Origin of the sequence: Arthrospira sp. PCC 8006, from assembly GCF_046480465.1 — a bacterium.
In the GTDB taxonomy this organism is placed as follows: Bacteria; Cyanobacteriota; Cyanobacteriia; order Cyanobacteriales; family Microcoleaceae; genus Limnospira; species Limnospira platensis.
Genome location: NZ_PKGG01000019.1, coordinates 1 through 42846, shown reverse-complemented (window position 1 = coordinate 42846; position 42846 = coordinate 1). Strand labels below are relative to the sequence as shown.

48 protein-coding genes and 1 riboswitch are annotated in these 42846 nt (G+C 44.8%); of the genes, 23 read left to right on the top strand and 25 right to left on the bottom strand.

All coding sequences use genetic code 11. The annotated features are described in order from the left end of the window. Positions 1–141 (bottom strand): MerR family DNA-binding transcriptional regulator (locus B9T16_RS05420; protein WP_410244259.1); only part of this gene is annotated, 141 nt, incomplete at its 3' end. A 182-nt stretch (positions 142–323) separates the two neighbouring features. On the opposite strand from B9T16_RS05420, the gene thrS reads away from it, so the two are divergent. After that, complete coding sequence (thrS, locus tag B9T16_RS05415; protein WP_410244257.1) at positions 324–2192, top strand: threonine--tRNA ligase; 1869 nt, start codon at positions 324–326, stop codon at positions 2190–2192. Positions 2193–2279: 87 nt separating this feature from the next. Here thrS and B9T16_RS05410 read toward each other — a convergent pair whose 3' ends face one another. From B9T16_RS05410 to B9T16_RS05375, 8 genes are all read right to left on the bottom strand, one after another. Next, positions 2280–2783 carry a DsrE family protein gene (locus B9T16_RS05410; RefSeq protein WP_006619747.1) on the bottom strand — a complete coding sequence of 168 codons (504 nt, stop codon included), beginning with the start codon at positions 2781–2783 and terminating at the stop codon, positions 2280–2282. Between the two features lie 164 nt (positions 2784–2947). Beyond that, complete coding sequence (locus tag B9T16_RS05405; RefSeq protein WP_410244256.1) at positions 2948–3946, bottom strand: methyltransferase domain-containing protein; 999 nt, start codon at positions 3944–3946, stop codon at positions 2948–2950. 56 nt (positions 3947–4002) lie between these two features. After that, on the bottom strand, positions 4003–4551 hold the full coding sequence (locus tag B9T16_RS05400; protein WP_006619745.1) for a c-type cytochrome: 549 nt from the start codon (positions 4549–4551) through the stop codon (positions 4003–4005). A gap of 10 nt (positions 4552–4561) precedes the next feature. Continuing rightward, positions 4562–4747, bottom strand: coding sequence for a hypothetical protein (locus B9T16_RS05395; RefSeq protein ID WP_006619744.1), 186 nt, complete (start codon positions 4745–4747; stop codon positions 4562–4564). Between the two features lie 111 nt (positions 4748–4858). Continuing rightward, positions 4859–5965, bottom strand: a complete 1107-nt coding sequence (locus tag B9T16_RS05390) for a fatty acid desaturase (RefSeq protein ID WP_006619743.1) — start codon at positions 5963–5965, stop codon at positions 4859–4861. A gap of 27 nt (positions 5966–5992) precedes the next feature. Further along, positions 5993–6511: a hypothetical protein gene (locus B9T16_RS05385; protein ID WP_006619742.1), complete on the bottom strand. Its 519-nt coding sequence runs from the start codon at positions 6509–6511 to the stop codon at positions 5993–5995. A 62-nt stretch (positions 6512–6573) separates the two neighbouring features. Beyond that, positions 6574–7536 carry a 5-methyltetrahydropteroyltriglutamate--homocysteine S-methyltransferase gene (gene metE, locus B9T16_RS05380; protein ID WP_410244255.1) on the bottom strand — a complete coding sequence of 321 codons (963 nt, stop codon included), beginning with the start codon at positions 7534–7536 and terminating at the stop codon, positions 6574–6576. Further along, entirely contained in the window at positions 7537–8856 is a 1320-nt protein-coding gene (locus B9T16_RS05375; protein ID WP_410244254.1) for a hypothetical protein, read from the bottom strand. A gap of 339 nt (positions 8857–9195) precedes the next feature. After that, a riboswitch (cobalamin riboswitch) is annotated at positions 9196–9341 on the bottom strand. Positions 9342–9514: 173 nt separating this feature from the next. Between B9T16_RS05375 and B9T16_RS05370 the strand changes: the two genes are divergently transcribed. The 4 genes from B9T16_RS05370 (at position 9515) to B9T16_RS05355 (ending at position 12654) form a co-directional block, all read left to right on the top strand. Continuing rightward, a complete protein-coding gene (locus B9T16_RS05370) occupies positions 9515–9991 on the top strand; it encodes a hypothetical protein (protein WP_006619740.1) in 477 nt (158 codons plus the stop codon). Positions 9992–10011: 20 nt separating this feature from the next. Next, complete coding sequence (locus B9T16_RS05365) at positions 10012–10842, top strand: ParA family protein (protein WP_014274347.1); 831 nt, start codon at positions 10012–10014, stop codon at positions 10840–10842. 54 nt (positions 10843–10896) lie between these two features. Then, a complete protein-coding gene (locus B9T16_RS05360) occupies positions 10897–11394 on the top strand; it encodes a hypothetical protein (protein WP_014274346.1) in 498 nt (165 codons plus the stop codon). Positions 11395–11586: 192 nt separating this feature from the next. Then, positions 11587–12654 (top strand): hypothetical protein, encoded by a 1068-nt coding sequence (locus B9T16_RS05355; RefSeq protein WP_014274345.1) that lies wholly within the window; start codon positions 11587–11589, stop codon positions 12652–12654. Between the two features lie 164 nt (positions 12655–12818). On the opposite strand, the gene B9T16_RS05350 is transcribed toward B9T16_RS05355, so the two are convergent. From B9T16_RS05350 to B9T16_RS05325, 6 genes are all read right to left on the bottom strand, one after another. Continuing rightward, entirely contained in the window at positions 12819–13193 is a 375-nt protein-coding gene (locus B9T16_RS05350) for a hypothetical protein (protein WP_006619739.1), read from the bottom strand. An 18-nt stretch (positions 13194–13211) separates the two neighbouring features. After that, positions 13212–13394 carry a hypothetical protein gene (locus tag B9T16_RS05345; protein ID WP_014274343.1) on the bottom strand — a complete coding sequence of 61 codons (183 nt, stop codon included), beginning with the start codon at positions 13392–13394 and terminating at the stop codon, positions 13212–13214. Between the two features lie 81 nt (positions 13395–13475). After that, on the bottom strand, positions 13476–14666 hold the full coding sequence (locus B9T16_RS05340; RefSeq protein WP_006619738.1) for a GGDEF domain-containing protein: 1191 nt from the start codon (positions 14664–14666) through the stop codon (positions 13476–13478). A gap of 203 nt (positions 14667–14869) precedes the next feature. Next, a complete protein-coding gene (locus B9T16_RS05335) occupies positions 14870–15247 on the bottom strand; it encodes a response regulator (protein ID WP_006619737.1) in 378 nt (125 codons plus the stop codon). A 46-nt stretch (positions 15248–15293) separates the two neighbouring features. Next, complete coding sequence (locus B9T16_RS05330; protein WP_410244253.1) at positions 15294–17261, bottom strand: PAS domain S-box protein; 1968 nt, start codon at positions 17259–17261, stop codon at positions 15294–15296. 100 nt (positions 17262–17361) lie between these two features. Then, positions 17362–19248, bottom strand: a complete 1887-nt coding sequence (locus B9T16_RS05325; RefSeq protein ID WP_410244252.1) for a response regulator — start codon at positions 19246–19248, stop codon at positions 17362–17364. 46 nt (positions 19249–19294) lie between these two features. On the opposite strand from B9T16_RS05325, the gene B9T16_RS05320 reads away from it, so the two are divergent. Further along, positions 19295–19423: a hypothetical protein gene (locus B9T16_RS05320; RefSeq protein ID WP_286131400.1), complete on the top strand. Its 129-nt coding sequence runs from the start codon at positions 19295–19297 to the stop codon at positions 19421–19423. A 127-nt stretch (positions 19424–19550) separates the two neighbouring features. Here the strand turns inward: B9T16_RS05320 and B9T16_RS05315 are convergent, their stop codons facing one another. Further along, positions 19551–19790, bottom strand: coding sequence for a NifU family protein (locus B9T16_RS05315; protein ID WP_006619734.1), 240 nt, complete (start codon positions 19788–19790; stop codon positions 19551–19553). A 524-nt stretch (positions 19791–20314) separates the two neighbouring features. Here B9T16_RS05315 and B9T16_RS05310 point away from each other — a divergent pair. The 9 genes from B9T16_RS05310 (at position 20315) to B9T16_RS05270 (ending at position 29533) form a co-directional block, all read left to right on the top strand. Then, positions 20315–21481, top strand: coding sequence for an IscS subfamily cysteine desulfurase (locus B9T16_RS05310; protein WP_006619733.1), 1167 nt, complete (start codon positions 20315–20317; stop codon positions 21479–21481). Between the two features lie 7 nt (positions 21482–21488). Then, complete coding sequence (locus tag B9T16_RS05305; protein ID WP_410244251.1) at positions 21489–22031, top strand: GUN4 domain-containing protein; 543 nt, start codon at positions 21489–21491, stop codon at positions 22029–22031. A 234-nt stretch (positions 22032–22265) separates the two neighbouring features. Beyond that, positions 22266–23330: a uroporphyrinogen decarboxylase gene (gene hemE / locus B9T16_RS05300; protein WP_410244250.1), complete on the top strand. Its 1065-nt coding sequence runs from the start codon at positions 22266–22268 to the stop codon at positions 23328–23330. Between the two features lie 166 nt (positions 23331–23496). Continuing rightward, entirely contained in the window at positions 23497–24471 is a 975-nt protein-coding gene (locus B9T16_RS05295; protein WP_410244249.1) for an NAD-dependent epimerase/dehydratase family protein, read from the top strand. Between the two features lie 255 nt (positions 24472–24726). Next, positions 24727–25482, top strand: coding sequence for an ABC transporter ATP-binding protein (locus tag B9T16_RS05290; protein ID WP_006623077.1), 756 nt, complete (start codon positions 24727–24729; stop codon positions 25480–25482). Between the two features lie 361 nt (positions 25483–25843). Beyond that, entirely contained in the window at positions 25844–26086 is a 243-nt protein-coding gene (locus B9T16_RS05285) for a DUF3134 domain-containing protein (protein WP_006619728.1), read from the top strand. 129 nt (positions 26087–26215) lie between these two features. Then, the gene (mraY, locus tag B9T16_RS05280) at positions 26216–27313 is read left to right on the top strand and encodes a phospho-N-acetylmuramoyl-pentapeptide-transferase (RefSeq protein ID WP_035737650.1); all 1098 of its coding nucleotides are present in this window, start codon (positions 26216–26218) and stop codon (positions 27311–27313) included. A gap of 44 nt (positions 27314–27357) precedes the next feature. Then, positions 27358–28284, top strand: coding sequence for a glycosyltransferase (locus B9T16_RS05275; protein ID WP_006619726.1), 927 nt, complete (start codon positions 27358–27360; stop codon positions 28282–28284). A gap of 37 nt (positions 28285–28321) precedes the next feature. After that, positions 28322–29533 carry a 5-(carboxyamino)imidazole ribonucleotide synthase gene (locus tag B9T16_RS05270; protein ID WP_006619725.1) on the top strand — a complete coding sequence of 404 codons (1212 nt, stop codon included), beginning with the start codon at positions 28322–28324 and terminating at the stop codon, positions 29531–29533. 112 nt (positions 29534–29645) lie between these two features. On the opposite strand, the gene B9T16_RS05265 is transcribed toward B9T16_RS05270, so the two are convergent. The 3 genes from B9T16_RS05265 to B9T16_RS05255 all read right to left on the bottom strand — a co-directional run bounded on the left by B9T16_RS05265 (position 29646) and on the right by B9T16_RS05255 (position 31035). Continuing rightward, positions 29646–29882, bottom strand: coding sequence for a hypothetical protein (locus tag B9T16_RS05265; RefSeq protein ID WP_006619724.1), 237 nt, complete (start codon positions 29880–29882; stop codon positions 29646–29648). A 273-nt stretch (positions 29883–30155) separates the two neighbouring features. Beyond that, positions 30156–30575, bottom strand: a complete 420-nt coding sequence (locus B9T16_RS05260) for a tetratricopeptide repeat protein (protein ID WP_006619723.1) — start codon at positions 30573–30575, stop codon at positions 30156–30158. Positions 30576–30672: 97 nt separating this feature from the next. Next, complete coding sequence (locus B9T16_RS05255) at positions 30673–31035, bottom strand: HesB/IscA family protein (protein ID WP_006619722.1); 363 nt, start codon at positions 31033–31035, stop codon at positions 30673–30675. A gap of 307 nt (positions 31036–31342) precedes the next feature. Between B9T16_RS05255 and B9T16_RS05250 the strand changes: the two genes are divergently transcribed. The 4 genes from B9T16_RS05250 to B9T16_RS05235 all read left to right on the top strand — a co-directional run bounded on the left by B9T16_RS05250 (position 31343) and on the right by B9T16_RS05235 (position 34608). Next, entirely contained in the window at positions 31343–31492 is a 150-nt protein-coding gene (locus B9T16_RS05250) for a hypothetical protein (protein ID WP_161783029.1), read from the top strand. Between the two features lie 84 nt (positions 31493–31576). Then, the gene (locus B9T16_RS05245) at positions 31577–33208 is read left to right on the top strand and encodes a DUF6930 domain-containing protein (protein WP_410244248.1); all 1632 of its coding nucleotides are present in this window, start codon (positions 31577–31579) and stop codon (positions 33206–33208) included. A gap of 25 nt (positions 33209–33233) precedes the next feature. Continuing rightward, entirely contained in the window at positions 33234–33641 is a 408-nt protein-coding gene (locus B9T16_RS05240; protein ID WP_410223030.1) for a DUF1823 family protein, read from the top strand. A gap of 91 nt (positions 33642–33732) precedes the next feature. Beyond that, the gene (locus tag B9T16_RS05235) at positions 33733–34608 is read left to right on the top strand and encodes an NAD(P)-dependent oxidoreductase (protein WP_410244258.1); all 876 of its coding nucleotides are present in this window, start codon (positions 33733–33735) and stop codon (positions 34606–34608) included. 17 nt (positions 34609–34625) lie between these two features. Here the strand turns inward: B9T16_RS05235 and B9T16_RS05230 are convergent, their stop codons facing one another. From B9T16_RS05230 to B9T16_RS05220, 3 genes are all read right to left on the bottom strand, one after another. Further along, positions 34626–35384 carry a 16S rRNA (uracil(1498)-N(3))-methyltransferase gene (locus tag B9T16_RS05230; protein WP_006619718.1) on the bottom strand — a complete coding sequence of 253 codons (759 nt, stop codon included), beginning with the start codon at positions 35382–35384 and terminating at the stop codon, positions 34626–34628. A 74-nt stretch (positions 35385–35458) separates the two neighbouring features. After that, positions 35459–37459, bottom strand: a complete 2001-nt coding sequence (gene sir / locus B9T16_RS05225) for a sulfite reductase, ferredoxin dependent (RefSeq protein ID WP_006619717.1) — start codon at positions 37457–37459, stop codon at positions 35459–35461. Between the two features lie 61 nt (positions 37460–37520). Further along, a complete protein-coding gene (locus B9T16_RS05220; protein ID WP_410244247.1) occupies positions 37521–38753 on the bottom strand; it encodes an RNA-guided endonuclease InsQ/TnpB family protein in 1233 nt (410 codons plus the stop codon). A gap of 263 nt (positions 38754–39016) precedes the next feature. Here B9T16_RS05220 and B9T16_RS05215 point away from each other — a divergent pair, with 263 nt between their 5' ends. Continuing rightward, positions 39017–39286: a chlororespiratory reduction protein 7 gene (locus tag B9T16_RS05215; protein ID WP_006618866.1), complete on the top strand. Its 270-nt coding sequence runs from the start codon at positions 39017–39019 to the stop codon at positions 39284–39286. A gap of 67 nt (positions 39287–39353) precedes the next feature. On the opposite strand, the gene B9T16_RS05210 is transcribed toward B9T16_RS05215, so the two are convergent. Beyond that, a complete protein-coding gene (locus tag B9T16_RS05210) occupies positions 39354–39905 on the bottom strand; it encodes a DUF2854 domain-containing protein (protein WP_006618867.1) in 552 nt (183 codons plus the stop codon). Between the two features lie 177 nt (positions 39906–40082). On the opposite strand from B9T16_RS05210, the gene B9T16_RS05205 reads away from it, so the two are divergent. Then, positions 40083–40265 (top strand): hypothetical protein, encoded by a 183-nt coding sequence (locus B9T16_RS05205; RefSeq protein ID WP_006618868.1) that lies wholly within the window; start codon positions 40083–40085, stop codon positions 40263–40265. Positions 40266–40470: 205 nt separating this feature from the next. Here B9T16_RS05205 and dnaN read toward each other — a convergent pair whose 3' ends face one another. Together dnaN and B9T16_RS05195 are read right to left on the bottom strand one after the other, a co-directional pair. Then, positions 40471–41652, bottom strand: coding sequence for a DNA polymerase III subunit beta (dnaN, locus tag B9T16_RS05200; RefSeq protein WP_410244246.1), 1182 nt, complete (start codon positions 41650–41652; stop codon positions 40471–40473). 510 nt (positions 41653–42162) lie between these two features. Continuing rightward, on the bottom strand, positions 42163–42285 hold the full coding sequence (locus tag B9T16_RS05195) for a hypothetical protein (RefSeq protein ID WP_410244245.1): 123 nt from the start codon (positions 42283–42285) through the stop codon (positions 42163–42165). A 74-nt stretch (positions 42286–42359) separates the two neighbouring features. Here B9T16_RS05195 and B9T16_RS05190 point away from each other — a divergent pair, with 74 nt between their 5' ends. Continuing rightward, on the top strand, positions 42360–42527 hold the full coding sequence (locus B9T16_RS05190) for a hypothetical protein (RefSeq protein ID WP_410244244.1): 168 nt from the start codon (positions 42360–42362) through the stop codon (positions 42525–42527). Beyond that, positions 42493–42846: type I restriction-modification system subunit M N-terminal domain-containing protein (locus tag B9T16_RS05185; RefSeq protein WP_410244243.1), on the top strand; the 354-nt coding region annotated here is incomplete at its 3' end. The genes B9T16_RS05190 and B9T16_RS05185, both read left to right, overlap by 35 nt.

The window sequence follows — 42846 nt, the reverse complement described above, 5'->3', positions numbered from 1 at the left end:
ATATGACTCAACGTTGTATCGTCGTTGCCCAGCGGGGGTTCTGATGGTCTCGATTGAGCCATTTTCGTCCCATCTGCGGAGTGTTCTTTCATGGACTCCAAGGATTTGGGCTGCTTCCTTGGGTTTGACATATCTGGCAATAGGTTTATCCTCAACTCTTCTCGCTTATTATACCATATTGCCCTAAAATATTAACCTAATTTGAGATTAAATCATGCTCTCTAGGATTTGATCAAACCTTGGGAGGCGATCGCCTTAACACATACTTGCCCATTGCTCAGATGATATATTAAAATGATAATCGTTCTCACTCTGGGGTTAGTATGCTCAGTCAAATCAACCGTCCCACGTCTGAGGAAAACCATTACCAAAGCGATCGAGAAAAGCTGCGGCGAATTCGCCACACCTGCGCTCACATCCTAGCAATGGCGGTGCAAAAACTATTTCCCGAAACCAAAGTCGCCATTGGTCCCACCACCGACACCGGGTTTTACTATGACTTTGACCGGAAAGAACCGTTCACCCCGGAAGACTTGGGGGAAATAACGAAGGAGATGAAACGCATCATCAAAGGTAACTTGCCAGTAATTAGGGAAGAAGTCAACCGAGAACAAATGCGGGGAGAAATTCAGCAATTAAACGAACCATTAAAGTTAGAAATTCTCGATAGTATTCCCGAAACGGAAACCATTACTCGCTATTTTATCGGTAGCCCAGATATGGGGCGGGCGGTTCATCCCGAAGTCGAACCCTCTCTGATGGAACCCGTGGTTATTCCCCCCCAGGAATTTTGGTGGGATTTATGTGCAGGACCTCACTTGAACTCTACGGGCGAAATTAATCCAGATGCTTTGGCGTTAGAAAGTGTAGCCGGGGCTTATTGGCGCGGAGATGAAACCCTACCGCAACTGCAACGAATTTATGGCACGGCTTGGGAAACTCCAGAACAACTAGAATATTATTGGCAGCAGAAAGAAGAAGCCAAAAAACGCGACCACCGCAAGTTAGGACAGGAGTTAGATTTATTTAGCATCCAAGAAGATGCCGGAGGCGGTTTAGTATTTTGGCATCCTAAAGGCTCAAGAATGCGGCTATTAATTGAGGACTATTGGCGGCAAGCCCATCTGCAAGGGGGTTACGAGTTATTATACACGCCACACATTGCTAATTTAGCACTGTGGAAAACTTCCGGTCACTATGATTTTTACCGAGACAATATGTTTGACCAGATAGAGATTGAGAACCAATCCTATCAATTAAAGCCGATGAATTGCCCCTTTCATGTATTAACTTATCAAAGTCATTTGCACTCTTATCGAGAGTTGCCAATTCGCTGGTCAGAGTTAGGCACTGTGTATCGGTATGAACGCTCTGGGGTATTACATGGATTGATGCGAGTGCGGGGGTTTACTCAAGATGATGCCCATATTTTTTGTTTGCCCGAACAGGTGGCAGATGAAATTTTAGGGGTGTTAAATTTGACGGAAAAGATTTTATCGGATTTTGGCTTTAGCAAATATGAGGTGAATCTTTCTACTCGTCCGAGTAAATCGGTGGGGAATGATGCGGTGTGGCAATTAGCAACGGATGCTTTGATTGCTGCTCTGAATACTAAAGGCTGGGATTATGTGACTGATGAGGGTGGCGGGGCTTTTTATGGACCTAAAATAGATATTAAAATTCAGGATGCGATCGCTCGATTGTGGCAATGTTCGACGATTCAAGTGGATTTTAATTTGCCGGAACGATTTAATATGGAATATGTGGCGGCGGATGGTTCTCGGCAACGTCCGATTATGATTCACCGGGCAATTTTTGGGTCTTTGGAGCGATTTTTTGGGATTTTAATTGAGAATTATGCGGGAGATTTTCCCCTGTGGTTGGCTCCGGTAATGGTGCGAGTGTTAGTCGTGAGCGATCGCTTTCGAGATTATGCCAAATCCATTGTCCAAAGTTTAAAACAGCAGAATATTCGCGCGGAAGTCGATAATACTGGGGAGCGTTTAGGGAAACAAATTCGCGCCTGTGAACTGGAGAAAATCCCGGTTACAGTGGTGATTGGTCAGCGGGAGTTAGATAATCAATCTTTGAGTGTGCGAACTCGCTCAAGGGGAGATATAGGAACGATGACTCTGCCCCAGTTGACTGAGGAAATATTGAAGGCGAACGCGGCCAAATCCTCAAGTTATTAACTAGACGAATAGTTGGATAATTGGAGAGATTTCCTCAACAGGGAATTGGAAATGAAAACCCAATTCCCTGTTGAGGTCAAAAACTAACTAGAAACCAATAATTTTATCGGCAGCTAAAATCAAACTAGGAATATCCTGATTCTCTTGTGCCAATTGAGCGCCATTCCGCAAATTCGCAGCGGTGATTCCGGCGGCTTCGGCACAAGCAGGACAAACCATGACCTTGCCTCCAGCGGCGACAAAATCATCATACATTTGAGCCAAGGTCATCGGACTACTACCCCAGCGCAAGTCTAAGGGTTGATTTCTAGAGGCAATTCTCACCCCCTCCAAAGTCAAAACCAGTGTCACCTGAGCGCCCCGTTTTTGGAGGTTTGTGCCTAATTTCAAAGCCATGAAAGCCGCATGAAGGTCATCGGTGCCATGAGTCAGGTGCATAATAATATTTTGCCCATCACCCCTGGTTTGGGATTGTCCGACTTGGGTCTGATGTTGAGCCGAGGCGGTGCGGGAAAGGTTGACCGACGGCTCTGCCAACACTCCTAAAAGGCTAAGTGCGGCGATCGCTAAACCCAGATGCGTTTTTCTCATAAAACCTTCCTAACAATGCCATGGGAGCAGTCCTAGAAGCCAGCCAGATGCTGGCACTAGGGGTTGATCAGGATTTTAGCATAATTGGCGGCGGCTCCAATCAAGAGAACGGTGTTGACTTTTCCCCTTAATTAACATTTGAGGATAGAAACTTCAAATCTTGATTATTTTGGTAACGCTTCACTGGTTTGAGTCGATACAGCCATCTCCTCAACCGGTGCAGCAGCGCGAACAGCCCGAAACATCCCAAATCGGCACAAACCCGCCCCAAAAGCTAACCGCATTAACACGAATGTGGGGACTTCTCGCAAAGATTTAATAAATCCGGTCACCCCAAAGCGAATAATCCCCTGTGGACGGATTATCCCCTGCCAAATGGAGTCTAGCCAAGAGGGGAGGGTTTCTGCACTCCAGTCGGCGGTGCTGACTTCCCCAGAAACAAGTCCTGTCTCCTCTATGAGTTCGGCAAAGCCTTCAATACTAGAGAAAGCGGGATGAGACCATTGATCTAAGAGTTGCCGCATCACGGGTTTTTCCCAGAAGTTCAAAGGTTTTTGGCGATCGTCCCGTTGATTCCAGTCCGCCACCACTAAAATGCCCCCCGGTTTTAATACCCGCATCATCTCTCGCGCATATTGGGCTTTATCGGGCATATGGGGTCCGGCTTCAATAGACCAAACCACATCAAAACTGGCATCGGGGAAAGATAACGCTAAGGCATCATCCACCTGAAACTGAGCGCTAAGACCTTCTGGAGTGAGTTCCTGAGCGCGTTTGACTTGCTCTTGGCTGATGGTAATGCCTGTGACGGCAAAGCCATAATCTCGCGCTAGAATGCGACTACTGCCACCGATACCACAACCGACATCTAAAACTGTTGTGCCGGGAGGTAGGCGGTCTAATCCCCCCCAACGAGCCATTTCATGCACAAAGTCTTCTTTAGCTTTCAGGAAGTCTTTGGGTTGTGGCGGTGAGCCATAGTGACCGAGGTGGATATGTTCCCCCCAGTAGAATTCCAGGATGCCGTCATTGGTCCAATCATCATAGGAGCTGGCAACAGAATCGGCGGATTGATATTTCCGAGGGGAAAGGAGGTAAAGTGCTAATCCTAGGAGAAGTGCGAACAAAAGCAGACTAATGATGATTAAAAAAAGGTTGAACATGGTATAATTGTGTTATAATTTAGGATTGGGTGAACTAAAGAAACTGGGTTTCTGGGTTAAGGTTGGCGCACTCGATAAGTGCTATGACAATCTAAGCACGTTTGTCTGACTTGTGTAAATGACTCGATCGCATTAATGGGATTTTGTTGATTGTTAACCACAGTTTTCAGGGTTTCAAGTGAGGTTTGAAAGTTGGCAATCAGTCGAGAAAAATTATCGGGTTCTGACCAAATTAATGGCTTGGCTCCCCAGCCTTCTGCGTGGGTCATAGCGGTTCCGGGTGGGAAAACTTCGGGCATATATTCAGCTAGGGATAATAAGCTATTAATGTGGGTTAGAGTTTGATTGGCAAAAGGGGCATTTTTTTCCAAAATCGCTTCGAGAGAACGATAATGGGCTGACAATGCTTTCATGTATTGGCGACGATAGGCGATCGCTAAATCCCTGTCTACGGCTGACCCAGAAGTATTTGAGCTTAAATTGATGGCAGGATTGTTAGTTGTATCTGTGAAAGAATGGGGATAAACTTTCATCAAAAAACCTCCCAAAATAACCAGTAATACAGCAATTACGAGGGTACAAATAAAGCGAATTAATTGAGTCATGGGGAAGATATTATGGTTGTGAATTCCTTTTTGAGAGCGATCGCCAAACTCCTAAAAAAGCATTTCGGAGTCGATAGATAACTTGAATTGCCCCCGGTTGAGGCTGGGGTTGAGCTTTTCTAAGTTCCTCCTGTTTAACAAAAGGATGGACAGAAGTGGGAATTTTTCCGGAGCGACATAGATAATATTTGAGCATGGTATTTCTGCCAAAATTGAACTCAAGGCGATAGCCATATAATTGAAAATGGTCAAGTTAAAGGGCATCAAGGTATTGATTAAAAGTCATGAGCAAGGTTGAGGAATTTCGCTATTTTAGAGCAGTGTTCATCTGTGCCGTCTGACGAAAGGAGGCGATCGCAACCAAGCGGTTTGATTGTGCATCCCACAGCAGGAATTTGGAGCAGTCTAGTAAATCCCTAATATGCAGTGTCTTCACCTCCGAGAGCAAATGACAATTTTCCTGATGACAAGCGGCGAGATAGTAATTAGGAATTCTCGACGAGAGATGATGAATATTGTGATAGCCAATGTCGGCGCTAAACCATCTGAGGAGGGCTGGCAATTCTAAATAACTACTCCCCTGAACAGCTCCCAAAACATAGTCCCAGCCGGCTGTTTTATGGGCATAAGACCCCTCAAAAATATGTTGTACAAAAAATATCCAGATAAAAATCGTTGCCGAACAACTGAGGGTAATGGAGTAAATACTCCAAAACAGCCCAAAGCCCCATAAATGACTGAGAAAAACCCAGCCCCCGACCACACAAATATTGTTAAACAAGAGATCCCAAAACTCAGTAGCAGATTGCCAGTATTTTGACTGATGAGCGGATATAGTTTGCGCTAAGTGAAACTCCGAACCTTTGGGCAAATCAGTTAATACATGATGGGCGAAGTCGTAAACTCCCAGGATTAAAATAAGTCTAGGCTTGATAACCAGGTAAAAAAAACCGCCCGGAATAGCCATCAATGGATGTCGTAGGACTTCATAAAGTTTTTGATTTAACGGATCAAGCTGATCAAACTCGTCAGTAGACAAGAAATCTGCGACACCCCGATAGCGCTCCCAGTCGCCATTAGTTTGGTGATGGTAAGCATGATCTCTTGACCAGCCATATTGGGGCATGGCATTGATTACACCGAGCCCAAATCCGATAATTCGGTTCATCTTTTTTGACGGAAAAAGAGAATAATGTCCGCAATCGTGCATCAAAGAAAAACAGCGCAGGGAGAAGAGAATCAGCAGGGCAATAATCGGGGGTAGAAGCCATAAAGAAATAGATGCCGCACCCGGCGCTAACATCCATAAAAGAACATAAGGCACAACGGTATTGAGAATTTGATAGGTAGCGCGCAGGTTGCTGCTTTTGATGTATGGAGTCAAGACAAAATCTGATTTTTTGAGTGTATCCATTGTTTTTGTCTATAGGTGGGGATGAGTTTATTCTGGTTCCGAGACCCTGGGCGATCGCCCCCCGCCGGGTTGGACAATTTTCTGATTTAATGGAAAAACGTCGGGCTGAAATTCTTCCCAGTGTTTGCAGATTTGCTCGTAGCACTTCGGGGGGGTAATCGGCAAATTTTTTAGGTATAAGAATGTCACCTGATTTAATGACTCCAACAGAAACACTAACTCGGTTTCTGGGCTGTAAGTATCCACAGCTTCCAAAATGTGAGCATTCATAAAGTGGTGTCGCAGAATCACCGTGTCAGGGGCAGCCAGCCACGCATTTAGAAAAGGGGCGAGACGCGATCTGGGTACATAGTGAACCTTAAAAACCTCCCCCGCAATTCCTACTGTTGACGTACTGGTGCTACAAATCACCGCACCCCGTTCACCATTGAGATACCCTACCCAGGCGTTATAGCCTAGAGCCAATAGATTCGTAGCAATAAAATCTTGCTGCCAATTCATCGGCGGATTTGGCGGCTGATTCTTGGCGCTATCTGTTTCATTCATAAGAAATATCAGGAGGTTGGCACAGATTCCCCCGTTGTGAAAACGGGGGATTTAGGCATCAATTATTTCTCAGTCAGATTAGCTTCTTGGCGCAGGATTTTTGCCGCCTCCACCATATTTTTCAGGGAAGGAATCACCTCTTCCCAACCCCGTGTTTTCAAGCCACAATCAGGGTTAACCCAAATCTGTTGAACGGGCAAATTAGCCACCCCGGTTTTTAACTGTTGCACCATCTCTTGAGTGCTGGGAACCGCTGGGCTGTGGACATCATAAACGCCGTTCCCCACTTGATGTTTGTAGCCCGCATCAGTAATTTCAAACAGGGTTTCGTTATTGCTGCGGCTATTTTCAATGGACAATACATCCGCATCCAACCGCTCAATATGCTCAATAATATCCCCAAATTCCGAGTAACACATATGGGTATGGATTTGGGTTTGGGGTTTGGCAATAGCCGCAGATAAACGGAAAGCATCCACCGCCCAGGATAGATACTCATCCCAACGTTCTGGCTTGAGGGGGAGTCCTTCCCGCAAGGCAGGTTCATCAATTTGCACCATCTTCGCCCCAGCCGCTTCTAAGTCAGCGACTTCATCGCGCAAGGCTAAGGCAATCTGCATGGCTTGTTCACTGCGCGGAATATCGGTGCGGGTAAATGACCAGTTAATCATGGTGACCGGACCGGTTAGCATCCCTTTGACAATTTTATCGGTCAGGGATTTGGCTACCTTAAACTCTCGAACTGTCATGGGTCCGGTGCGGGCGACATCTCCATAAATAATCGGGGGACGCACGCAACGGCTGCCGTAACTTTGCACCCAACCATGTTCGCTAAAGGCAAAGCCAGATAACTGCACACCGAAAAATTCCACCATATCGGTGCGCTCAAATTCGCCATGTACCAATACATCGAGTCCGGCTTCTTCTTGGAATTGGATGCACTTGGCAATTTCGGCATCGATCGCCGCTTCATATTCGGCTTGGGTAATGTCACCCCGTTTCAGTTTCACCCGCAGTTGCCGCACTTAGGAGGTTTGGGGGAAAGACCCGATGGTGGTGGTGGGGAATGGGGGCAAAACGGGCTGGCGTTCTTGACGTTGTTCATAAGGCAAAGTCCGCTCTAAATCCTGGGAGGTCAGATTTTGCAGGCGTTCTTTTACCCCCTGATTAACTGGGCTAAATTCCTGGAAGGTTTGCCATTGGCTGCGGATGACTTCCAGATACTTGTCAGGTTCTTGGGTTCCATAGGAGCGATCGGCCCAATCAGCCAGCAGTGTGATTTCTAATAACTTCTGTTCAGCAAAGCTCAAAACGGACCGCAAGGGTTCGGGGAGTTTGGTTTCTCGCTGGGCATCGTATGGCACAAATTGCAGGGAAGCAGACGGCTGAATCCGCAGGTTAGGGGTGACACGGGAAATGGCTTCCAGGGTTGACAAAACGGAGTCGGGGCGAATTTTCCATACATTGCGGGCATCGACAATTCCCGCCCCCAACTCTTTATCGTCGGGGAAACCATACTGTTGCAGTAACTCTAGGTTACGCCCACGGGTGAAGTCTAAACTAATGCCAGCGACGGGTAATTCCATCACCCAGGGGTAATTGTCTCCCAAGTCATCAAAGTAGGTGACCAGGTGAATGGGTAAGCCTACTTGGCTGAGAGATTGATAAGTTGATTGATAGAGTTGTTTAAAGTTGGCAGCATCTCCCAATACTAAAGCGGGTTCATGGATTTGGACTTCAGCGACACCCATTTTTTGGAGTTCTTGGAGAAGCAGGAGATAGCGATCGCCTAGTTGTTTTCCCGCTTGGTCTTGATTCATCTCCAAACGACTCAGCCGCAGCAAAGTCACCGGACCCAAAACAATGGGAACAGCGCGATTGTCCAATAAGGTTTGAGCGCGATGCACAGTTTCTAGAAAATCGCTAAAGTCGGCTGGCTGCAATGTTTCGGGAATTTCTGGGACGAGGTAGTGATAGTTGGTATCGAACCATTTAGTCATTTCTAGGGCTCGAATGCCATCAAAACCCCGCGCCATGGCAAAATAACGGTCAAGTCCGCTAAAGGATGCAAACCGTTCGGGAATGATGCCTAAGCGGATACTCCAGTCTAAAACGTGATCGTAGAGGCTCATGTCGCCAATACCAATGCGATCGATACCGGCATGAAGTTGAGTTTCCCAGTTTTTGAACTCAACTTCATTCCGAGTCTGGATGAGGGTTTCTGCGTCCGATTTACCCCGCCAAAAGGCTTCTAATGCCTTTTTTAACTCGCGACTTTTACCAATACGAGGATAGCCGAGAGTCGCGGTTTCCAGACGGGTTTGTGTATAAATTTCCGAGGTCATAAATTGCCCTTGTCCTTATGGTGAAAATAGTCACAGAAATCTAGTCCATCCCCGCGACAAACCAGCGGAGTGAACAATTGAGCGCAGCAGAATATCTGCCAAATTGAGTTGAGCAATACTCAGACCAGACTGATTAGAGTCACGCTTTGGACGAGTGACCCTCTGCCAGTCAATGTCTACATAAGGCTAGTTTTCTCAAAATGGCAATTTCAAATCAGGGCGCTACCCATGCAACGCCAGGGGAGTCGTCCTAAAAAATGAAGGCAATATTAATTGTGAAAAAGCTAAACGAACCATCATCCGTACCTCGCAGACGAAAAATAACAGTTTTTGGTGCATCTCCAGAGGAGACAGTTCGGCGGGCATTCTGACTTCGAGAGTTGTGTCTCTCCTCACAGCTGCGGGACAGCGCCGGATTTACGCCGGACTTTCCCCCTTACGTCTGATGGCTGGTCCCCATCAGAACCGACAATATTTAAGCATGATAACACACGAAGCGGAGATTTGACGAAATCATGGAAAAGTTACTGTAAACTGGGGGAACAACGATAGATGTCAGCAACCCGGTTTCTAGGGCTTAGGGTTTCACCAAGCGGCCAAGCCGCCCAAAGTCCATGGGAGAGCCACGGCACGAGAGCTAAAATTCTCAAATACAGTCGTGATCGCTATAGCCAAAGAACCAAAGGCGATCGCCTACTTATCCCCTCTGAAAACAAAGATAGTCAAAATGCAGGGTTCTCAAAAAATTCAGGTCGGGGTGAGCGACTTACGGCAAGCCTTTCATACTCATTTTCAATCGGCTGAACAAATTAAACAGATTTCGGCTTATTTACTCCTATTCTATGCGGTTGAATGTGGGCTAAAGAGCATTTTGCTCAAACGAAACCAGTTGCGAACCACAGCACTGATTCCCGATCCAACCCTCTTATATGAATCTGGTCATAACCTAGATAGATGGGTCAAGGAACTGAAAATTTCCGCCAGCATAATTAGCCAAACTCCCAATTTTCATCTAGCCCAAGGTGGTTCAACTTTAAACATAGAAAAAGCTCATCAAGCTTGGCGATATGGTATTAATATTAAGCCTGAAGATGAAAAAGTTTTAGTTGAGTGGTTAAACAGTATTAGCCAATGAATTAAGGAGAACATAAACCGATGATTCCCTCAGATATTCGTCTTTATACTTGGGTTGATGTAGAAGAAGTTTTGCTGCGGAAAAAAAAGCAAAATAAATGGCCAAACGGGTTGGTTTGGGCGCGAACCTACTGGGACGGGTTAACCATGGGAATTCGTCCGGGAACTCAAGCAGAAGCCCAAAATTGGCTGAGTGAAATCTACGACCCTCGCTTCCGAAATAATTATATTATCTTAGAGAGTGTTGATGAAAATCAACGGATTTTGCCGATTTGGTGGGAAGAAACCGAGGAAGACCCCCCAACTCCTAGACTGACTCCGAGTTTATCCAGACCTGGAGTGCTTTTTCCTCCTAGTGAGAATGTCGAACCTCCGGCTATTATGCCATCAGATTTTCCCCCAGTGGTGGCGTTTCATTCTTTTAAAGGTGGAGTGGGAAGGACTACTCATGCGATCGCCTTAGCCAAGGCTTTAACTGCTAAAAAACAAACGGTTCTGTTAGTTGATGGGGACTTAGAACCTCCGGGAATTAGTTGGTTATTTGAGCGAAGATTGCCCTATCCTCCCGTTTCTTTTGCGGACTTGTTAGCATTGGTTCATGGTGATGAATCTCCCCATTATGAAACCGCCATTCAATTAGTGAGCGATCGCCTACAAAATGCCTTAATTGATGGGATATTTATTCTGCCATCATTTCGCTCTACTTCAGGATTTACCTCTTTAGAAATTCGACCAGAACATCTGATCCAAGGTTCTCAAAATGCTTTTATCTTGACCGATATCTTAGCCCGTCTCGGGAAATATCTGGGAGTCGATGTGGTCTTGGTAGACTTGCGGGCTGGACTCTCATAATTAGCGACAGGTTTAATTTTAGATCCGCGAGTTTATCGGATATTTGTTACTACCTTGAGCGGACAATCGAGCGCCGGAACGGCGAGAGTTTTAGAACTGATTGGAGAGCGATCGCCTTCCACCAGAGAAGAAGACCCATTCCCCGCCTTAATTTTCAGCCAAGTTCCTGAAGATAAAAAATTCACCGATTGGGTGATTGAACCTGAACAACAATTGCTGGAAGCCGCCAAAACATTTATCGAAGACAATGGGGATATTCTCAGAGTAATTACCCCCTTTGCTGATAGTTTGCTGGTTTTACCTCCTACTTGGGAAGAGGTGATGAGTAAGCTAGAGCGATCGGGTATTGTAGATGCAGTTAGTCCACTGCTAGATTGGTTGCCTAGTCCAAGTGGTGCATCAATCCCAGAAAGTCTTCCTAGTTTAAGTTTAAAATCTCAACGACAACAGATTAAAGAATTGGCGGAAAAATTGGTTTATGCTGAGACAGCACAAATCGATAATTTTTTGGCAACGATTCCTTTAAAGCAATTGGCTTCAGACCATCGATGACAACTCCCTATTACAGTCGTAGTGGGCGCTAAAGGTTCAGGAAAAACTTATACATTTATGCAAATTGTTCGCCGTCAAAATTGGGAAAAATTTGTCCAGGAAACTGGGTAAACAGTCACAAATAATGCCTTGATAGCTCCCATATTATCATCAAACAATTTAGAGAATACTGCCAAAATAATAGTCGAAAATGTGCAAAGAGAAACTGCCAAAATATTAATGTTTTCTCATCCTAAATTCTCTAACGATATTCGGGATTATATAAGACAAAATCAGACGGGAAACCTCCATGAAGGTCAGTGGCGGGAATGTTGGCTAGATGTCATAGCTTGGGGGGTGGGATTTAAACCGGAGGAAGCCGGGGCGGGTCGAAAATTAACCGACCATTTATTTGAAAAAAAACAGCAGCTTATTGTCGTCATTGATGGGCTAGAAGACTTATTTCAAAACTTTGATAATGATGAAAATCAACAAAAAGCTCTACGCGCTTTACTGCAAGAAGTACCGGAATGGTTGGCGCAACAGCCCGGTCGTCCTTTGGGAATAATTATTTTTGTCCGGCGAGATATTGTCTTGGCGGCGGTGCGTCAAAATGCCGCTCAGATGATGGCTCGTTATCAGCCTTATGCCTTAAAATGGAATCGGCAAGAAGCACTTAGATTAGTGGTTTGGGTTACCAAAAAAGCCCTTCCAGATTTTAACATTAATCTTGACAAACTGCCAGATATGAGCGAGGAGGAAATCACCGATACTTTAGTCCCACTGTGGGGTAAAAAATTGGGTAGTGAAAAATCTAAAGAAGCTCGTTCTGTGCAATTTGTCCTGGCTGCTCTTTCTGATTTCAACGGTCAAATTCAATCGCGAGATTTGGTCAGATTTTTAAAGATAGCCGCTGATAAATCTATGAATGATACTCGGTGGCAGTATCGAATCCTTATTCCTAAAGCAATTCGGGATGCTTTACGTGACTGTAGCAAGGAGAAAATAAAAGAAATTCAGATCGAAAATACTGCCTTAAAAAAGATTTTTGCGAAATTACAGAAATTGGCAGACGCTAACCGCAAAATTCCTTTTAGCCGCGAAGCTGCTCAGTTATCGACTGAGGAAATTAAAACCTTATTAGATAATGGCGTAGTCATTCAGGAAAAAGATGATTATTATATGCCGGAAATCTTCCGTTATGGGTTAAACTTTAAACTGACAGGTAGGGCGCGCCCTCGCGTTTTATCTCTGGCTCGGCGTGCGGGACAAAGTTCTTAATTGGTCAGTAATCAAACCATATATTAAGCAGCGATGATAAATCTGTGCTTTTGACTGATAATTAGCGACTTAGGGTTGCTATTAACAACACTCAGGCTATAAATATGATCATGGTTTTGGGGGCGGATAATTCAGAATGTTTGCTCTAGTGTCGCACAAGCTGATTAACGACTAATCACAATCAATCCCTGGCCAGGGCCTCCATGAATTTCCACTTGAGCTACATCCCCTGTTTCTGAATAAAAGCGAACCGTACTTCTCGACTGTGAGGGTATCGATCGCCATTGACGGGAATTCGAGTCGTACTCTAGGTTTGTGGTATAACCATCATCCCAACGGATCACAATTCTCCGAGAACTTTGTTCAATGGAGCAACCAGTTGACTGCGCTTGGGGTTGGTTCTGACCATAAAAACTGCAACGGCCCCGATAGTTTCGGCTCGATTGTGCTTGACCTGGCTCCATTAGCATCAAGCTGGAGGCGATAAGGACACTGCTCAGGTAGGCAGCTTTCTCTAGCAAATTTGATCCGAACTTCATGGCGCGTAAACCTTAATATTATCTGATCACAATTGCCCTTTGTTTAGGGTATGACAATCCAATTAACTTGTCAATGGCTTTCGCCCTTAAATTATAGTCTTTTAATCCGGTAGTGCGATCGGGTACTCCCATGACTTGACCAATGAGGTCGAAGGTTTCATAAATGAGCGATCGCCTCGATATCCTCCCCGGTGCAACCAATCACCCGCCTGCCAACTCATAACTATCAGCCAACCTCAACGCCTTGGATTTTAATCCCAACCGGGTAAAATAAAAGTCTGGTTATCCCATACAAACTTGGTTGCGACCTTGAGACTTCGCTTGATAGAGTGCGAGGTCTGCTTGTTTCAATAAATCATCTAAGCATCGCAAATCTTTGGTCAATTCTGAGAGACCAAAAGAAGCCGTTATCTGAAAATCAGATGGGATATCAGGATGGTTAAAGTACAGTTGGGAAATACTCACCCGCAGACGCTCTGCCATGTCTAGGGCTTGTAAAATTTCGCTTCTGGGTAACAAAACCATAAATTCTTCCCCACCATATCGGAATGCTAAATCATTGACTCTCAACAATTGATTTGTGAGTTTCGCGACTTTTTGGAGGACATAATCACCAGCTAAATGTCCGAACTGATCATTGATTTTTTTAAAATGGTCTATGTCTATCAACATTATAGAGAGTGGGAAGCCCATTTGCTGGTGGTAAGCTATCTCTTGTTCTAGCCTAGAATTTAAAAAGCGGCGATTTAATAGCCCGGTCAATTCGTCAATGGTTGATAACTGCTCAAGTTTTTTGTTGGCTACCAGTAGCTCCCTATAGGTTTCCATGAAGTCGAGTACCGGAAAGCAGAGGGTCTGGGCATTGACGCAGGGGATGGTCATAAACAGCAGTAAACCCATCATGTGAAAGTTGCTTATTGTATCATCGGTACTCGGAGAAAGCCAGAAATTTAGGAGGATTAATGTTCTGGCAATCAGAACTATAAACAGCATCAGATCAAGCCAAAGCATGATCCTAATAATTGTATTTCTACGCACCGGTTCTCGGAGGACAATTAATCCTGGTATCAGGTAAAAAATTGCATTTAGGGCTGATGTGTATATTCCAGGTATCCACTTATGGTGCATAATCGAGATGAGAAAAATCAGGCTAAAAACCAGTACACTGAGCGCAATAATTATATATAATTTGTGGATTTTACGATTGATAGATTTGTCTAAAAAAATGAAAATAGAATGGGTTAGCAAAATGGGCATTAAGGCTAGAAATATATTAGATAATGGCAGTGTATATACATTAACTCCATAGCTAAACCTCAAAAACAATAACAGACATCCCAAAGCGAATGAAAAGCATCCATAAGCCATCCATTTGAGAAAATCGTGATTCCTAACCTTAAAAAAAGCCATTAAGAATACACCGTTAGCTGTAAAGTTCAACGCGGTAGTCAAAATCAGGGTTTGTAAGTGCATTGATGGTAATGAAACTATTCAATTTTGGTGATTAATATCGCTGGGTTCATCAATGATATGATAGCGTTATTGAACCACAATTACTATTGTACTATCACTCATATAAAATTTCCAGTAAGTTAATATGGTGGTGAAAATATGGTGGGGGCAAAAAATTTTTGCCCGTACCAGATTAAGTTAGACTAGCTCAGATAGAACTTGGGTTAAGCCCAGCCCAGAATTTGGGCAACCTCTTCAGCCAAAGACAGAGGTTCAAAGGGTTTAGCAATTACACCACTGACACCCAGACTATCAAACTTTTGGCGATCGCGATCTTGAATTTTCGCCGTCAGTAAAATCACAGGAATATCTTTCGTTTGCTGGTTCGCTTGTAGTTTTTGAAAAGTAGCAAAACCATCTAAATCCGGCATCATCACATCAAGCATAATTGCATCCGGCTGTTCGCTTTCCGCAGTTTCTATGCCTTCCATACCACAACAGGCAGTAATTACACTCCATCCACCGATCATCTCCAAACTCAGTTGAGCAATTTCTCGGATGTCATCTTCATCATCAATTAATAGAATTCGCTTAGTTGTCATCTGTTTTCCTTTACTATTTCTGATTCTGATGCCGCTTCGCATCAATTTAGAGGTTAATGGGTAGGCTGACAAAAAATGTACTTCCATCGCCAAAAATACTTTCCGCCCAAATTTTACCGCCATGCTGTTGGACAATGCTGCGACAGATAGCCAGTCCCAATCCAGTCCCCCCATTTTGTCGAGAGTCCGACGCATCCACCTGTTGAAAACGACCAAAGATAGTCTCAATTTTATCTGGTGGAATACCACGACCGCGATCGCGCACGGAAATCAAAACATGATTTTCCTGTGGTTTGGCGGTAAAATCAATCCGCTTGTTAGCCCCAGAAAAGCGAATGGAATTACTCAACAAATTGGTGAGCATTTGAATAATCCGATCACGATCAACCATCACTTTAAATTCCAGAGGAACCACACAGAGATCAACCCCGGCTTTCTCCGCCACGGGTAACATTTCATCAGCAGCTTGTATCATCAAATCCGCCACATTGACCCAATGTTTCTCCATGGGAAGCTGACCCGAGTGCATTCTCTCCAGGTCAAGGATATCGTTAACTAAACGCATGAGGCGATCGCAATTAAACATAGCGATATCTAACATCCGTTCGCTTTTTTGCGGACTAGAGGCTAATAAGCCGCTAGATAATAGCCCCAAAGAACCACGAATAGAAGTCAGGGGAGTACGCAATTCATGGCTAACGACAGAAATAAACTCATCCTTCATCTTTTCCATCGCCTGCCTTTCCGTAATATCCTTAAACGTGATCACAGCCCCAATGATCGCCCCTTCCTGTCGCATGGGCGTACTGACATACTCCACAGGTAAAATTGTCCCGTCCTTGCGCCAGAAGACCCCATCTGTAACATAGCGAACCTTCCCATCTTCTAGGGTAGCAAAAATTGGCGATGGCTGGAGGCTCTCTGGGTGTGGTTCCCCTGGGATCTGGGAACGAAAGTGGCCCTTAGTAATCCGCCGTAAATCGCTCATAATTAGTTCTCTGATATCATATCCAGTCATCCGCGCCCCAGCCGGATTAATAAACGTGATTTTACCATCTTGGTTAAGACCACAAATTCCTTCCCCCGCCGAATCAAGAATTAACTCATTTTGGTGGCGAAGTTGCTCTAGGGTACACTCAATTCTTTTACGATAACTAATATCCCTGGCAATCATCGAAATGCCTGTAATTTGACCTAAAGCATCTTTAATAGGGGAAATCGTTAGAGAAACATCAATATTTGCACCATCTTGGCGGACATGGATAGTTTCATAATGATCAATACCGCCTTGCGCCGTAATGCTAGTTAAGATGCGAGGCATTTCATTAGGTCGTTCTGGTAAAGCCAACATCGAAATCGGAGAGCCAATGGCTTCCGCAGCACTATAACCATAGATTTGTTTGGCTCCTTCATTCCAACTCAAAATTATACCATCTAAGGTATTCCCAATAATCGCATCTTCCGAAGATTCTACCATGGATGCTAAACGAATATAATCCGTTTCTGCCTGTTTTTTTGCGGTAATATCTCGACCCAAAATTACTAACCCTTTCCGGACTCCCGTGGCTGTAAAAAGTGGCACTTTCATCACATCATAAATTCTCAGAATGCCATCATTTTGACGAATTTTTTCTTCTTCTTGATAGACTTTCTGAAGCTGCCAAGCTTTTTCGTCTTTACACTGAGAATCTAAAAGTATTTTTTGATAACAAGATAAAGCATTCACGTGTTTAATTATATCAAAAATTTCGGCATCAGTTTTACCACGATAATCAATCTTATTTAATTGCAACAGGTCTAAAACTGCTTGATTTGCCTCTAGCCATCTCCCTTGGCTATCCTTAAAACAAACCAGATCCGGAATAGCATTAATTAGCGTTTGCAATAGTTCGGAACTGGCTCGTAATGCTTCCTCAACCCGCAGGCGATCGGCAATTTCTTGCTTCAGTTGTCGATTGGCTGCTTTGAGTGACTGGATGAGTTTCGTTTTTTTCGGAGTTTTTTTTCTCGCCATTGGATTTTAAAAACCTCATGGAGCATATAAATGAGATGAAATAAAATGAATTTATTTTATGTAGAATTAGGTCATACAATAGCTAGAATATCTAGCGGTTTTAGTGATAGGCAAAATCGTTTCTGGTGGCTAGGTTCTGAGTTCTTTTGAGTCTATTAACAATGCGAGTAGCAAGTTCCGATCCGGTGAAAGGTTTGGTTAAATAATCATCGGCTCCGGCTTGAAAAACTTGCTCGCGAATTTGGCGATCGGTTTGGGCGGTGACAAAAATAACTGGAATTCCTCGCCAGCGAGGATCATTGCGGACAATTTGGCATAATTCAATGCCATTGAGATGCGGCATTTCTATATCTAAAACTAACAAGTCAGGGCGGCTTGATTCCAGAGTTTTCCAAAATTGCCGAGGATCTCCTAGGGTTATGGTTTGAATACCCCAAGGTTGCAGTAAGGTTTGGATTGCTGCTAACATTTGGGGGTCATCATCGACTATCATTACCCGGGTATTGATGGCATAATGCTGACGAAAAACGTCCCTGATTACAGCGATCGCTCTTTCTATCGTAACGGGTTTTTCTAAAAAGGCACTACCACCCAGGCGCACCACTTCCACTCGCTTACTGATATCTCCTTGGGTGGTGAATACTACCGTAGGTATGGGGGGATTTTGTTGGGTTAGGTCAACTAATAGCTGACGGAAAGGATAGCGATCAAAGTTGAGTAGGACTACTTGGGGATTCGGGAGGAGTTGAAGCATATTTTCTTCCCTACCGCTGGGGGTGCGATCGCATATTTGCCGTATGGTCGCCTCTTCCGTGATAATTTCGGCTTGGATCTGATGACGACTCGCTTCTATAATTAGATTTTGGATAAATGGCTCGTTGGTGTCAATGATTAGTAGCCGGGGAGAATCGATTTGCTGTTGGTCAGATGTACAATTATTGGGGCGATCGGTTTCGACAATTTGATGTAGGCGATCAATCAGAATTGATAGAGATGGTAGGTGTTCACTAATTAGGGGGGTGTCCAGTTGCAGGATCAGCTCGATCTCACGAGCCACCGTTGACCCTTCCCTCCGTCCGAAGGTTCCCAGTGATCCGGCTAGTTTGTGGGCTTCCTGGCGCGCCTGTTTTTGCATTTGCAGATTGATCTGTCCGTCATTGGCGGCGGCGATCGCTTTTTCAATCGTAATTATCCGATCGTCTAGGGTCTCTCTAAATCTTTCCCAAACTTTTTGGATCGATTGATTCAGTTGGAATTGGCGATCGCTATCCGGTTCTGAGTTAGCCGTAGCGGTAGCTGAATGGAGTTTCTCCAAATTCTGATTCAGCCGATATCCTAACCCATAGACAGTTTCGATAAACTCAGCACCAGCACCAGCCGCTTTTAGTTTTTGCCGTAATCCCTTAATATGAGCCCGGACCGTATTAGCAGAAGGCGGATCATCAAAAGTCCACAACTTATCTAGGATTTTATCAATGCTGTAAGTCCGTTGACGGTCCCCCATTAACAGTTCCAGTAACCCATATTCTTTCGGGGTTACTTTAATCGGTTTTCCGTTATAAGTAACATCGCAGGTGCTAGTATCCAGCACCATTTTTTCATAGGTGAATACTGATGATGTCCCCTCGCTACTACGACGCAGCAAAGCACGGATACGAGCCGATAATTCCGCAATATCTAGGGGTTTAACCATGTAGTCATCGGCTCCCGCGTCTAAGCCTTTAACTTTGTCCTGTTGATTATTGCGCGCCGTTAATAGCAGTATCGGAACTTGGAAATTATGCGATCGTAATTGGTGACATAAACTAATACCATCCAGCAATGGTAATTCTATATCCAGTAAAACCAGATCATAACTGCTGCTTTGGATATATTCCCATCCCTGCTGTCCATCATTGACGACATCTACCTGATATTTCTGGCTCGTCAGCATGGCGACCAGAGCATCTGCTAGGTGTAAATCGTCCTCAACCAGAAGAATACGCATTGATGCACTTAAACTTGGAATTGTTGAGGACAGATGTATTTAGGAAATGTCTGTTTATCCCCCAACTCCGAGAGCAAAACTCAACTCTCTTTCTGAAGAAACAGCCAAGGAAATTACCCCTTTTCCTGAGAAACTCCCCGATCCCCATTTACTTTTTATCGTTCCTCAACAATAAATTATAGGGTAAATCCTGCCCAAAAAACTGCCTCTGGACAATTAACCTTCAGCCTCTGGCTAATTAGGGGGTTCCACCACCGCTACTGATGAGAACCCCCATAACCTGAAACTACAAGTGACAGTGATTAGATAACTGATTCAACTTCCGCAATTTCCGGGATTTTTTCCCGCAGGCGGCGTTCAATCCCCATTTTCAGCGTCATCGTTGAACTGGGACAGGAACCGCAGGCTCCTTGTAGCCGTAGCCGGACAATAGGACCGTCAAGTTCTACAATTTCCACGTTTCCACCGTCAGCCATCAAATAGGGACGTAGTTCGTCCAGGACGGTTTCCACATTTTCTGGAGTCAATGCTAAAGTAGTCATGATTTATCGGATCTGTTGTGCGATGTATTGAACAATTATGATCTTACCCCCATTTTAGCTAGTTCGGCTACTTCCTCAATCTCAACCCAAATCTCCCCCCTTGAGTTCGATATCAGCACTATAGCCGGGAAAGTTACGATCCTCAGTATAGCGGTATTCCTAGGCTTGGCGAAATAACTCGCCAGCATCTGTTGTTGATTCTGTCATGAAATCTGGCAACTATCAAAACACATATATTATCTATTATAATCTATTGACCGTAAATTTACCATAATTTTATGAAAATTACCGATTTTAAATTATAATAATCTCGGCGCTATGGATATCAATTCTGTGTATACATACCCTAGATCTTATTTTTGGGCTACCATACCCACAGCCTTTTATTCTGATTATTCATTTAAAGATAGACCCCTGGGGGATTTCATCAATATATTATTCCCCATGATTCCCCCTTTTGCCACCTAACCTATGGCTATCTACTCACTCTAAATAGTCTCAAGTATTAATCAAAGTTATCACCCATGTCTGCACGTCCTATTTATCTTGATTGTCATGCTACTACCCCGGTAGATAAGCGCGTTTTAGAAGTAATGATTCCCTACTTTACCGAACATTTTGGCAACCCCGCCAGTGTGAATCATCTCTATGGTTGGGAAACCGAAGCCGCCGTCAAACAAGCGCGACAAATTATCGCCGATGCCATTAATGCTACTCCCACCGAAATAATTTTTACCAGCGGTGCAACCGAAGCCAATAATTTAGCCATTAAAGGAGTAGCAGAAGCCTATTTTAGCCAGGGTCGTCATCTAATTACTGTCGCCACAGAACACCATGCAGTCCTCGACCCCTACGATTACTTACAAGGCTTAGGATTTGATGTAACTTTACTCAGCGTTCAACCCGATGGCTTAATTGATTTAACCGAACTAGAAGAGGCTTTTAGACCCGATACAATTCTAGTTTCAGTGATGGCTGCTAACAACGAAATTGGGGTATTGCAACCCCTAGCTAAAATCGGTAAAATGTGTCACGATCGCCACATATTATTTCATACAGACGCAGCGCAAGCCTTGGGGAAAATACCACTAGATGTTGAGGAAATGAAGATTGATTTAATGTCCTTAACTGCTCACAAAGTCTATGGACCTAAAGGCATCGGTTGTCTATATGTGCGTCGTCGCCAACCCCGCGTCAAAATCGCCCCCCAAATTCACGGCGGCGGACAAGAAAGGGGGATCCGTTCAGGAACCCTTTACACCCCTCAAATTGTCGGATTTGGGGCGGCGGTAAAATTAGCTTTAAGCGAAATGGCAAGCGAAGCCCAACGGTTGACAAAATTACGCGATCGCCTTTGGAATCAACTGTCAACCCTTGACGATATCCGTCTCAATGGTCATCCCACCCAACGCTTACCTGGAAACCTAAATGTCAGTATTGCCGGGGTAGATGGTCAAGCATTACTATTAGCATTACAGCCAACAATGGCAGTATCATCAGGTTCCGCTTGTACATCCACCCGCATTGAACCTTCCCACGTTTTAAAAGCCTTGGGAGTCCCCGAAAATCTAGCTTATGCTTCCCTGAGATTTGGCTTATCTCGGTTTAATACAGAAGCCGAAATTGACCAAGTAGCACAAGAGGCGATCGCCACCATTAAAGTGTTAAGAAGAGTTCAATATACTAGGTAACTAATTCATGGCAAAACCCGAATATTTAATGATTATTTTTACCCTGATTTGTGGTATCCTATCTTTAGGGATGGGTATGCTCAAAACTCCCAGAACTTCTCAGATAGCCACCCTCCCCCCAGACTACGATCGCCTAGGGAATTTAATCAGCTTTGGTGCTTGGCAAAAAGCCGAACGTCAGACCTATCGAATGATGTTGTTAATTATGGGCAAAAAAAATCAGGAACTCACCCCCAAAGATATCGCCAAGTTTCCCTGTCAAGAATTAAGCCAAATTGACCAAACCTGGTACCAAGCCAGCCAAGGGGAATTTAGTTTAACTAGACAACATCAAATCTGGCAAAAATTTCAGCATTTAGACCCAGATAACCCCCTAACTTTTGCCTCTGTTAATTCATTCATCAAAAAATCCAACATTTGCCGGGATAGTCAGTCCCCCAACTCCTCAGCTATCCTTTGTCATGAACAATTGAACCTAGCCATATTTTCCCGTCTGCAAAAATGCCAAATTTCTCCCCCTTCTCCTCCCGTATTAGAAACCAAAATTTGACCAGTCCCCCTAACTCAGTCCCAGTCAGGAGTAGCACCAGGTGAGTCAACATCAAAAAAACACAGCCACAACCACAAACCCTAGTGGTAGCCCATCCGAGCCAAATTTTACAATTCTTTACTCAACTTGGGCTAACTCCTCACAGCAGATATATCCCCAGACGATCGCATAATGGTAAGCTACTAGATGGCTCAATCAATTATTCCTTGACTTAGTAAGTAACATTAATTACCCATGACCGACTCGACCCAAACCCCCTATCTGTTGCGCGCTGCGCGTGGTGAAGCCTTAGACCGTCCCCCCGTGTGGATGATGCGGCAGGCGGGTCGCTATATGAAAGCCTATCGCGATCTGCGGGAACAATATCCATCCTTCCGCGATCGCTCTGAAAAAACAGATATCGCCGTGGAAATTTCCCTACAACCCTTCCGCGCCTTTGCGCCAGACGGAGTGATCCTATTTTCAGACATCCTCACTCCCTTACCCGGTATAGGCATTGATTTCGACATCGTGGAAAGCAAAGGTCCGATCATTGATCCGCCTATCCGCACTCAGTCTCAAATTGATCAACTACATCCTATCGAACCAGAAGCCTCCCTGCCATTTATTCGGGAAATTCTCCAAACTCTGCGCCACGAAGTCGGCAACAAAGCTGCTGTGTTAGGATTTGTAGGCGCACCTTGGACTCTGGCAGCTTATGCCATCGAAGGCAAAAGCTCTAAGGATTACACCATTATCAAAAGTATGGCATTTAGTGAACCCGCCATGCTACACCAATTTTTGGGTAAACTAGCTTCTGCGATCGCCACTTACGCCTGTTACCAGATTGACTCCGGGGCTCAGGTTGTACAAATGTTTGATTCTTGGGCTGGTCAATTAAGCCCCCAGGACTATGAAACTTTTGCTTTACCCTATCAACAGCAAGTCGTTAAACAGGTCAAGGCTAAACATCCTGATACCCCTCTGATTCTCTATATTAACGGCAGTGCCGGAATTTTAGAAAGAATGGGTAAGTCTGGAGTTGATATGATCAGCGTTGACTGGACTGTGGATATGGCCGAAGCTAGAAATCGTATCGGTCACCATTTGGGAGTACAAGGAAATATTGATCCTTGTGTTTTATTTGGATCTAAAGACACCATCCGCGATCGCATTTTGGAAACTATCCGCAAAGCCGGAAACCAAGGTCATATTCTCAACCTAGGTCATGGGGTTTTACAAAAGACCCCAGAGGAAAATGTTGCCTATTTCTTTGAAACTGCCAAACAAGCAGATAAACTATTGGCAACTCATGTTTAACTGCCACATCTCATTGACTCTCAGAAAATTGGTTTCCTATACCGTTGGCGGTATCAGTTAAAAGCCGGTTGTAGAACAGTCAATTACACAGGGCAAAGGGGGTTTTTCCACTGTCGAAATCATTAATTTCCCCCCTGCCTCTCCTCTTCTACCACTGCCTCTTGTTATGACCCAAAAAGTTTTCATCACTGGTGCTAGTGGCTGCATTGGTCACTATATCGCCGAAAGTTTAATTAATCACACTAATTATGAACTGTACTTTTTGGTTCGTAATCCAGACAAGCTAGGGTTTAATTATAAAAAACGACCCGATATTCACATCTTGGCTGGTGATTTGCGAGAGATTGATAAATTTTCCGACTTATTAAAAACCATTGATATCGCTATTTTGGCAGCCACCTCATGGGGCGGAAAACCCGAAGTATTTGATGTTAATATAACCAGTACCCACCAGTTACTCAAATCCCTCGATAATCAACGCTGTCAGCAAGTCATTTATTTCTCCACCGCCAGTGTCCTTAACCGCCAAAATCAACTCATCCCCGAAGCTGGAGAAATTGGCACCGATTATATTAGTTCAAAATATCATTGTTTGCAGCAGATTTCCCAAAACTATCCTGATTTTCCCCCCTTGCGGGTTCTCTTCCCTACCCTCGTGTTAGGGGGAGATACAGATAAACCCTATTCCCATCTTTCCTCTGGTCTCCCACAGGTGGTAGGCTGGATTAATCTGATTCGCTGGTTTAAGGCTGATGCGAGTTTTCATTTTGTCCACGCCGCCGATATTGCTAAAGTTGTCGAATATTTAGTTAATCATCCCCCACAGTCTCAGCAACCAGAATGGCTGGTTTTAGGAAACCCACCCTTGACATTAAATCAGGCGATCGCTGAAACTTGTGCCTACTATCACAAATCTATCTATTTCTCCATTTCTCTGTCTTTGTGGTTGGCTAATTTTTTCATCATTGTATTTCGCGTACAAATGGCTGAATGGGACCGCTTTTGTTTGAATTACCGCCATTTTACTTACCAAAACCCTGTTAGTCCCGCTACCTTCGGGGAAATTACCCGCTTTCCTACCCTAACCCATATCCTCGCAGAGTTTGCACCCACTTCTCCCTCACCCTCACCCTCTCCCTAGTCGGCTGATTTATCTGTTGTTGATTTTTTATTCAACTCGTCTCGCGCCGCGCTCAGGGGGTTGACAGAATGGGGGAAAATTGATAGGATGAAAGTGGCAATTTAAATAATTGGAATATTGACTTAAATAAAAAAAATGAATATATTCCCATTATCTAATAATACCACAAATTGCTCAAACCGGCAACCCCCTCCCATCCCCCCATCGGCGGGGGCGATAATTTTGTTACAAAACTTAATATAAGCAGCAAAGATTATGAAAACCTTTCCGAGAGAGATTGGCAATAAATCTCAAAATGAGTCACCAAAAGCGATCGTGCATTTAGAAGGAGTGAGCAAAGTTTATGGAATGGGAGACATAGAAGTTAAAGCCTTAAACGGTGTGAGTCTGACCGTAGAACCAGGAGAATACTGCTCAATTATGGGAGCGTCCGGTTCAGGAAAATCGACAGCCATGAACATTATCGGCTGTTTAGACCGTCCGAGTTCAGGTTCCTACCAACTAGACGGGGTAGGTGTCGCCCAAATGAATGAAGGGGAACTAGCCAAAATTCGGAACCTAAAAATTGGTTTTGTGTTTCAGCAATTCCACCTTCTGGCACAAATGACAGCCCTCGATAATGTCATGTTACCAATGCTCTATGCCGGAATTTCCGCCAAGGAAAGGCGAGAACGAGCCACAGAAGCCTTAATTCGGGTAGGTTTGGAAAATCGTATGCACAACAAACCCAACCAACTATCTGGGGGACAACAGCAAAGGGTGGCGATCGCCCGCGCCATTGTCAACCGTCCAGTATTATTACTAGCAGACGAACCCACAGGAGCTTTAGACTCCAAAACCACCCAGGAAGTCATGGATATTTTCACCGAAATGAATAATAGTGGCATGACTGTAGTTATGGTAACTCACGAACCCGATGTAGCTCGCCAAACCAAAAGGGTAGTTTGGTTTAAAGATGGTCAGGTGATTCATTCCCACCTGAAACCCGAAGATTTGCATCATGCCATTTAACCAAAAAGGGCGACCCATTCGGCTACCTGCAAATCAGGATATACAAAAATCAATCAATATATCTGTAGTTTCTTGTACCCAACAGCCAGACCCTCAGCAGCACCAGGCGTAGAACTCCGCAACCTCTTCCCTGGTTTGGGTAGAAGGATTTACGGGTGGGAGTGCGGAAAATTTGGTCAAATCATGTAGATTGTCTTAGGAATCGTGGTAAATTATGGACGGCTCGATATGGATCTCTATTGGTACTTTCTGCCTAATAAGCATATAGGAGCCACAGTAAACTAACTCAGGCGTAATAGAGTCGAGGGGATGACTCCTGAGACTCTGAGCCGGAGTCAACTGCATCACGAAACCAAAACCTATGCCAAATCCTTCTTTGCGTGAAACCCCAAGCCATGAACCGGCTGATGTTATTCCATCTAAACAGCAGGTTTCGCTGTTAGACTGGCTGACCCAAACTGGGCGCTTGATTCCGCGAGATACTGTTCAGGAGCCTGTGAGTAGTTACAGACCCGACGAAGAAGAAATATCAGAACTCATCGTTGATGATGCGTCTTATGTTGATGAAGATGACAACGATGATGAAGATATGGACGAGGACTAAGGAACAGTTAACAACCTATCACTTGGGTATAAACCGAGAAAGATTGATCAATAGGGGCTAATCAGTTACCCTAGGGCGAATTATATTTGCCTACAAAGTTTTTGGTGTTGAGGATTGATTGAAAAACCTGTGGATAGTAAATTTACTAACTCCAAGTCCCTACAAATATCAGGATCGTATTTATTACTGTTCCTGTGTTTAGGATTGAGCGCTTTCGCCATTGGCTTGGATATGACAGTGAGCCACCTATGGCCTGCTAATATTTCCTTGTTCGTACCGTTTACCATTTGCGCTTTAGTCGTGGCGGCGACCGGACAGTGGATTATCCCCATTTTAGCCCGGATTAAAGCCGGACAGTTCATCCGAGAAGACGGTCCGCAAGCCCACCTCAAGAAAGCCGGAACCCCAACCATGGGGGGGATTTTCTTTATTCCTGTCGGTATTGCGATCGCACTAGCCGGATCAGGATTTGATACTAATGTTATGGCAATTTGCGCCCTAACGGCTGGCTTGGGCTTAGTTGGGTTCATAGATGACTGGCAAATCTTGAGACGAAAATCTAATAAAGGCATCTCTGCTAAGATGAAATTGGCGCTGCAAGTGTTGTTGGCAGTGCTATTCTGTATCTGGTTAGTCTACAATCAAGCCTCGGTAGCATCTAATATCGCCTTACCCTTTGGCTTAACTCTATCCCTAGGGGTGTTATTCTGGCCCTTCGCTACATTCGTTCAGGTGGCGGAAAGTAATGCCACTAACTTAACCGATGGCGTTGATGGTTTAATGGGAGGATTAGGAGCGATCGCCTTTTTGGGAATGGCCGCCTATCTCGCCCCCACCTACCCAGAAATTGCCCTATTTTGTGCCTGTATGTCCGGCGCTTGTGTAGGATTTGTTTCCCACAACCGCAACCCAGCTAAAGTATTTATGGGAGATACAGGAGCCTTAGCTTTAGGGGGAGCCTTAGCCGGGGTGGCTTTGATTACTAATACCCTTTGGGTGTTATTAATTGTCAGTTTGATTTTCTTAGTCGAAACCCTGTCTGTCATTGCCCAAGTGACCTACTACAAGGCGACTAAAGATGCCAACGGAGTTGGTAAACGTCTGTTTAAAATGGCTCCACTTCACCATCACCTCGAACTTTATGGCTGGTCAGAAAATCAAGTTGTAGGCTGTTTCTATTGTATTCAAGGCTTATTAATTTGGGTGGTTTTTCTGATAGCTGGTTAGGGATTTTCTGGTGTGGTTAACAAGTTCAATTTGAACTGCCTATTATGCCATATATTTCTGTTGTCATTCCTATCTATAATGGCGAAGCTGATTTGCCAGATTTGATTGCTTGTTTGCGATCGCAAATCTACCCAACCAATCAGGTTGAGTATCTGCTAGTAGACAATAACAGCAGCGATCGCACCGGGGAAATATTGCAAACAGCTACCGCCGAGCCAACCCTACCCCTGCGACCCCTGACGGAAAATCAAATTCAAAGTTCCTACGCCGCCCGAAATCGTGGTATCCGCGCCGCCAGAGGAGAAATTATCGCCTTTACTGACGCTGACTGTCGCCCAGAACCTGAATGGTTAAAAAACCTGGTACAACCCTTTGGAGATGATCAAATTGGCATAGTAGCAGGGGAAATTATCGCTTTACCAGGAAACACTCTCCTAGAAAAACACGCCAGCCGCCAAGATACCCTTTCCCAAAAACACACCCTCGCACACCCTTTTTATCCCTACGGTCAAACCGCTAATTTAGCCGTGCGACGAGACGCATTCCAAAAAACGGGCTTATTTCGTCCCTATCTCACCACCGGGGGAGATGCTGATTTATGTTGGCGCATTCAACAGCAAACCAGCTACCAGTTAGCCTTTATGGAAAAAGCACAGGTTAAACATCGCCACCGCAGCACTCTAAAAGGATTACAAAGTCAGTGGCGACGCTATGGAGAGTCAAACCGCTATCTTCACCAAATCCACGGCGTGGATTTAATGCCTCAAATGCAGCCTAAAGACTACATATATAGCCTGGGGCGGTGGATAGTCAAGGAATTACCTGTCAATAGTGCTAAGGCGATTATAGGTCGCGGTGATTGGGTTGATGTGGTGGGGACTCCCATAGGTCTACTTAATGCGAGATGGCGATCGCTCGGTCAGCAACAAGCAAGTCTTCCTGAACAAGCCAAACAGATTGATCAGCTTTAGTCAAAGAAAAGTAAACAGTAGAGGTTGGTTTTGTGCCATGAATGTCACCCTTATACCCCATTCAACTGAAACAATTACCCGCGTTGGTGTAATTGGCGGCGGACAATTAGCTTGGATGATGGCTAGTGCGGCTAAGAATTTGGGCGTGTCTCTGGTGGTCCAAACTCCCCATAATAGTGATCCGGCTGTGGCGATCGCCGCCGATACCGTTTTAGCAAATATTGCTGATGCGATCGCTACTCAGGAGTTAGCTAAACGCTGCGATGTGATTACCTTTGAGAATGAGTTTATTGATCTTGATGCTCTCCAGGTATTGGCAGAAGCTGGGGTCTGTTTCCGCCCCCGTCTGGAGGCTTTAGCACCCCTGTTAGATAAATTTGAGCAATTATCTCAATTGCAACGTTTAGGCTTGCCTGTGCCTCGTTTTGAGGCGCTAACAAGGGCTGAAGGGGATCTTAACCCTAAAATTACCCAAGGTTTGGGTTATCCGGTAGTTCTCAAAGCTAGACGGCATGGTTATGATGGCCAGGGAACCTTTATCATTCCTGATGCTGCTACCCTGAAAGCTACCTGGGCGAAGTTTGATTATCCCCCCATGCTACTACAGGAATTTATCCCCTTTGAACGGGAATTAGCAGCGATCGCCGCCCGGTCAGTCACCGGAGATGTCGCTATTTATCCCATTGTGGAAACTATCCAACGCGATCAGGTTTGTCATCGCGTGATCGCCCCCGCTAAGATTAGCACCGATTTACAAAATCAAATTAATCGGTTAGCCCATACCCTTCTTAATGGTTTAGACGTGGTGGGGCTATTTGGTATTGAGTTTTTCCTGACCACTTCTGGGGAGGTTTTGGTTAATGAAATCGCCCCCCGCACCCATAATTCCGGTCACTTTAGCCTTGATGCTTGTTATACCTCCCAATTTGAACAACATTTGCGGGCCGTCTCTGGTTTACCTTTGGGAAGTCCTGACCTTAAATGTGGCGGCGCGGTGATGGTGAATTTGTTAGGGTTTGAGTTAGCCGAAAATGACTATTTCGCCAAACGGGAACAACTCGCCGCCATTCCTCAAGCTAAAGTTCACTGGTATGGGAAAATTCAGTCCCGTCCCGGTCGTAAACTCGGTCATGTCACCGTTTTAATTGATACTGAAGACCCCCATACTCTACATGAGGAAGCACAGGCGATCGCTCAACAGATAGAATCTATTTGGTATGGTGATCAACTTCCCTACCGCCATCAGTAATCATACTCATTTGACTGATTGTTACCCCCCCCAAAAAAAAATAGCTGTCCTTACCTGTGAGGACAGCCTAATTTATCTAATTTATAGGTATATACTCTTAGTATTTAATACTCTAAGATTCTGCACTCTCCCCTGACTGAGATGATTGTAAATTATCAGGATCGACATAGTAGCAAACGGAATCTAAGCAAATTAACGCCCAGCCCGACTCTTCAATGTTTTTTAACTTGTAAGCACCCTGCTGCACAAAAAAGCCTTTATGATTGCGGGTATCAGCCTTAACGTAAACCTGGTTATCATTAACCTGGTTATCATTGCCCATAGTTATTTCTACGTTATCATTGCCCATAGTTATTTCTACTCCTTGTGTTATCAAATTGGTCTGCTAACTTCAAATAAGATTGTTAATGCGTGAAGTTCCCAAATCTTATCATTTATTTTGCCAATTGGTTGGTTAAATAATATTATTTTTTGTAAAGGAGTTTCAAGAGCTACCTAGTAGGAATATTTACTCAGTCGCCCTATTCAACTGGAATTTACTTGAATTGCCGTGAACAGACCCGATAATTTCAGGTCTATTACTGGCGATGCTATATGTTAGCATATCATCAAATTGGTATTGCTAAAGTTCTAGGAGCCATTGTTTAACCCTAAGTAAACTTTTCCATTCAGGTTTGCGAGTCAATCCATCGTCCAAATTTTTTTTGACTTCCTCTAGCCACTCCGAATCAGCCATAATCATCTGTTGAGCCATTTCTACATGGGGACGAACCCCCGGTTTTTTTAACTCCAACATTGATACGGCTAAATTTACCCTAGCTTGGGGGTCGTGGGGATTTAATTTAACCGCCAACTTGGCGGCTTTATAAGCCGCAGAGGGTTTATTAGCCAGAAGGTATAACCAAGCTAGGCTAGTCCAGGCGTTACTATTTTTAGGGGAGCGATCGCACACTTCACGAAACACGGGGATTAAGGTATCCATAGCTTCCCCAGCTTGATAACGCTCAAATCCTTCCTTAAACAGTTCTTCAGTAGTTTTCATCGTTAGAGAGCAAGTATTACAGACTACAAAGCGATCGCCATTGTTACAGTACAACGTGCGATCGCCTTTAATCATACCTGATGGAGTCCGTCAACCATTAAGTAGCAAAGGACTTACCACAGCCACAGGTTTGACTAGCATTAGGATTAGTAAATTGGAACCCACCCCCAATCAAAGCGTTGCTGTAGTCAAGGACCATCCCATAAATATACAGCAGACTCTTGGGATCACAAACAACCTGAAAACCATTATGATCGAAGACCTCATCAGTATCCTGGATGCTATCGGGTTCAACAAAATCCATCATGTAAGACATACCAGAACATCCCCCCTGACGGACACCCACCCGTAAACAGAGGTCTCTACCTTGCTTCTCGCGCAGGAAAAGCACCTGCTGAACAGCAGCATCAGTCATCTGAATTCCTTGGGTTGGGGTTTTAGACTCAGTTGCTTGTGTCATTGGCTTTCCTAACTCCTTGATTTTTATGATTTTCGCAATACTAAACTAGGGGTCGAGATAGGTCTGACGACTTACTCGGACTATTGAGAACACCATAACTGCTCAATGGGCTTGGCTCTCACTCTCACCTGCTATGCTGGAATGTGGGAATGGGAGCCAGCATTGTTTACACAGTGGTTCCCAATAGCGTTCCATAGCTCATTTAACGCCGGGATAATTAATTTATGGCAGGCCAACTCATGAATCGACCCTGCCATTTATTGATCCTAGCTCCGATTGTAACAAATGTAAGGCGGGGAGTGTTAAGATGACGGTCAAGGAGACCTGGGCTAGGGATGAAAAGCCAGTCCTACAGCCAGATCTAACCTGGGCGCGATCGCATTTACCAGAATTTGGTATTTTGTCATACAATCTAAGATTAGGGACCATAGCAGGGACCTGCAACCTGTTACCATAAACGGAGCGGGTGTAAAATTCCCGGTTCAATCGATTGTGTAAAATCTTAATCTGGTAGCACTACTCGATATCATAATTTATCTAAATGACATTTCTCAATCGTTCAACCCTTCGTCGTTTACAAAAACTACCATCCATTCCTAGCGTGTGGGAGGGCGATCGCCGTCCGATGTCTCAGGGGATGTCACAGACTAATTTAGAAACAGATATAGAGACTGATAATGACTGCATCATTTGGGTTGACGGTTCTCAGGGAATGGTACGGTCAATGGATATGGTATCGGCTAATATTGGTCCAGAAGCGATCGTCCGCACCCTGCTTAGAGCGATGGAACATCCCCAAAGCCCCACCCCAGCAGCCCGCCCTCACAAAATTGTCGTCAAAGATCGCGAAATTCAGTTTTTCCTGCGCGGTGTCTTACAAGAACTGGATATAGTTATAGACTATGTACCGGATTTACCACTAATTGATGAGATATTTAGGGGACTCCAAGAAGTAGCCGAAAGTCGCCCTCCTCAACTTCCGGAACCCTTTGTAGATCCCCTGCTCAAAAAAGCCTATCAAATTTGGCAAGATGCACCCTGGGATAAATTAGTGGAACATCAAATTATTTCTATAGAAATCAATCACTTAGATGTAGGAACTCTCTACATTTCTACACTAGGGAAGTTAGGGATGGATTATGGGGTGTTAATGTACCGTTCCCTAGAATCTTTAAAAAGGTTTCGAGAAAGAGTTGTTGCTGACCGACCTTTTGATAACCTAGAAGAAGCATTTTTAACTCAAGATTGTCTGTTTGTCACCTTTGAGCCTTTGTCAGAAGAAGATGAGGAGGAGGACGTAATCTGGGAAACTTTATCAGCATCGCAGATTGAACCTAACTTTGGTAATTTACACCCCTTAGAAGGTTTGCGATCTGTGATCTACGAAGAAGAAGCCACGGTGATGATGGTAGCCTTGGAAGCACTGCACCGATTCTTACGAGATTTTCGCTATAAATTAAATGAGGATTCATTTCCTAAGCTGTCGAAACGATATCGCATATCTTGTTCCTTACCTGATGCAACTGAAACCAAAATGATTTCGGTGAAGGTGGAAACTTTACCAGAGGTGGCTGATGAACTTCTGGAAATGGTGGAAGCCGCAGCGGAAGATGACGACGAGGAGTTGGATTACCCTACGTTACGAGATGATTTGATACCACCTAAATCATTTTTGAGTTTAGGTGTAATTCCTTGGGAAACGGTGGATTATTTGCGAAACAATACGGAGTTCTATCAGCCTTCGGATGTGCAAATTCCTCAGAAAGGGGATGGTCTACCTGTGATTTTGATTCAAACTTCTAAGCCGAAGGCGAAAACACTAATTCAAAATTTGGAGGAGGCTGGAGGATTAACGGGAATATGTTTTAACTCAGGAAAAGATCCCCTGGAGGGTCGCAATTATGACCTGGGAATTTTGAAGACGGAAAATGGTGAATTGCATTTGTTTGGTGAATTTATCGAAGATGACCCAACTCATCAGCGGGCTCGGAAAAACTGGGAACAACGCTGTAGCCAAACTCAGGGTTGGTGTGGTTTAATTATTGCTATGGGGTTGACGGGGGCTTCTCGTGGTCAGCCCGGTTTTAAGGATATGATGGCATTGGTGGAATTGCGATCGGTTTCTCCTGATGAGTTTGGATTGGGACCTTTAGAACTCATTACCCCCATGTAATTAACTGGAAACTACAACCTAGGTTATGTCTGAACTACCCCCCCTAAATACTGATACGATTTGGGCGATTCTGAATGAGGAAATAGACGACAGCACTGTTAATCAACTGGTGTGGTATTATCTCGGTTATCGCTATGACGAACAAAGCGATCGCTGGGATGTAACTCAAGTGGATACACAGTGGCGAGAAACCTACGGAGAACCCCCGGACTTTATCGAAAGCCGTCCGGCTACTGTTCAACTCACCCGGTCGATACCTAAAGAAAATAAACAACTCCTGAAAGAGGAACTAGGCTTTAAAGGCTACACTATTGGAAACTTTGGACCGAGACAAACCCGGCGCGCTACTATGGCTAACTGGTTACTCTCCTATATGAAAACTACCCAGCCCAACAACACAGATATTCAAGCAATATCAACAACGCAAACATAATTGAGGTAAGGATTTCGTGACGATTTTATCGCGTAGGGGCGGGTCCGGCGATCAGCCAGAACCCGACACCAGCCAACTTTCTAAACCCGCTATGAAAACTGCATTTTTGGGACTGGGTGTGATGGGTGGCTATATGGCTGCTAACCTCGCTCAAGGTGGTTATGATGTGAAAGCATGGAATCGTACTCGATCGCGTCCTGGTGTGGCGATCGCCTCTGATGCAGGCGCTAAAATCGTTCATACCATAGAAGAGGCTGTGACGGAAGCTGAGGTGATCTGTACCTGTGTGGGAGATGTTCCCGATGTGGAAGAAGTCATCCTTGGTCCGGAAGGGGTGATTCAGTTTGCTAAACCGGGCGCGATCATTATAGACTTTAGCACTATTGGGTCGGCGGCGGTTCATCCGATCGCTTCGGCGATCGCATCCCATCAAATGCAGTTTTTAGATGCACCTGTTTCCGGGGGAGATATCGGCGCGAAAAATGGTACTCTAGCTATTATGGTGGGTGGCGATCGCCATAGCTTTGACACCTGCCTACCCTTGTTAGAAACAATGGGTAAAAATATCCGCTATTGTGGTCCTAGTGGTAGCGGTCAAGCTGTTAAACTCTGTAATCAGGTACTATGTTCCCTCAACATGATTGGACTATGTGAGGCGATGTTACTAGCGGAACATCAGGGTATTGACCCTCAACTAATTGTGGAGGTATGCAGCACCGGAGCCGCTGGGTCTTGGGCTTTGTCTAACCTAGGGGAAAAGGTAGCTAACAATGATTTCGCTCCGGGTTTTATGATTCGCCACATGGTTAAGGATTTGCGATTAGTTCAAGAGGCTATTTCCAGGGAGTTACCAGGGGTAAAATTAGCCGATACCCTGTTTAAAATAGTTCAGAATTTGGATGAAGGTTTAGGCTCTAATCAAGGAACCCAAGCCATGATTAGAGCTTATCAGAAGCCGGACAATTAACAATTAACAATTAATAATTAATAATTATCCATTTCCGAGACCGCCGCTACTAGAGATAAAGCCACCATGGGGGCTGTGACCGATCGCAAAATTCGGCTTCCCAGAGACACAGGCTGAAATCCCCTATTAATTGCTTCCTCAACCTCTGGTGTTGTCCATCCCCCTTCGGGTCCAATAGCTAAAAGCAGGGAATTGTAGACATAACCCTTTCCTTGTCCGGTTCGAGAAGCCAACAAACAATTCAACAGGTGGGGAAAATCTCCCCTAGCCACACAAATATATTTATCTACCTCTTCTCCCTGGTCTGACAAAGTTTCCCAAGCCTGCTGTATCGATAGTGGATCAGTAATTTCCGGGAGGATCTGACGTTCTGACTGTTCCGCCGCCTCTGTAGCAATACGTCGCCAGCGGGCTAGTTTTTGAGGGCTAGGGACAACCACAGTGCGGGCGCTGATAATGGGAACCAAACGAGACACTCCCAACTCCGTAGTACAGCGCACAATCTCCTCAAAGCCACTTCCTTTAGGCATAGACACCCATAAAGTCACAGGTATGGGTAACTCATTGTTAACCCTTATCGGTTCAACCACAGTGGCATTTTGCCCGCCTTTCCAGATAGCCAGCCACCAACCCCCCCGACCATCAAGAATAATAAAGCGATCGCCCTGTTGTAGGCGCAACACTCGACCCAAATAATGCTGTTGTCCAGCAGTCAGGTCTACCTGTTGGTCATGGAATTGTTCAGGAGCGATCGCGATCCGTTGAAGTTCCCTCATGAAATTCTGTTAACAAAATGACCCCACCCGACTTTTGGTAGGGTGGGGATTGCTTAATCAGCCATTAAAGGCAATTAGGACTCAGCGCGAACCTTAGCTAGGTACTCCTCAATCGCCTGGGTAGCAATTTCGACAATTGGTTTGCTTTGGCGTTTCGACTCATCTTTTAGTTGACTATAGATGTCATGACGCACACTAACCCGATGTCGGATTTTGCTAGGATCGACCGGAGCTTGGGGCGCAGTCGCATCATTAGAGAGTGTTTCTGGCGAAGTTGGGACAGGGATTTCTTTCGTCTCAATGTTCATCGAGGAATTTACTTGGTAATTGGATACAAAAGTGCGGATGGAGTCTAAACCAACACGATGGCAAAAATCGCCAAAACTCTCGGACGGTTGCCGATTCTGTTTAAAGCCAACAAAAATCGGCTCCAGAACTGCTTCTAGGTCACATAGAGCCAGCCGTTCCATAAAAGGTTCAGCTAGTCGCGTTTGGTTAGGAGAGCCTCCCAGCCAAACCTGGTAGGTGTCGGGAGCGCTACCGACGAACCCCAGTTCCGCCATGTAGGGTCTGGCACATCCATTGGGACATCCTGTCATCCTAACGACAAAATGCTCCTGTTCCAGCCCTACCTTGTCCAACAATACCCGAATCCGGTCTAGGATACTAGGGATTGCACGTTCAGATTCTGCAATTGCTAATCCGCAAGTTGGGAAAGCCGGACAGGCCATGGCATAGCGGACCAGAGGATCAATTTCGGTTTCTGGCAAAACCCCATGTTCTTTCAGGAGGCGATCGATTTGCTGCTGGTGTTTCGGCGAAATCTCATACAGGATAATGTTATGGTTGCCTGTAATTAACATTGGCAACTCAAACTTTTGGTGAATTTTCTGTAAAGCCGCCTTGAGCCGGAAACTTCCGTCATCTTTCACCCGGCCATTTTCCACCGAGATACCCAGAAATAATTTACCGTCGCCCTGTTCATGCCATCCCAGGTAATCTTGATATTTCCAAGGAGGCAGGGGTTTAAAAGGTTTTAGGGGTTTGCCAAAATAATCCTCAACCTGAGCGCGGAATTTGTCAACTCCCCAATCCTCAATTAAATATTTCATCCGCGCGTGGCGGCGGTTAGTGCGATCGCCATAATCCCGCTGGGTTGCTACGATCGCCTTCATCAAATCATAAATATCAGCGCGATCGACATAGCCAATTTCATCAGCTATACGGGGGAAGGTTTCTTCCTTGCGGTGAGTTCTACCCATACCGCCGCCTGCTAGGACGTTAAAGCCCTCCAATTCTCCCGCCGCATTAGTTATGACCACCAAACCCACATCTTGGGTATAAATATCAACAGAGTTATCTCCGGGGACTGTTACCGCACATTTGAATTTGCGCGGCATATAATGCTTGCCATAGATCGGCTCTTCCCCCTCATGGAAAATTGTGCCATTACCATTGCGATCGCGCGCCGCTTTGACTTCCGGGTTTTCCTCCGCACTAACTATTTTTTCTCCATCGAGCCAAATTTCATAATAAGCCCCAGTCTGAGGAGTCAGCAGATCCGCAATATAATTGGCGTAGGTTTTCGCATACTCATACTCAGGGCGATCGCAATAGGGAGCCGGAGGAGCCATCACATTCCGGTTCAAGTCTCCACAAGCACCCAGAGTCGAGCCCATGCTTTTGATAATGCTAGAGAGAACCGTTTTCAGGTTCTTTTTGAGAATCCCATGGAGTTGGAACCCTTGGCGGGTAGTTGTCCGCAGTGTCCCATTCCCGTATTCATCCGCTAGATGATCGAGAGTCTCATAAAGCTGAGGTGGGATAAATCCCCCGGGGCTGCGGGTTCGCAACATAAACTGATAATCTTTCTCTTGTCCCGGAACCCGATTATCTCGGTTATCCTGTTGGTAGGAGCCATGAAACTTGAGAATCTGAACCGCATCCTCTGTCAAATAGTTGCGATCGTTGAGCAGTTCAGTTGCTAAAGGCTCCCGCAGTTGATTACTGCGCTCTTTGATAGCTTCAAGTTTAGAGAGCTTTTGCGCTGATTTCGTAAATGTAGGGCTTGTCATAGTAAAGTGAAGTGCCAGTCAAAACAAAAAAACATCGAGGCTGAACCTGACTTAGCGTGAACTACCCCACCCTGCCTTTGGCGAGGATGGGGCTTCCTGATTCAACGGGAACTGCATCTAACAAAACCGATGTTTTGCCAGGTTGTCTTACACTCCCTCCCCAGGCAGTATCGCTGGTTCCCAACGACAATACTTGTACTGAGCATAGTCGAAGTATCCGCAAGGCTTCATTTCTGATATTTTGTGCCGCGTTGACATCTCGATCATGGCAAGTCCCACAATGTTGACATTGCCATTGACGAATATCTAACGACAAACTATCTACTCGGTTGAGGCAAACGTGGCAGGTTTTAGAGGATGCAAAGAAACGATCAACCTCAATATAGGTTTTTCCTTCCCACTCCGCTTTATATTTAAGCATTGTGGTAAACATTCCCCAGCCTACATCACTAATCGCCTTGGCTAGTTTGTGGTTTCGTACCATCCCTTTTACATTCAGATTCTCTACAGCAATAACTTGGTTTTCGTTGACTATCTGGCGGGATAGTTTGTGTAGAAAGTCCTCACGGCAACGGACAGTCTTGCTATAAACCTTAGCTACTTTTTGTTGGGCTTTAGTTCTATTCTGACTACCCTTTTGCTTGCGGGATAGTTTTTGTTGTTGGCGTTTAAGGTTACGGTGATGTTTGGCGAAATGACGGGGATTATCATACTTTGACCCATCACTGGTAATGGCGAAATGAGTCAATCCAACATCAATGCCAACTGCTTTACCTTCGGTAGACTGACTGGGAGTTTCTTTCCCATCATCCACCAATACCGAAGCATAGTATTGTCCATCAGAATTTTGGGAGACCGTCACAGTTTTGATTGTCCCTTCAAATTCTCGATGACGATGGCAGTAGACTAGCCCAATCTTCCCAGGTAGTTTGATATAGTCTCCCTCAAACTTAACGTTGGCGGGATAACTTAATGACTGCCGACCATGCTTTGACTTGAAACGGGGCAATTGCGCCCGCTTCTCAAAGAAGTTTTTGTAGGCAGTGGAAAGATTGAGAGCAACAACTTGCAAAGACTGGGAATAGGCATCCGTTAGCCAAGGGTATTCCTTTTTTAACCCTGGCAACAGACCCTGGATATATCCACGAGATAATCCTTTGCCTGTCTTGAGATATGTTTCTTGGCATAGGTTGAGTGCCAAATTCCMATACCAACGACAGCATCCAAACGCCTTGGCGAGAGACGCTTTTTGGTCGTCGGTTGGGTAGATGCGATACTTGTACGCCTTATACATTATCGTTATTTGCTGTTGCCGATAACATTGTAGCTGATCATCCGAGGATTCGCTATCGCTCAGTTTGTTTATTGGTTGCTATTCATCCCCTCCCTGCAAGCGAGGAAGGGGAATTCCGCCACATTTTTTAAATTCCAAGCCACACCCAATTGTGTTTAAACACCGATAGTCTGAACCTGAACGTCTCGCACCTAGCAAAATGATCGTACCACGATTATGCTAGAGATTGTCCTCCATCAGATCAGATTTGGTCAAAACTTTTTATGGCAGATTCTCTAATGTACCAGGAAGATCACTTTGTTGTCTTGGAGCCTAACCAACCTGAGCAACTTATGACTGTCGCCGAACTTACAGACAAGTTACAGGCTATTCTAGCCCAACTACAAGATGATCTCCCCCGTGAACTCCAAAAGTTTCCCACACCCTCACAGCAAGCCCAATATCTTATCAATACCTGCTGTGATCTTGATTTAGGACCCGGAAAATATCTACAGTGGTATGCAGTACGTTTAGAAAAAGGCAATCCCGAATAGGTAGCATATACACCAGCACCCTCCCAAGCTATGGGATTTCAACCTTAACCCCAAATTTGCCACTCAATTAGCTTTCCGTGTCAGCAATCATGATTAAATCCACGCAATCAGTGTCTGGTTGAGTCACCTGTACCCGCAAATTCGGACCAAAAAATTGAGCAATTTTGGTTTGCTTTTCTTCCCAAACCGATAGAGGCACAAAAGGCGAGTAAAATTCTAAAATTAACGCATAACTGCCATCAACTACCCCTTCCCGCAAGGCTTGGAGCTGTGGATGTTCATCATCATTCCCTCCTAGTTTCAGGCGTTCGATCGCATCAATGAGGTGAGCCGATTGGCCATAACGATAGCGGGTAACATCCGATCGCACTTGATTTTGAGTAGGGGTCGCCTGTTGTTCCCGCTTGCTGAGGACTTCTGGCGTTGTCGGTTCAGAAAATGGTATAGGTTTAATTTCTGCCGCTTTCAGAGCCAGTCCTCCCAATAATAGGGGAATCCCATAAAAAAATCCCGCTAGATTTAGGGTAGCATAGTCAGCAAAATAGGCGACAAACCCCACCACAGTAATTAACCCACCCAGCACTAAACCCACTTGAGCTAGAGAAATTTTCCGAAACATCAGATTAACTAATTATAAATTGTTGGCATCAATCAATACTTTACCAAAAAATTGCCCGTCAACCCCAATCATTTACAGTTCCCCAGTCCCGTTTTTTTCACATCACCAGAACACAAAACTTGAGTTTGATGCTAGAATTATCGAAATCTAACTACCTAGGTGACAAGAGGATAATCCATGGATTCACAGAAGATCCGAGAGCGAGTTGCCTTAATTGAGAGCCAACGGGAAGCTCTACTCAAGTTATTGGAAAAACCTAATTTAGGGCCTTTGCGAATTGATGTAAATCAGGCTCTCGAGGAAATGGATGAGTTGCTAGAAGACTTCAAACGCACATTTCCAGAATCAGAAAATAATTAAGTTTCTGGTCATAGATTAGGGTTTGATACCGGCTCCAAATCCCAGCCATTATCTATATTTTACCGGGGCGAGGCGGAGTCAAATCATCAGGGATGTTTTGGCGGCGCAGTATGGTTTTATGCTCACCGCGAAAAGCATCCTTAATTAACGGCTCTATCCCCGCTCCTGTCTACAGTTGACTCACTTGGATTGTCTTGTGGTGCTACTACCTACGCAGTTGAATAGGCATCACTAAATAAGTCATTTTTAAACCTCCCAAAGGATTGATAATTACGGGAGTGCTGGCTGCATTTAACTGTATCTGAATTTCCGAACTATTTAACACCTTTAACCCATCCATTAAGTATTTGACATTAAAGGCAAGTTCCTTGGGTTCTTCACCGGAAATCTGAGCAGGCATTGACTCCAAAGCATTCCCGACATCAGCAGCTTCTACAGATAGGGAAATTTGTTGATTTACCTCATCAATGATACATTTAACAATATCATTTTTTTGGCTGGCTAAAACCCCAATCCGTTCTAAAGCCCCCAAAAGGGTCCGTCGTTCAACATTCACCTGGCTTAAAAACTTATTAGGTATTAACTGTTCATAAGCCGGATAAGCGCCCTCCAACTTACGAGAGTTCAAACGACGAGTTCCCACGTCAAAAACCACTTGGGTATCATCAAAACCTAAAGTCACCATTAGGGGGGTTGTGGCTTCTTCCTCGGTGGCGGTGCTATGTCGCCCTGAGTTAGCACTTACAATCATACGTTCCACCTCCCGCAGGGCGCGTGCTGGGATAGTTATTTCCAGGTCTTCTTGTTCTTCACTATTGGGGTCTCGGACATTTTCCACCTTGACCACTGCGAGTCTATGACCGTCGGTGGAAGCAAAACAGAGGGTATCTTTTCCGACTTTGAGATTAACACCAGCTAGGACTTGCTTAGTTTCATCAGGACTGGTAGCAAAGAGAGTTCCCTTTAAGCCTTCCAATAGACTATCAGCCGCTAGTTGAATGCTATGTTCACCTTGTACGGAGGGTAAGTCGGGATACTCTTCAGCCACCATTCCTCGGACTTGATAGCGTCCTGAACTGGAAGTTAGAGTAACGACAGCTTCGGTGTCTTCATCATTGACCTCAATATCGCCCCCAGGTAAACGGGAGACAATATCATTGAGCAATTTAGCAGGTAAGGTTAAAACTCCCCCCTGCTGAACCTGAGCCGGAAAACTGGCGTTAATTCCCATACTCAAGTCAAAGGCGGTTAGACTCAATTGTTGAGTGTCCGCATCAGCTTTCACCAAAATGTTAGATAAAATCGGGTGACTGGGACGCGACGGAATGGCTCTGGAAACTAAGGATAGATTAGAACTGAGTTGTTCCTGTTCTACAATTAACCGCATTTCAGGTATTTAGCAAGGGGACTGAATCTAACATTATATCTCTGATGGCGGCGTGGCGATCGCCTAAATTCTGATAAGTTCTGAACCTAGGTGTTGAACCTAAGTGTTGAACCTAATTGTTTAGGGGGTGGCGAGCCAGTGTGGAAATTGTGGAAATTAGGCTTAAATTTGCATCTGGTTCAGGGTTCCATCCTATGAGTATCTGTGGAAAAACTGTGGAAAATCCATCAAATCGATAGGGATTTGGTCCGGTTCAATCCCCTGTGAATCTTAGTATTTGGCAACAATAGGCAAGTTATCCACAACATTTTCCACAGGGTATGCTTGAGGCTGAAAATGGGAGAAGGCTAGTTCCTCCCCTACGGGCGAGAATATCAATAAACCATGGGTACAGTTCCGAACCCGCCCCCAGATTATGGTTTTTTAGCTGTCTCCCGGAGTCGGAGGGAGTCAGAGGGGCTTTAATGTGTATGGGAATTGACGCCAGGTCTGTTCCCAAAGGGCGGCATATTAAGGAATTTTGCATTTAATTAACATATAAATAAATAGGCTATAATTGCGGAATTTTTGGGGGATATTTTTAATATAAATTAACGGAATTTTTCTGAATGTTAGATGAGGAATTAGAGTCATAGTTAGGCAAATATTAAAACCATGGCGATAGGGGAATTAATAAGAATTGTAAAATATGGGAGTTTTGGTTGTGGGTGGGGGGGTATACTGGAAACTGCCAGCAGCCGAGGAATAACGATCGCCTATGGGCTGTATTGGCTTGTTCAAATACTACCGGGTATTTGACGGGAGTTGACAGGGTAGCGATCGCATCATTAGAAACCCAATATGCCCAAAGGAAAGAAAACCAAAACACAGAATAATGACTCACTAGAGCAGAAACTTTGGAAGGCAGCGGATAAGCTGCGTAAAAACATTGATGCCGCTGAGTATAAGCATATTGTCCTGGGGTTGATTTTCCTCAAGTACATCTCCGATTCTTTTGAGCAGTTGCATGAGAAGTTGATCGCTCAGGAGGGGAACTACGAATTTGCAGACCCAGAAGACCCAGACGAGTACAAAGCAGAAAATGTGGTCTTTGTGCCGGAAGTCGCCCGCTGGTCAACACTTCAGGCTCAGGCGAAACAGCCGACTATTGGGCAGTTAGTTGATGAGGCGATGGAGGCGATCGAGCAGGCTAAC

Bases quoted from the DNA above. Each gene is read 5' to 3' on its own strand.
- hemE (WP_410244250.1), top strand. From the start codon at position 22,266: ATGACCGACTCGACCCAAACCCCCTATCTGTTGCGCGCTGCGCGTGGT.
- B9T16_RS05305 (WP_410244251.1), top strand. From the start codon at position 21,489: ATGGCAAAACCCGAATATTTAATGATTATTTTTACCCTGATTTGTGGT.
- B9T16_RS05385 (WP_006619742.1), bottom strand. From the start codon at position 6,511: ATGAATGAAACAGATAGCGCCAAGAATCAGCCGCCAAATCCGCCGATG.
- B9T16_RS05395 (WP_006619744.1), bottom strand. From the start codon at position 4,747: ATGCTCAAATATTATCTATGTCGCTCCGGAAAAATTCCCACTTCTGTC.
- B9T16_RS05265 (WP_006619724.1), bottom strand. From the start codon at position 29,882: ATGGGCAATGATAACGTAGAAATAACTATGGGCAATGATAACCAGGTT.
- B9T16_RS05285 (WP_006619728.1), top strand. From the start codon at position 25,844: ATGCCAAATCCTTCTTTGCGTGAAACCCCAAGCCATGAACCGGCTGAT.
- B9T16_RS05245 (WP_410244248.1), top strand. From the start codon at position 31,577: ATGACATTTCTCAATCGTTCAACCCTTCGTCGTTTACAAAAACTACCA.
- B9T16_RS05240 (WP_410223030.1), top strand. From the start codon at position 33,234: ATGTCTGAACTACCCCCCCTAAATACTGATACGATTTGGGCGATTCTG.
- B9T16_RS05320 (WP_286131400.1), top strand. From the start codon at position 19,295: ATGTCTGTTTATCCCCCAACTCCGAGAGCAAAACTCAACTCTCTTTCT.
- B9T16_RS05335 (WP_006619737.1), bottom strand. From the start codon at position 15,247: ATGACAACTAAGCGAATTCTATTAATTGATGATGAAGATGACATCCGA.
- B9T16_RS05350 (WP_006619739.1), bottom strand. From the start codon at position 13,193: ATGAAGTTCGGATCAAATTTGCTAGAGAAAGCTGCCTACCTGAGCAGT.
- B9T16_RS05270 (WP_006619725.1), top strand. From the start codon at position 28,322: ATGAATGTCACCCTTATACCCCATTCAACTGAAACAATTACCCGCGTT.
- B9T16_RS05290 (WP_006623077.1), top strand. From the start codon at position 24,727: ATGAAAACCTTTCCGAGAGAGATTGGCAATAAATCTCAAAATGAGTCA.
- sir (WP_006619717.1), bottom strand. From the start codon at position 37,459: ATGACAAGCCCTACATTTACGAAATCAGCGCAAAAGCTCTCTAAACTT.
- B9T16_RS05260 (WP_006619723.1), bottom strand. From the start codon at position 30,575: ATGAAAACTACTGAAGAACTGTTTAAGGAAGGATTTGAGCGTTATCAA.
- thrS (WP_410244257.1), top strand. From the start codon at position 324: ATGCTCAGTCAAATCAACCGTCCCACGTCTGAGGAAAACCATTACCAA.
- B9T16_RS05310 (WP_006619733.1), top strand. From the start codon at position 20,315: ATGTCTGCACGTCCTATTTATCTTGATTGTCATGCTACTACCCCGGTA.
- B9T16_RS05410 (WP_006619747.1), bottom strand. From the start codon at position 2,783: ATGAGAAAAACGCATCTGGGTTTAGCGATCGCCGCACTTAGCCTTTTA.
- B9T16_RS05210 (WP_006618867.1), bottom strand. From the start codon at position 39,905: ATGTTTCGGAAAATTTCTCTAGCTCAAGTGGGTTTAGTGCTGGGTGGG.
- B9T16_RS05325 (WP_410244252.1), bottom strand. From the start codon at position 19,248: ATGCGTATTCTTCTGGTTGAGGACGATTTACACCTAGCAGATGCTCTG.
- B9T16_RS05230 (WP_006619718.1), bottom strand. From the start codon at position 35,384: ATGAGGGAACTTCAACGGATCGCGATCGCTCCTGAACAATTCCATGAC.
- B9T16_RS05250 (WP_161783029.1), top strand. From the start codon at position 31,343: ATGACGGTCAAGGAGACCTGGGCTAGGGATGAAAAGCCAGTCCTACAG.
- B9T16_RS05340 (WP_006619738.1), bottom strand. From the start codon at position 14,666: ATGCACTTACAAACCCTGATTTTGACTACCGCGTTGAACTTTACAGCT.
- B9T16_RS05400 (WP_006619745.1), bottom strand. From the start codon at position 4,551: ATGACTCAATTAATTCGCTTTATTTGTACCCTCGTAATTGCTGTATTA.
- B9T16_RS05390 (WP_006619743.1), bottom strand. From the start codon at position 5,965: ATGGATACACTCAAAAAATCAGATTTTGTCTTGACTCCATACATCAAA.
- B9T16_RS05255 (WP_006619722.1), bottom strand. From the start codon at position 31,035: ATGACACAAGCAACTGAGTCTAAAACCCCAACCCAAGGAATTCAGATG.
- B9T16_RS05215 (WP_006618866.1), top strand. From the start codon at position 39,017: ATGGCAGATTCTCTAATGTACCAGGAAGATCACTTTGTTGTCTTGGAG.
- B9T16_RS05235 (WP_410244258.1), top strand. From the start codon at position 33,733: ATGAAAACTGCATTTTTGGGACTGGGTGTGATGGGTGGCTATATGGCT.
- B9T16_RS05205 (WP_006618868.1), top strand. From the start codon at position 40,083: ATGGATTCACAGAAGATCCGAGAGCGAGTTGCCTTAATTGAGAGCCAA.
- B9T16_RS05365 (WP_014274347.1), top strand. From the start codon at position 10,012: ATGATTCCCTCAGATATTCGTCTTTATACTTGGGTTGATGTAGAAGAA.
- B9T16_RS05375 (WP_410244254.1), bottom strand. From the start codon at position 8,856: ATGACCTCGGAAATTTATACACAAACCCGTCTGGAAACCGCGACTCTC.
- B9T16_RS05315 (WP_006619734.1), bottom strand. From the start codon at position 19,790: ATGACTACTTTAGCATTGACTCCAGAAAATGTGGAAACCGTCCTGGAC.
- B9T16_RS05275 (WP_006619726.1), top strand. From the start codon at position 27,358: ATGCCATATATTTCTGTTGTCATTCCTATCTATAATGGCGAAGCTGAT.
- B9T16_RS05195 (WP_410244245.1), bottom strand. From the start codon at position 42,285: ATGACTCTAATTCCTCATCTAACATTCAGAAAAATTCCGTTAATTTAT.
- B9T16_RS05330 (WP_410244253.1), bottom strand. From the start codon at position 17,261: ATGGCGAGAAAAAAAACTCCGAAAAAAACGAAACTCATCCAGTCACTC.
- B9T16_RS05295 (WP_410244249.1), top strand. From the start codon at position 23,497: ATGACCCAAAAAGTTTTCATCACTGGTGCTAGTGGCTGCATTGGTCAC.
- dnaN (WP_410244246.1), bottom strand. From the start codon at position 41,652: ATGCGGTTAATTGTAGAACAGGAACAACTCAGTTCTAATCTATCCTTA.
- B9T16_RS05405 (WP_410244256.1), bottom strand. From the start codon at position 3,946: ATGTTCAACCTTTTTTTAATCATCATTAGTCTGCTTTTGTTCGCACTT.